General features: G+C 63.1%; 41 protein-coding genes and 2 pseudogenes. 29 read left to right on the top strand and 14 right to left on the bottom strand.

All coding sequences use genetic code 11. The features are described 5' to 3' along the window. Positions 1 to 51: 51 nt before the first annotated feature. The 3 genes and pseudogenes from LIY45_RS27180 to LIY45_RS27170 all read right to left on the bottom strand — a co-directional run bounded on the left by LIY45_RS27180 (position 52) and on the right by LIY45_RS27170 (position 2536). Positions 52 to 987 (bottom strand): annotated as a pseudogene (locus LIY45_RS27180) (FecR domain-containing protein). Beyond that, on the bottom strand, positions 984 to 1502 hold the full coding sequence (locus LIY45_RS27175) for a sigma-70 family RNA polymerase sigma factor (RefSeq protein WP_226478203.1): 519 nt from the start codon (positions 1500 to 1502) through the stop codon (positions 984 to 986). Before LIY45_RS27175 ends, LIY45_RS27180 begins: the two are co-directional and overlap by 4 nt. Before the next feature lie 92 nt (positions 1503 to 1594). After that, positions 1595 to 2536 carry a LysR family transcriptional regulator gene (locus LIY45_RS27170; protein ID WP_076016683.1) on the bottom strand — a complete coding sequence of 314 codons (942 nt, stop codon included), beginning with the start codon at positions 2534 to 2536 and terminating at the stop codon, positions 1595 to 1597. Between the two features lie 116 nt (positions 2537 to 2652). Here LIY45_RS27170 and LIY45_RS27165 point away from each other — a divergent pair, with 116 nt between their 5' ends. The 8 genes from LIY45_RS27165 to LIY45_RS27130 all read left to right on the top strand — a co-directional run bounded on the left by LIY45_RS27165 (position 2653) and on the right by LIY45_RS27130 (position 10573). Then, complete coding sequence (locus LIY45_RS27165) at positions 2653 to 3948, top strand: MFS transporter (RefSeq protein ID WP_226478202.1); 1296 nt, start codon at positions 2653 to 2655, stop codon at positions 3946 to 3948. A gap of 15 nt (positions 3949 to 3963) precedes the next feature. Next, entirely contained in the window at positions 3964 to 5148 is a 1185-nt protein-coding gene (gene rhmD, locus LIY45_RS27160) for an L-rhamnonate dehydratase (protein ID WP_102605248.1), read from the top strand. An 11-nt stretch (positions 5149 to 5159) separates the two neighbouring features. Next, complete coding sequence (locus LIY45_RS27155) at positions 5160 to 5960, top strand: HpcH/HpaI aldolase/citrate lyase family protein (protein ID WP_226478201.1); 801 nt, start codon at positions 5160 to 5162, stop codon at positions 5958 to 5960. Between the two features lie 10 nt (positions 5961 to 5970). After that, positions 5971 to 7404, top strand: coding sequence for an aldehyde dehydrogenase (aldA, locus tag LIY45_RS27150; protein WP_226478200.1), 1434 nt, complete (start codon positions 5971 to 5973; stop codon positions 7402 to 7404). A gap of 70 nt (positions 7405 to 7474) precedes the next feature. Next, a complete protein-coding gene (locus tag LIY45_RS27145) occupies positions 7475 to 8380 on the top strand; it encodes an amidohydrolase family protein (protein ID WP_226478199.1) in 906 nt (301 codons plus the stop codon). After that, positions 8356 to 8676, top strand: coding sequence for an L-rhamnose mutarotase (gene rhaM / locus LIY45_RS27140; protein WP_226478198.1), 321 nt, complete (start codon positions 8356 to 8358; stop codon positions 8674 to 8676). Before LIY45_RS27145 ends, rhaM begins: the two co-directional genes overlap by 25 nt. 40 nt (positions 8677 to 8716) lie before the next feature. Beyond that, positions 8717 to 9775, top strand: a complete 1059-nt coding sequence (rhaT, locus tag LIY45_RS27135; RefSeq protein WP_226478197.1) for an L-rhamnose/proton symporter RhaT — start codon at positions 8717 to 8719, stop codon at positions 9773 to 9775. Between the two features lie 27 nt (positions 9776 to 9802). Further along, positions 9803 to 10573, top strand: coding sequence for an SDR family NAD(P)-dependent oxidoreductase (locus LIY45_RS27130; RefSeq protein WP_008431301.1), 771 nt, complete (start codon positions 9803 to 9805; stop codon positions 10571 to 10573). Between the two features lie 533 nt (positions 10574 to 11106). Here the strand turns inward: LIY45_RS27130 and LIY45_RS27125 are convergent. Both LIY45_RS27125 and LIY45_RS27120 read right to left on the bottom strand, forming a co-directional pair. Beyond that, positions 11107 to 11718, bottom strand: a complete 612-nt coding sequence (locus LIY45_RS27125; RefSeq protein ID WP_102605253.1) for an LpxA family transferase — start codon at positions 11716 to 11718, stop codon at positions 11107 to 11109. 48 nt (positions 11719 to 11766) lie between these two features. Further along, a complete protein-coding gene (locus tag LIY45_RS27120; RefSeq protein ID WP_003216996.1) occupies positions 11767 to 12843 on the bottom strand; it encodes a sigma-54 dependent transcriptional regulator in 1077 nt (358 codons plus the stop codon). A 402-nt stretch (positions 12844 to 13245) separates the two neighbouring features. Here LIY45_RS27120 and LIY45_RS27115 point away from each other — a divergent pair, with 402 nt between their 5' ends. The 6 genes from LIY45_RS27115 to LIY45_RS27090 all read left to right on the top strand — a co-directional run bounded on the left by LIY45_RS27115 (position 13246) and on the right by LIY45_RS27090 (position 22156). Next, on the top strand, positions 13246 to 14322 hold the full coding sequence (locus tag LIY45_RS27115; protein WP_003216993.1) for an ABC transporter substrate-binding protein: 1077 nt from the start codon (positions 13246 to 13248) through the stop codon (positions 14320 to 14322). A 14-nt stretch (positions 14323 to 14336) separates the two neighbouring features. Further along, complete coding sequence (locus LIY45_RS27110) at positions 14337 to 15563, top strand: lipase family protein (protein WP_003216992.1); 1227 nt, start codon at positions 14337 to 14339, stop codon at positions 15561 to 15563. A gap of 13 nt (positions 15564 to 15576) precedes the next feature. Continuing rightward, positions 15577 to 16785 carry an LLM class flavin-dependent oxidoreductase gene (locus LIY45_RS27105; protein ID WP_008430959.1) on the top strand — a complete coding sequence of 403 codons (1209 nt, stop codon included), beginning with the start codon at positions 15577 to 15579 and terminating at the stop codon, positions 16783 to 16785. A 4-nt stretch (positions 16786 to 16789) separates the two neighbouring features. Then, positions 16790 to 18346, top strand: a complete 1557-nt coding sequence (locus LIY45_RS27100) for an ABC transporter substrate-binding protein (RefSeq protein ID WP_226478196.1) — start codon at positions 16790 to 16792, stop codon at positions 18344 to 18346. Between the two features lie 149 nt (positions 18347 to 18495). Further along, complete coding sequence (locus LIY45_RS27095; RefSeq protein ID WP_087693862.1) at positions 18496 to 21057, top strand: TonB-dependent receptor plug domain-containing protein; 2562 nt, start codon at positions 18496 to 18498, stop codon at positions 21055 to 21057. A 19-nt stretch (positions 21058 to 21076) separates the two neighbouring features. After that, positions 21077 to 22156, top strand: coding sequence for an LLM class flavin-dependent oxidoreductase (locus LIY45_RS27090; protein WP_010171267.1), 1080 nt, complete (start codon positions 21077 to 21079; stop codon positions 22154 to 22156). A 97-nt stretch (positions 22157 to 22253) separates the two neighbouring features. Here the strand turns inward: LIY45_RS27090 and LIY45_RS27085 are convergent, their stop codons facing one another. The 7 genes from LIY45_RS27085 to LIY45_RS27055 all read right to left on the bottom strand — a co-directional run bounded on the left by LIY45_RS27085 (position 22254) and on the right by LIY45_RS27055 (position 30581). Beyond that, the gene (locus LIY45_RS27085; RefSeq protein ID WP_087693863.1) at positions 22254 to 24032 is read right to left on the bottom strand and encodes an ABC transporter ATP-binding protein; all 1779 of its coding nucleotides are present in this window, start codon (positions 24030 to 24032) and stop codon (positions 22254 to 22256) included. Next, positions 24029 to 24865, bottom strand: a complete 837-nt coding sequence (locus tag LIY45_RS27080; RefSeq protein ID WP_177081528.1) for an ABC transporter permease — start codon at positions 24863 to 24865, stop codon at positions 24029 to 24031. The genes LIY45_RS27085 and LIY45_RS27080 overlap by 4 nt, the downstream gene beginning before the upstream one ends. After that, positions 24862 to 25908, bottom strand: a complete 1047-nt coding sequence (locus tag LIY45_RS27075) for an ABC transporter permease (RefSeq protein ID WP_177068038.1) — start codon at positions 25906 to 25908, stop codon at positions 24862 to 24864. Before LIY45_RS27075 ends, LIY45_RS27080 begins: the two co-directional genes overlap by 4 nt. Further along, positions 25901 to 27451, bottom strand: coding sequence for an ABC transporter substrate-binding protein (locus LIY45_RS27070; RefSeq protein WP_226478195.1), 1551 nt, complete (start codon positions 27449 to 27451; stop codon positions 25901 to 25903). The genes LIY45_RS27075 and LIY45_RS27070 overlap by 8 nt, the downstream gene beginning before the upstream one ends. 3 nt (positions 27452 to 27454) lie before the next feature. Beyond that, positions 27455 to 28630, bottom strand: coding sequence for an LLM class flavin-dependent oxidoreductase (locus LIY45_RS27065; RefSeq protein ID WP_177051284.1), 1176 nt, complete (start codon positions 28628 to 28630; stop codon positions 27455 to 27457). Positions 28631 to 28789: 159 nt separating this feature from the next. Then, the gene (locus LIY45_RS27060; RefSeq protein WP_003216972.1) at positions 28790 to 29521 is read right to left on the bottom strand and encodes a class II aldolase/adducin family protein; all 732 of its coding nucleotides are present in this window, start codon (positions 29519 to 29521) and stop codon (positions 28790 to 28792) included. A 16-nt stretch (positions 29522 to 29537) separates the two neighbouring features. Then, on the bottom strand, positions 29538 to 30581 hold the full coding sequence (locus LIY45_RS27055) for an ABC transporter substrate-binding protein (RefSeq protein WP_102605260.1): 1044 nt from the start codon (positions 30579 to 30581) through the stop codon (positions 29538 to 29540). Between the two features lie 412 nt (positions 30582 to 30993). Here LIY45_RS27055 and LIY45_RS27050 point away from each other — a divergent pair, with 412 nt between their 5' ends. From LIY45_RS27050 to LIY45_RS26985, 14 genes are all read left to right on the top strand, one after another. Next, a complete protein-coding gene (locus LIY45_RS27050) occupies positions 30994 to 32226 on the top strand; it encodes an acyl-CoA dehydrogenase family protein (protein WP_177021448.1) in 1233 nt (410 codons plus the stop codon). A 146-nt stretch (positions 32227 to 32372) separates the two neighbouring features. Then, positions 32373 to 34139 carry an ABC transporter ATP-binding protein gene (locus LIY45_RS27045; RefSeq protein ID WP_003216964.1) on the top strand — a complete coding sequence of 589 codons (1767 nt, stop codon included), beginning with the start codon at positions 32373 to 32375 and terminating at the stop codon, positions 34137 to 34139. After that, the gene (locus LIY45_RS27040; RefSeq protein ID WP_226478194.1) at positions 34132 to 35979 is read left to right on the top strand and encodes an ABC transporter ATP-binding protein; all 1848 of its coding nucleotides are present in this window, start codon (positions 34132 to 34134) and stop codon (positions 35977 to 35979) included. Before LIY45_RS27045 ends, LIY45_RS27040 begins: the two co-directional genes overlap by 8 nt. Before the next feature lie 808 nt (positions 35980 to 36787). After that, on the top strand, positions 36788 to 37939 hold the full coding sequence (locus tag LIY45_RS27035) for an LLM class flavin-dependent oxidoreductase (protein WP_008430513.1): 1152 nt from the start codon (positions 36788 to 36790) through the stop codon (positions 37937 to 37939). A gap of 20 nt (positions 37940 to 37959) precedes the next feature. Next, complete coding sequence (locus LIY45_RS27030; protein ID WP_003212533.1) at positions 37960 to 39009, top strand: ABC transporter substrate-binding protein; 1050 nt, start codon at positions 37960 to 37962, stop codon at positions 39007 to 39009. Between the two features lie 126 nt (positions 39010 to 39135). Then, on the top strand, positions 39136 to 40194 hold the full coding sequence (locus LIY45_RS27025) for an ABC transporter substrate-binding protein (RefSeq protein ID WP_003212534.1): 1059 nt from the start codon (positions 39136 to 39138) through the stop codon (positions 40192 to 40194). A gap of 331 nt (positions 40195 to 40525) precedes the next feature. Continuing rightward, positions 40526 to 42790, top strand: a complete 2265-nt coding sequence (locus LIY45_RS27020) for a TonB-dependent receptor (protein WP_087693871.1) — start codon at positions 40526 to 40528, stop codon at positions 42788 to 42790. Positions 42791 to 42989: 199 nt separating this feature from the next. Next, positions 42990 to 45452, top strand: coding sequence for a TonB-dependent receptor (locus LIY45_RS27015; RefSeq protein WP_226478193.1), 2463 nt, complete (start codon positions 42990 to 42992; stop codon positions 45450 to 45452). Between the two features lie 259 nt (positions 45453 to 45711). Then, on the top strand, positions 45712 to 46473 hold the full coding sequence (locus LIY45_RS27010) for an ABC transporter permease (RefSeq protein WP_008430524.1): 762 nt from the start codon (positions 45712 to 45714) through the stop codon (positions 46471 to 46473). A gap of 9 nt (positions 46474 to 46482) precedes the next feature. Beyond that, positions 46483 to 47241 (top strand): ABC transporter permease, encoded by a 759-nt coding sequence (locus LIY45_RS27005; protein WP_177027867.1) that lies wholly within the window; start codon positions 46483 to 46485, stop codon positions 47239 to 47241. A gap of 11 nt (positions 47242 to 47252) precedes the next feature. Continuing rightward, positions 47253 to 48041 (top strand): ABC transporter ATP-binding protein, encoded by a 789-nt coding sequence (locus LIY45_RS27000; protein WP_023658820.1) that lies wholly within the window; start codon positions 47253 to 47255, stop codon positions 48039 to 48041. Between the two features lie 105 nt (positions 48042 to 48146). Beyond that, positions 48147 to 49106 (top strand): threo-3-hydroxy-L-aspartate ammonia-lyase, encoded by a 960-nt coding sequence (locus LIY45_RS26995; RefSeq protein WP_003212540.1) that lies wholly within the window; start codon positions 48147 to 48149, stop codon positions 49104 to 49106. A gap of 122 nt (positions 49107 to 49228) precedes the next feature. Beyond that, a complete protein-coding gene (locus LIY45_RS26990) occupies positions 49229 to 50476 on the top strand; it encodes a dicarboxylate/amino acid:cation symporter (protein WP_102604897.1) in 1248 nt (415 codons plus the stop codon). A 12-nt stretch (positions 50477 to 50488) separates the two neighbouring features. Next, positions 50489 to 50866, top strand: coding sequence for a RidA family protein (locus tag LIY45_RS26985; RefSeq protein WP_008430534.1), 378 nt, complete (start codon positions 50489 to 50491; stop codon positions 50864 to 50866). Between the two features lies 1 nt (position 50867). Here the strand turns inward: LIY45_RS26985 and LIY45_RS26980 are convergent, their stop codons facing one another. After that, positions 50868 to 51494, bottom strand: coding sequence for a PAS domain-containing protein (locus tag LIY45_RS26980; protein ID WP_226478192.1), 627 nt, complete (start codon positions 51492 to 51494; stop codon positions 50868 to 50870). 57 nt (positions 51495 to 51551) lie between these two features. Here LIY45_RS26980 and LIY45_RS26975 point away from each other — a divergent pair, with 57 nt between their 5' ends. Then, entirely contained in the window at positions 51552 to 52661 is a 1110-nt protein-coding gene (locus LIY45_RS26975; protein ID WP_177023074.1) for a DSD1 family PLP-dependent enzyme, read from the top strand. A gap of 90 nt (positions 52662 to 52751) precedes the next feature. Here LIY45_RS26975 and LIY45_RS26970 read toward each other — a convergent pair. Beyond that, positions 52752 to 52991, bottom strand: a pseudogene (locus tag LIY45_RS26970) (hypothetical protein); the annotation flags it as partial.

Genomic DNA, 52991 nt, shown 5'->3' with positions numbered 1-52991 from the left:
ATAAGCAGCCGTTACCTAAATAACGGATATGTACCCAGCTCACAGATCACATCAGGCAACCGCCTTGCGCGGCACCAGCGTCACCCAGTACCGCGTACGAAACTGCACCTCCAGCGCCATCGTCGACGCCAGCAACGCAAGAATGCGATCCGTATCCGCCAACTGAAAACTCCCAGTCACCCGCAACGTCTCCAGGCTCGAGTCCCAACGCATCACCCCTGGCCGATACCGCTCCAACTCCCGCAAAAAATCACCCAACAGCTGGTTCTGCGCAGTCAGCACACCCTCGCGCCAACCCAATTGCAACGCATCAAACCCCACCGCAGCACCCATCCCCGACGCCTGCAATCGAGCCTGCTGCCCACCGTGCAATGTCGCCATCTGCCCACGCAGGTCCTGCACCTGCACTACGCCCTTGAGCACCGACACCAAACACCCGGATGACAGCTGCCGCACACACACCTCAGCCTGGCTGACGATCACCTGGCCATAACGCGTCTGCACCGTCAGCGCACCAGCCCCCGGCACCGTCAACGCCATCTCCCCTTCCACCAGCGTCACACGGCGCCGGGCCGCATCCACATCCACCGCACTCGCGGTATTGAGTTGCAGGCTGCTGCCATCCGCCAGCGTCACCTGCTTACGTTCGCCGGTGGCGGTGTGCAGGTCGGCGCGCCATGCATCAATCGGCAATTGCCGGCTAAGCAACTACGCAGCCGGCACCAACGCCGCCACGCCCAACGCACGCTTGAGCACCGCACGCCGACCCGGTTGCGGGCGATCGAGGCTGGCCATGGCCAATGCCGGAGGCAAGTCGGTAAAACGCTGGCGCAGTAACTGGGCTTTTTGCCAGATCTGTTCGTGTTGAGGATGGCTGTCACGCCACTGCTGCAGGCTGGCATGGTCACGCTCAGTGGCAGTACCGGACTCCAGCAACGCCAGCCACTGTGCCGCCGCACGGGCAAGATCCGGCGTGGTACGGCTCACAGGTCCACCAGCAGGCAATGCTCATAGGCCTGGGCCATGTAGCGCTTGACCGTACGCTCGGAAACCTTGAGCCGCTCGCCAATCTCGCGATAGCCCAGGCCCTCCAGCTGGCTCCAGAGGAACGCGCGACGCACCACCGGTGGCAAACCATCGAGCAGCTCATCCAGGGCTTGCAGGGTTTCCAACAGCAGCCAGCGCTGTTCCGGCGACGGCACGCAAGCCTCCGGCAACTGCATCAACGCCTCGAGATACGCCTGCTCCAGGCTGCGCCGCTGGTGAAAATTCACCAGCAAGCGCTTGCCCACGGTCACCAGATAGGCCCGGGGTTCCTGCAATTGCGCAATCGGCTGGGCGCTGGCCAGCACCCGCAGGAACGTGTCCTGGCTCAGGTCTGCGGCATCCCAGGCGTTGCCCAGACGGCGCCGCAACCAGCTTTCCAGCCAGCTGCGGTGGTCGCGGTACAAAGTGTGAAGCGTCGGTTCAGCGCGGTGCGTCGGCAATACAGCATCATTCATGGCAAGTAACCTGCGCGGCGCGAGCCAGTCTCAAATGAGATTAATTCTATTTAATATCCCGCCGGCATACCACGTTCTTTTGCACAGGATGTTTAAAGCATCGCCGCCTTTTGCCTGAGCATGTCGATAAACATCCCTAACTCGCGACTCACCGGGTCACCCCGGCGCAGCAGCATGCCGAATGGTGCGAGCTGCACCTCCAGCGCCACCGGCAGTGCGACCACCAGGCCCATTTTCAGGTAATCCCGCAGGGCGCTTTCCGAGAGCACCATGATTGCGTCGGTCAGTTGAATCAGTTGCTGCATGGAATACACCGAGCTGCATTCGATGATGTCTGCCGGCTGCGGTAACGCAAGGCGTTGCAGCGCTTCGTCGAAGCCGATGCGCGCCGGGCTGGTTTCCGGTTGCAGTATCCACGGCCAGTCGCTGACCAGCTCCGTCAACGCCAGGTCATCACGCTGGGCCAGGGGATGGCCGGCGTGCACCACCACCAACAAACGCTCGTTGCCCAAGGGTTCGAAGGTGTAATGCTCGCTGTCGGTGGCGGCATTGCGCCGCGCGATGGCCAAGTCGATGCGGCCTTGTTCCAGCAACTGGATCACCTGGTCGCTGGTGTCGCCCATGATGCGAATGCGCAGTTGGGGATTGAGTGTCTTGATCTGGGCGATGGAGTCCATCACCAGGTCCGGGGCCGCGCCCATGATGGTGCCAATCGACAAGTAGCCATAGCCGCCCTGTTGACGTGCCATCAGGTCTTCGGCGCAACGGTCGAGACCACTCAGCGCCGACTCGGCAAAGCGGATCAGTTCCTTGCCCAGCGCAGTCGGGCGCATGCCCCGGGGCAGGCGCTCGAACAGGTCACAGGCAAACATGTCCTCGATCTCGCGCAACATGCGTGTCGCCGCCGGCTGCGACATGTTCAGGCTTTGGGACGCACGGTGCAGGTTCTGGCTGGAACTCAAGGCCACCAGCATGTGCAGATGCTTGTAGCGCAGGCGGTTGAACAGGCTGCGGGAGATCAACGGACTACTCATTTTTATCCTTGTTATCGATACCCTGAGGTTATCAGTTGTAAGCGAGATTCGATTTGTAGCGCATGGATTGAGCGCCGTACAGTCCTTCCCATAAGAACAAAACACCGGACTGAACAATGAAGACCCTGCCCGCGCCTCTGCTCGCCAAAATTTCCTGGCGGCTGCTGCCCTTCCTGCTGTTGATGTACATCATGGCCTTCCTCGACCGCGCCAACGTCGGGTTCGCCAAGCAAGCCTTCCAGGCCGACACCGGCCTCAGTGACGCCGCTTTCGCCTTTGGCGCCGGGGTGTTTTTTGTCGGCTATGCGCTGCTGGAAGTGCCGAGCAACCTGATCATGCATCGCGTCGGTGCCCGCCTGTGGATGTGCCGGATCATGGTCAGTTGGGGCCTGGTGTCCGCCGCCATGATGTTTGCCCACAACGAAACCAGCTTCTACGTGTTGCGCTTTCTGCTGGGCGTGGCCGAGGCCGGGTTTTTCCCCGGGGTGATTCTCTACCTCACCTACTGGTTCCCCTCCGCAGTGCGTGGCAAGGCCATGGGCTTCTTCTACTTTGGCGCACCCTTGGCCTTCATCTTCGGCAGCCCGCTGTCCGGCCTGTTGCTGGAGCTGGACGGTTTCTCCGGGCTGCGTGGCTGGCAATGGCTGTTTGCGGTGGAAGGCCTGATGGCCACCGCGGTTGGCATTTGGGCCTACTGGTACCTGGACAACCGCCCCGCCGATGCCAAATGGCTGAGCGTTGCAGAGCGCCGCCAGATCCAGGATTTGCTGGACCACGAAGACCAACACAAAACCTCCCACGGCCGCAGCCTGCTCACGGTGCTGTGTCAGCCCAGCGTGCTGTACCTGTGCCTGGTGTACCTGCTGATCCAGGCCAGCGTCTACGGCGTGGTGTTCTACTTGCCAACCCAAGTCGGCGGGCTGCTGGGGACCAAGGTCGGCTTAATGGTGGGCCTGGTCTCGGCGATTCCCTGGGTCTGCGCACTGTTCGCCGCGTGGTGGATTCCCGGCTATTCCGACCGCACCGGCGAGCGCCGCAAAACCGCGTCCCTGACCCTGTTGATGGCCGCCGCCGGGATCGCCTGCTCAGTGACCTTCGCCAACCCGCTGCTGGGCATGCTCGCCCTGTGTTTTGCCGCCTCGGGTTTTATCGCTGTACAACCGGTGTTCTGGACCTTCCCGTCCAGCTACCTGGCCGGCAGCGCAGCGGCGGCCAGCATCGCCCTGATCAACTCCTTCGGCGCCCTCGGCGGGTTTATTGCCCCGGTGCTGAAGAACTGGGCAGAAACCGCCTTTCACTCCCCTGCGGCCGGCCTTTACCTGCTGTCCGCCACCACCGTACTCGCAGCGTTGCTGGTACTCGGTATCCATTCCCCAGGCCAAAAAGCGACGAACACGCCGGCCACTGTTTAATCAAGGAGTCACACCATGGGCAACCTCACTATCAAGCACGTCCGCGCCTTTGTGCTGCGCGGCGGCGGCGCGGACTACCACGACCAGGCAGACGGCCACTGGATCGACGATCACATCAGTACCCCCATGAGCAAATACCCCGAGTACCGCCAGAGCCGCCGCAGTTTCGGGATCAACGTACTCGGCACACTCGTGGTGGAAATCGAAGCCAGCGACGGCACCGTCGGGTTCGCCGTGACCACCGGTGGCGAGCCCGCCGCGTATATCGTCGAGAAGCACCTGGCGCGCTTCCTGGAAGGCGCCCGCGTCACCGATATCGAGAAAATCTGGGACCAGATGTACCAGTCCACCCTGTACTACGGCCGCAAGGGCCTGGTGATCAACACGATCTCCGGTGTCGACCTGGCGCTGTGGGACCTGCTCGGCAAGATCCGCCAGGAGCCGGTGCACCAGTTGCTCGGCGGCGCGGTGCGTGACGAATTGCAGTTCTACGCCACCGGCGCCCGCCCGGACCTCGCACAGAAGATGGGCTTTATCGGCGGCAAGATGCCCTTGCACTACAGCCCATCGGAAGGCGAAGAAGGCCTGCGCAAAAACCTCGAGGAACTGGCAACCATGCGCGAGCGGGTCGGCCCGGACTTCTGGCTGATGCTCGACTGCTGGATGAGCCTGGACCTGAACTACGCCACCAAACTGGCAACCGGCGCCCATGAATACGGCCTGAAATGGATCGAAGAAGCGCTGTCGCCCGACGACTACTGGGGCTATGCCGCGCTGCGCAACAACGTGCCCAAAGGCATGTTGGTTACCACCGGCGAACACGAAGCCACCCGCTGGGGCTTTCGCATGCTGTTGGAGATGGGGTGCTGCGACATTATCCAGCCAGATGTGGGCTGGTGCGGCGGCCTCACCGAGCTGGTGAAAATCTCCGCCTTGGCCGATGCCCACAATGCGTTGGTGGTGCCCCACGGCTCGTCGGTCTACAGCTACCACTTTGTTGCGACCCGCCATAACAGCCCGTTCGCCGAGTTCCTGATGATGGCGCCCAAGGCAGACGAAGTGGTGCCGATGTTCCACCCGCAACTGCTCGGTGAACCCGTGCCGGTGAATGGCCGCATGCGCCTGTCGGTGCTCGACAAACCCGGGTTTGGCGTGGACCTCAACCCCGATTGCCAATTGCATCGCCCGTACAACCGCTGAGGACTCCTGCCATGAACATGCCCCACAACGCTTTCAAGGCCGCGCTGCGTAAAGACGCCGCGCAATACGGGATCTGGGCCGGCTTCGCCACCGCCTATGCCGCCGAGATCGTCGCCAGCACCGGTTATGACTGGATGCTGATTGACGGCGAACACGCCCCCAACACCGTACCCGGCGTGCTCAACCAGCTCCAGGCCGTGGCGCCCTACGCCACCGCCCCGGTGGTACGCGCGGTAAGCAGCGACGCCAACCTGATCAAGCAACTGCTGGACGTCGGCGCCCAGACGCTGATGATCCCGATGGTCGAAACCGCCGAGCAAGCCAAGGCCCTGGTGCGTGCGATGCGTTACCCGCCCCACGGTATTCGTGGCGTTGGTGGCGGCTTGACCCGCGCCACCCGATGGGACGGCGTGTCGGATTACCTCAACACCGCCCATGAACAGCTGTGCCTGATCGTGCAGGTGGAGTCGCGTCGCGGCGTTGAAAACGTCGCGGCGATTGCGGCGGTGGAAGGCGTGGACGCGGTATTTATCGGCCCCGCCGACCTGTCCATCGGCCTCGGTCACGCCGGCAATCCCGGGCACCCCGAGGTGCAGGAACGCATCCAGCACGCGGTCAACGCCACGCTGGCGGCCGGCAAGGCCTGCGGCATTCTTGCGCCCAACGAAGACGATGCTCGCCGTTATCAAGCCTGGGGCTGCCAGTTCATTGCGGTGGCCATCGATATCAGCCTGCTGCGCCAGGGTGCCATGGCGACCCTGGCCCGCTACCGCCCCGCCGCCGACGCCAAGGCGCCGTCACGTACTTACTGAGGAGCCAAGCATGTCATCCGTACCGGTCTACCAGAACTTCATCAATGGCCGCTTTACCCCGAGCGATGCCCACCTGGATGTGTTGAACCCGGCCACCGGCGTCCTGCTGTCGAAGGTCCCGGCGGCCACCGCCGAAGACGTCGACCAGTCCCTGGCCGCTGCCCGCCATGCGCAGAAAGACTGGGCGCGCAAGCCGGCGATCGAACGCGCCGGGCACTTGCGCCGCATCGCCGCCAAGCTGCGGGAAAACGTCGGTCACCTGGCGCGCACCATTACCCTGGAGCAAGGCAAGGTCAGCGGCCTGGCGGAAGTGGAAGTCAACTTCACCGCCGACTACCTCGACTACATGGCCGAGTGGGCGCGCCGCATTGAAGGCGAGATCATCACCAGTGACCGCCCCAACGAAAACATCTTCCTGTTCCGCAAACCCCTGGGGGTGGTGGCCGGTATCCTGCCGTGGAATTTCCCGTTCTTTTTGATCGCCCGCAAGATGGCCCCGGCATTGCTGACCGGCAACACCATCGTGATCAAACCCAGCGAAGAAACGCCGAACAACTGCTTCGAGTTCGCCAAATTGGTGGCCGAGACGGACCTGCCGGCCGGGGTATTCAATGTGGTGTGCGGCGATGGCCGCGTCGGTGGCGCCCTCACCGCCCATAAGGGCGTGGACATGATCAGCTTCACCGGCAGCGTCGCCACCGGCTCGCGGATCATGGCTGCTGCGGCACCGAATATCACCAAGCTCAACCTGGAACTGGGCGGCAAGGCACCGGCCATTGTCCTCGCCGATGCCGACCTGGACCTCGCGGTAAAAGCCATTCGCGACTCGCGGATCATCAACAGCGGCCAGGTGTGCAACTGCGCCGAACGGGTGTACGTGGAGCGCAAAGTCGCCGACCAGTTTATCGAGCGCATCAGCGCCGCGATGGCCGCCACCCGCTACGGCGACCCCATCGCCCAGGCCGATGTGGAGATGGGCCCACTGATCAACCGCCAAGGACTGGACAGCGTCAATCGCAAGGTACGCACCGCCTTGAGCCAGGGTGCATCGCTGGTCACCGGTGGGCAGATCGCCGACCTGGGCCAGGGGTTTCACTTCCAGCCGACGGTATTGGCCGGTTGCCACGCCGACATGGAAATCATGCGCGAAGAAATTTTTGGCCCGGTGCTGCCGATCCAGATTGTCGACGACCTGGATGAGGCGATCGCCATGGCCAATGACTGCGACTACGGCCTGACGTCCTCGATCTACACCCGTGACCTGGGCAAGGCGATGCAGGCGGTGCGCGAATTGTCGTTCGGCGAAACCTACGTCAACCGCGAGAACTTCGAGGCGATGCAAGGCTTCCATGCCGGCGTGCGCAAATCCGGAATCGGCGGCGCCGACGGCAAGCACGGCCTGTATGAGTACACCCATACCCATGCGGTGTACCTGCAGGGCTGAGGTGGTGCAACGGGCCCTGGCGCGGTAGCGTGCGGGCCCTTCCCTATCCATTGTTCCGAAGGATTGCGCTATGCCTCTTACCCCTTACAGCGGGCCGATCATCGACAGCCATTTGCACCTGTTCGACCCGCGCCGCCCCCAGGGCATTCCCTGGCCCGAGCCGGGCAACGCGCTGTATGCCGCGCATTTGCCGGCTGACTATTGGGGGCTGGCAGGCGAACATAACGTGATCGGCGCCATTGCCGTGGAAGCCAGCCCATGGCGCGACGACAACCGCTGGTTGCTGGAGACCCTTCGCAGCGACCCGCGCATGCTCGGTTTCGTCGGCAACCTTGACCCGCTGCACGGTGACTTTGCGGCAGACCTTGAGGCCTTGGCTCAGGAACCCCTGTTCCTCGGTTTGCGTTACGGCAACCTGTGGGACCGCGACTTGCTCGAAGACCAGACGCGCCCCGGCTTCATCGATGGCCTGCGCCGGCTTGCCAAATGCGGGCGTGGCCTGGACAGCGCCAACCCCAATCCGCGCCTGATCAAAGGGCTGCTGCACCTGAGCGACGCCTTGCCCGAGCTGCGCATCATCGTCGATCACCTGCCCAATGCCAGCGTGCCCGCCGGCGAAGAATCCGCGTATCACGCCGACCTGATGCGCCTGGCAGAGCGGCCGAATGTGTTTGCCAAACTGGCGGAAATCCCCCAGGTCGGCCCGCAGGGTCTGATCCTTGACCCGGCGTTCTACAACAACCGCCTGGCCGTGCTGTGGGAAGCCTTTGGGGAAGACCGTTGCTTCTTCGGCAGCGACTGGCCCAACAGCGATCATCTGGCCAGTTTCGCCACCACCCTGGACCTGGTGAAAGCCTGCATGGCGGGCAAACCCGAGGACGTACAGGGCAAGTTCTTCCTGCACAACGCGGTGCGCATCTACAGCCCCACGCCACCCCACGGAGGCCAGTCATGCAGACCCGAGCCTTTCGCATGAACCTCAACCCCGGCCAGCACGCCGAGCACCGTCGACGCCATGACGAGATCTGGCCCGAACTGGCCCAGGCCCTGCGTGATGCCGGGATGCTGGACTACCGGATCTTCCTCGACGAGGCCAGCAACGCCTTGTTCGCCGTGATGACTCACGAAGACCAGCACAGCCTCGATGCGTTGCCGAGCACCGCTCTGATGCAACGGTGGTGGCAGTACATGCAAGACATCATGCCCAGCCATCCGGACGCCTCGCCCGTCAGCGTGGATTTAATCCCGATGTTCAGCCTCACCCCAGGCTGAAACAGCTTGCTACCACAACAATAAAAAAGGATTCGACTACGTGGAAATCATTCTCTTCGGTGTGATCCTGCACTTCATCGGCGGCTTCGCCTCCGGCAGTTTCTACATCCCTTACAAGAAGGTTCGTGGCTGGGCGTGGGAAAGCTATTGGATCACCGGTGGCCTGGTGTCATGGCTGATCGTGCCGCTGATTGCCGCGCAGCTGACCGTGCCCGGTTGGGTCGACATCCTGCGCCAGGCCGAGAGCAGCACCCTGCTCTGGACCTACCTCTTCGGAGTGCTCTGGGGCATCGGCGGGCTGACCTTCGGCCTGACCATGCGCTACCTCGGGCTGTCCCTGGGCATGTCGCTGGTACTGGGCCTGACCTCGGCCCTTGGCGCCTTGATGCCGGCGCTGTACCGCGACCTGTTCACCGACGCCACCGAAGGCACCCTGACCTCGATGCTCGCGTCTCAGGGCGGGCATTGGGTGCTGTGGGGTGTAGCGGTTTCACTGGTGGGCATCGCGGTGTGTGGCAAGGCCGGGTTAATCAAGGAGCGTGAAGTGCCGGAGGCGGTGAAGTTTGCCAGCATCAGCGAGTTCTCGGTGGCCAAGGGCATGCTGGTGGCGGTGATCTCCGGCGTACTCAGCGCGTGCTTCAGCTACGGCATTTCCGCCGGTCGCCCCTTGGCCGCAGCGGCCGTGGAGCACGGTGCCAACAGCCTGTTCCAGAACAACGTGACCTTCATGGTGATCATGTGGGGTGGCCTGACCACCAACGGCCTCTGGTGCCTGTGGCTGAACTGGCGCAACCGTACGTTCCACAACTACACCGACCGCAGCACCCCGCTGCTCGGCAACTACCTGCTGGTGGCGTGCGCTGGCACCCTGTGGTTCCTGCAGTTTTTCTTCTACGGCATGGGCGAAAGCCGCCTGCAGAACGACGCCAGTTCGTGGGTGTTGCACATGTCTTTCATCATCATCGTATCCAACTGCTGGGGTCTGTATTTCCGCGAATGGCAGGGCACCAGCGCCACTAACAAAGGCGTATTGGTCGCGGGTATCGCGGTAATTCTCGGTGCTATCGCCATGGTTGGTTACGGCAACTATCTCGGCTGAGGCCGCTTTTTTTCCAGGAGTCCACTTATGTTACTTGCAGACAAAACCGTGATTATTACTGGCGCCTCCCGTGGTATCGGCCGCGCCGCCGCCAGGGAATGTGCACGCCAGGGTGCCCGTGTGGTCATCGGCCACAGTGGTAGCGGCCAAGGCACTGAAGCGGCGTTTTCGTTGATCGAGGAAATCAAGGCGTTCGGCGGCCAAGCGGTGGAGGTGGGCGGCGATGCGGCTGATCCGGACACCGGCGACAAACTGGTGGCCGGCGCGCTCAAGGCATTCGGCAGTGTGGATGTGTTCGTCAACAACGCCGGGATCTGTCCGTTCCACTCGTTTCTCGACATGCCGCGTGAGGTGTACCTGAAGACGGTCAACACCAACCTCAACGGCGCCTACTTCGCCGTGCAAGCGGCGGCAAACCAGATGAAAAACCAGGGCAAGGGCGGCGCGATCATCGCCGTCAGTTCCATCAGTGCGCTGGTGGGTGGCGGGATGCAGACGCACTACACGCCGACCAAGGCCGGGCTGCACTCGTTGATGCAGTCCTGTGCGATTGCGTTGGGGCCGTATGGTATTCGCTGCAACTCGGTGCTGCCGGGAACGATTGCCACCGATATCAACAAGGAAGACTTGGCCGACGAGGAGAAGCTGGCGTACATGACTTCGCGCACGCCGTTGGGGCGCCTGGGTGAACCCGACGACGTCGCGGGGCCCATCGTGTTCCTCGCCTCGGACATGGCGCGGTATGTGACCGGAGCTTCGCTGTTGGTAGACGGGGGATTGTTTGTCAACTTGCAGTAGCGTTGGGAAGCGGGCCGCCGCGACGGGGCGTCCCTGCCCCGTACTACCTGCGTTCGGCCAGCGTGGTTTAACGGGGCGCCTAAGATCAAGATCAAAAACAGATCAAGAGCACAGCGGCCTGAAAGCCGACTTGAGTGTTGAAGAGCAAAATCAAAATCTAAAGCGAGCACGGTCAAAAAATGTGGGAGCGGGCTTGCTCGCGAATGCAGTCTTTCAGTTGATGCATTGGGTGACGGACACACCGCATTCGCGAGCAAGCCCGCTCCCACATTTGGACCGTGTGCGCCCTTGATCTTGCTCTGGCTTCTACCACTCAAGCCGGCCTGTAGGCCGCTGTGCTCTTGCTTTTGATTTTGATCTGGCTCTGACTGCCCCAATAAGCCCGAGCCACAGCGAGGCGCCGACAGGCGGGGCAGAGCCCTGTGCTTACTTTGGGCTGGGCCGGCATTCCGGCTTTTCCAAAGCGAGTCGCTGTAAGAGCGAAACCATAAGCAGCCGTTACTCAACTAACGGATATGTACACCAAAAACCCCCTACCCCTCACAATCGAAAACCTCCCCACGCCTAACCACACTACCCGCCGCAAGCACCGCTCCCGGTGCCAACACACCATTGGCTCCAACCCGCGACTGATCCCCAAGCAGCGCGCCAAACTTGTCACAGCCGGTGCGCTGCAACTGCCCGTCAATGCGCACCTGCACTTCCTTGTCGTCACGCTCGTTCCGGTAGTTGGCCACGATACTGCCGGCTTCCAGGTTAACCCCGCGGCCCAATACCGAATCACCGACAAAGTTGAAATGCGCCAACTTGCTGCCGCTGAAGACAAAGGACGTCTTGAGCTCGGCACCCGGTCCGAAGATGCAATATTCATCCATCCAGCAACCGCCGCGAAGGTAGGCACCGGCAGCGATAAAACAGTGGGCGCCGATGATCAGCGGCGCTTTCAAAACAGCGCCCGCCTCCACGACCGCAGTACGGTGCACGGCAATCTCGTCATGAATCTCATAGTCATCATCAGAAAGCCCCGCCAGCAATTTGCGAACGATTTCCGGCGCCTGGGTCACCAACTCCCACGGCGCAAGATCCACCCAGGGTGCCAGCGGCGAACGGGAAAAATCAGCGATGTAATCGGTCAGTCGAATCAACGTCGAGCCCTCTACAGATCAGAGAAGCCCGAAACGCTAACACCCCCGTCACTGCCCGTCGAGCAGCACCGGTTTGCCCAACTCGCCGATCTTCTCCAGCCGCGCCCGCACGATGTTGCGGCTGATATTCAGCAGGCGCCCGGTCTGCAACTGGTTGCCATGGCAATAGCGATAGGCCGCGCGAAAGATCGTCTCTTCGATGTGCTCGTAGAGGTCCGGAATGTTCTGTTCGAACAACGCAGTGAGCGCCGCCTCCAGGCTCACCGGCCCAGTGATCGCAGGCGCGGCCTGGTTCGCCTCGTCCTGGCGAATGCCGGAAGAACGCATGTCCACCAGGTGCAAATCCGGCGGCTGCACCAGTTGATTGCGGCACACCAGCAACGCATGGTGAATGGCGTTTTCCAGCTCGCGAATATTCCCCGGCCAGCTGTGTTCCAGCAGCTTGCGCTCGGCATCGATGCTCAGTGACGCGCGGTTGTAGCCGAGGCGCTGGCAGTGCTCTTCAAGAAAAAATTCCGCCAGCGGCAGGATGTCGCCGGGCCGTTCCCGCAGGGGCGGCAGGCGGATGGTGGCGACGTGCAGGCGGTAGAACAAATCCTCACGAAAATGCCCCGCCACCACCGCGTCGGCGAGGTTGACGTTGGTGGCCGCCACCAGCCGTACGTTGATCGGAATCGGTGTGCGCGAGCCCAGGCGCACCACTTCTCGCTCCTGCAACACCCGCAATAATTTGACCTGCATGTTCAACGGCAAATCGCCGATCTCATCCAGAAACAGCGTGCCGCCGTTGGCCGCTTCGAACCAGCCGGCCTTGTGGGTGGTGGCGCCGGTGAATGCGCCTTTCTCGTGGCCGAACAACTCACTTTCCACCAGGGTTTCGGCGAAGGCGCCGCAGTTCACCGCCACAAACGGTTCACGCCCGCGACGGCTCAGGTGATGGATATGCCGCGCGACCAATTCCTTGCCGGTGCCGGTCTCGCCGATGATCAAGGTGTTGGCCTCACTGGGGGCCAGGCGCTCGATACGCGCCAGCAATTCCTGTGAGCGCGGGTCCTTGAAGACCAGCACGGTGGCGCGCACCGACTTGGTCAATTCACGGGCATTGGGATGGGTGATCAGCGACATGGTGCATTCCTGGCAGTAAAAGCGCGTGTCAATAGTGCATGAAGTTTTCTATACCATTTAATTATTAATTAATATTTATATATTCCCAAAACGAATATACCAACACATCGCACCTCGCCTGCTGCTGGAGCAGCAATCAGCCAGCACCTGCGTGTGTGCAGATCAACACCAAGCCGTTGCCAGGCAGTTCTTCGAAAACCCGCAAAGCCACGTTCTACAAGGCGTGCAGCGCGTTTTTCGGCTGATGGCATGCAATCTGCTCTCTCCCTCTCAACGCCACCTGCCCTGTAGGAGCTGGCTTGCCAGCGAAGAGGCCCTAAAGCCTTGCACCGACTAAACGGACGCTTTCGCCGACAAGCCGGCTCCTACAGGGGGTCGCGATCACTTAGCAGGGAGATCCCAATGAAAAGATTCTGGCGCAACAGCATCGCCACCATGTTCGCTGTGCTGGTCAGCACCGGCGTGCTGGCCGAACAGGCGCCACCGGCGTCGGTGAAGATCGCGATCGTCGCCTACACCCAGGGCGGCAAACCGGTGTTCGGCGGCATCGCCGGGCGCGTCATCGAAGACGGCTGGCTCGAAGCGCAACTGCGTGAGCGCGGGGTCAAGCTGGAGTGGATCGCCCTGCCCCATGCCGGCGCCGGGCCGCAGATCAACGAAGGCTTCAGCAACAACAGCCTGGACTTCGCCGTACGCGGTGACCTGCCCTCGGTAATTGCCGGCGCCGGTGGCGTACCAGGCAAGCTGATCGTGCCCGGTGGCAGCGGCAACAATATTTACCTGGTGGTACCGGAAGGCTCCGCCGCGAACACCATCGAAGACCTCAAGGGCAAGCGCCTGGCGCTGCATCGCGGTCGGCCATGGGAGTTCGCCTTCAGCAACTTCCTGGCCAGCAAGGGCCTGAAGCTCGACGATTTCAAGATTGCCAACCTCAACCCGCAAGTCGGCGCCGCGGCTGTGTCTGCCGGCAAGGTCGACGCAGCAGTGTTGCTCAGCGAGGCCTATGCCCTGGAAGACAAAGGCGTGGGCAAGATCATCTGGTCGACCAAGCAAGGCAGCAACGACTGGCGGCTGGTGTCCGACCTGTGGGGCACCGAGACCTTCGTACAGCAGCACCCGGATATCACCCAATTGCTCGCCACCGCCTGGGTGAAAGCTGCGTGGTGGATTTCCCAGCCACAGAACCAGGACGCCTATTACCAACTGTCATCCCGCGCCGGCACCGCCGAGAGCGTGCTGCGTCGCGACGACCAGAACGACCCGGTGGCCTGGAAGGATCGCTGGGCGCCAAAAAGCGACCAGCAACTCAAGGCTCATTACCAGGCCCTCACCACCTACGCCCTGGCCAATCACCTGATTCGCGACACCTACGACATCGGCCCGTCACTGGCCACCGGCTTTACCAACCAGGCCCTGATCGACCTGAAACTCACCGACTACTGGCCGGCCCTGCGTGGCCAGGTCAGCACCAATCCGTAATAGGGAAATTGAGCATGAAACTGCCGCACTCCTTTGCCTTCGGCCTCAGCGTCCTGGCCCTGTCCATGAGCGTGTTTGCTGCCGACACCTACGCCCCCAAACCTGACCCGCTGCAAGGTGATGGCCGCGTCTCGGCTTTCTACACCTGGGAAAAAGCCATCCCGGCCGTTCCCGGCAAACTGCTGCGCAGCGAGCCGCTGGACAACACCCTGAGCCTGGCCAATGCCGCCAGCGCCCAACGCATCCTGTACAGCTCCACCGACGGCATCGATAACAAGACACCGATCGTGGTGTCCGGCGCGTTGTTCCTGCCCAAAGGCACGCCGCCTGCCGGTGGCTGGCCAGTGGCGAGTTGGGGCCATGGCACCGTGGGCGTGGCAGATGTGTGTGCGCCGTCGTGGCAAGGTCGCTCCTACCGTGACGTGGCCTACCTCAATCGCTGGCTGGCCGAAGGCTTTGCCGTCGTCGCCACCGACTACCAGGGCCTCGGCGTACCCGGTGGGCATCCGCTGCTGAACAGCCGCATGGCCGCCTACGGGATTCTCGACGCCGCCAAGGCCGTGGTGGCCGGCGTACCCGGGCTGGCCGACAAAGTGCTGATCGTCGGCCAGTCCCAGGGCGGTGCCGGCGCCTTCGCCGCAGCCGCCTATGCCGCCACCTACGCTCCGGACCTGGGAGTGAAAGGCAGCATCGGCACCGGCGTGATCTACACCCTCGACTACGCGAAGAACCCCAGCGAGGAAGTGCGCAACAAAGTCGATCCCACCCTGGCCTACGGCTTCTACACGTTGCTCGCCGCCCAGCAATACGACCCGAGCATCAACCCCGCCGACTTCTATACCGACAAGGCCCTGCCGATTTTCGAGCAGGCCCGTACCAGTTGCCTGTTCGCCCTCGAAGGCGATGTCGAAGGCCTCGGCCTGAGCATCGCCAACACCAAGAAAGACTACAAGGGCAAGCAACTCGCGCCGTGGCTGGCGCAGGTGTCTTACCCGACGCTGAAAACCTCGAAGCCGATTTTCATCGGCACCGGCGCCGAAGACACCACGCCGGCCGCCGCGACCCAGGTCAAGCTGATGCAGGACGCCTGCAAGGCTGGCTCCATCGTCGAAGGCCACCTGTACAAAGGCCTGGGCCACAGTGCCACGGTCAATGCATCGCTCAAGGACTCGATCCCGTTTGCCCACAAAGTCATCAACGACCAGCCGATCACCCCGATCTGCGCCCCCACCGCGCAATAAGCAGGAGGCTTGCATGAGCATCGAATTCTTTACCCGCCTGCCCTTGCACGGCGAAACCCAGTTCCTGCCCGGCGACCCGCGCAACCGGGGCGACTGGCATCGCGGCGGGCCCAGCACCGGCGCGGTGTCGGGCTTCAGTGTCGGTGATCATTTCACCTACATCGACTACCTCGGGCAAATCGCCAGGGCTGCGGAGATCAACGGCTTTGGCGGCGCACTGATGGTCAACGCGCCCACCGGCGAAGAACCGTGGACCGTCTGCGCGCTGCTGGCCCGGGAAACCCGTACCCTGCAATTCGTCACCGCCTTCCAGCCTTACCACTACACCCCGTGGGTGGCGGTGCAGCAGGCGGCGACCTACCAGCGGGCCACCGGCAACCGCCTGGTGTGGAACATCATCAACGGCGGCTCGGACGTGATCCAGCGCCAGGTCGGCGACTTCAGCGACCACGATGAACGCTACGAACGCGCCACCGAATTCATGGACGTGGTCAAGGGCTATTGGCACAACGAGTCCTTCCACTACGACGGCAAGTTCTACAAGGCCGACGGTGGTGGCCTGCGCGGGCCATTGAAGAAGGCCAAGCTGCCGCTGATCTGCACCGCCGGCTCATCTATCGCCGCCCGGGAGTTTGCCGCCAAGCACGCCGACTTCTACCTGATGCGCGCCGAACACCCGGACGAAATCGCCGCCCTGATCGCCGACCTGCGCGAACGCGCGCTGAAGTGGGGCCGCACTGACATTCGCTTCGGCCTGTCGATTGACGTGATCACCCGGGAAACCGAAGAACTGGCCCGCACCGAAGCCAAACGCTTCTTCGACGAAGGCATCGCCCGCGGCGCGGTCAAGGCCGTGGCGGCCCACGCCGGGTTGCGTACGGCGCGCAAGCTCAGCTACGAGCACGGCTTCAGCGAAAAAACCGAGACCCAGGGCTTCGATGACTTCTTCATCCACCCCAATGTATGGACCGGTTTTGGCTACATCGGTATTCCACCGGGCTGTGCGCTGGTGGGCAGCTACGAGAACGTGGTGGCGCGGATTCGCGAGTACAACAGCATCGGCATCGACCTGTTCTTCCTCGCCGGCTATCCGCACCTGGAAGAAGCCTACCGCCTCGGCGAGCACATCCTGCCGCACTTTCGCAGTGAACGCGCCGAGTTGAGTCGTCCCCAGGAGCCGGTGTTGGAACTGCGCTCCGCCAACGGCCCGGCCGGAGTCTGATGCCATGAGCCTACTGCTTAGCCGTCGGGACTTTCTCGGCTACAGCGTGACCGTCGGCGGCGGCTTGCTGCTGGCCGGTTGCGGCCCCGCTGACACGCCCAAAAACGTCACCGGCAACGATCAACCCCGCTACGGCGGGCGCCTGCGCCTGGGGATTCTCGACGGCAACCAGAGCGGCAACCTCGATGCCCACAAGCCCATTGGCAGCGGCATCGTTCGCGGCTTTGCGTTGTACAGCAAGCTCTGGGAATGGGACGAGCAGATGCAGCCGCGCCTGGCTCTGGCCGAGTTCGCGGAGCCGAATGCCGACGCCAGCAGCTGGACCCTGCGCCTGCGCCCCGGCCTGGAATTCCACAACGGCAAGACCATCGACGCCGACGACCTGATCTTCTCGATCCGCCGCCTCACCGACCCGCAGCTGGCCTCGCCCTACGCGGCGCTGCTGCACTGGGTGGACCGCGACAACCTGGTCAAGCTCGACAACCGCACCGTGCGCCTGAGCTTCCGGGAGGGGCGTAGCTACATGCCGCTGGCAGAAACCTGGGTCAATTTCGGCGGCATCGTGCCGGTGGACTACCACCCGGTCACCAACCCGGTGGGCGCCGGCCCCTACAAGCTCAAAAGCTTCACCCCCGGCCAACGCTCACTGTTTACCCGCTTCGAGAACTACTACAAGGACGGCAAGCCCTACGCCGATGAGCTGGAGATCATCGACTTCAAGGATCAGGTCTCGCGCCTGGCCGCCCTGCGTTCCGGGCAAATCGACATGGCCAACGTGATGCCCACCGAGCAGTTGCCGATCCTGCAAAAGGACCCGCGCCTGAAGGTGATCACCTCGGTGACCGGTAACTGGCTGTCGTTCGACATGAACCTCGACAAGCCGCCGTTCAACGACCCACGGGTGCGCGAAGCGTTTCGCCTGATGGCCGACCGCGAAGAACTGATGCGCCGCGCGTTGAATGGCCAGGGCCGGGTGGCCAATGACCTGTATGCGCCCAGCGACCCGACCTTCAACCACGACCTCGGGCCACGCCCCTACGACCCGCAACGGGCGGCGCAACTGCTCAAGGACGCCGGCCAGGAAAACCTCGAGGTGGAATTGATCACCACTCCGGGGCCTGGCTTGAGTTCGGCGCTGGTGCTGGCCGAGCAGGCCAAGCGCATTGGCGTGACCCTGAAGGTCAAGCAGGTGGACCTGGCGACTTTCCAGGGCCCGTTGAAAAACGACTGGACCCTGAGCACCGGCGGCAGCATCGGCGCGCCGTTCCTGGCCAGTGCGATCCATACCGACGCGCCGTTTGCGGTGTCCAACAAGACCCACTTCAACGACCCGCAATTCAGCGAGCTGTTCCTGGCCGCCATGGCCCAGCCCGACCTGGAAAAACGCAAGGCCCTGGTGCATCAGGTCCAGCAGATCCAGTACGAGCGCGGCGGGATGCTGATCTGGGGCTACGCCGACTTGCTCGACAGCGTTTCCACCCGCGTCGGCGGGGCGCAGTCGGAAGAGTCGCTGTTCAGCACCTGGCGCTTTGAAAAGCTCTGGCTCAAAGACACGGCCTGACCCACTTACAACGCATCGCCCTGTAGGAGCCGGCTTGCCGGCGATGGCGTCCGGTCGACCGGCGCAGGGCCCAAGGGCCTCATCGCCGGCAAGCCGGCTCCTACAAGGGACCGTGCGCTCTTCATTGTTTTTTATGGGGCACCTCTGCCATGCACGCTATCGCCTTGCGTTTACCTCTGCTGCTGGCCGCAAGCCTGCCAATCCAGGCGTTTGCCGCCGATACCCAACTGCAAACCGTGACCGTGCAGGCCAGTGCCAGCCAGTCCGATGATGATGCCCTGCCCACCCGCCCGCCGACGTCGGTGTACGGCGGCACGGAGACCAAGGTCCTCGACACGCCGCGTTCGGTGGTGCAGATCAACGCCGAGCAGTTGGCCAACGACTCGATCCGCAGCGCCGATGACCTGGTCAAATACGCCCCCGGCATCACCCGGGGCGGCGGCCAGAACGCCGGCATCGCCCCGCAGTTTCGCGCCCAGGGCTCCGAGGTATTCCAGGACGGCCAGCGCGGTTACGGCGTGCGCCACCCGGCGAACTTCAACGCCTACGAAGGCGCCGACATCGTCGCCGGGCCGTCGTCGGTCACCTACGGTTCGGTGTCCGGCAGCGGCGGCTATGTGAACTACCTGAGCAAGAAACCCGACTTCAATGAGTTCAAGACCAAGCTCAGCGGTGAACTGGGCTCGTGGATACCGGACGGCACGTCCCGCAGTTCCAACAAATTCAGCATCGACAATACCGGGCCACTGAACGACAACCTGGCCTATCGCCTGAGCATCACCAAGCAGCGCCAGCAGGACTTCTACGACAACGTCGACAACAATTTCGACGCGTTCTACGGCGCCCTCGCCTGGCGCAACGACAACGTGCGGGTGGACTGGAACGCCAGCTACGACAACTACTACGACTACAACATCACCCACGGCTGGAACCGCGCCACCCAGGACCTGGTGGACAACGGCAAGTACTACGCCGGGCGCGCCACGCCGATTATCCAGAACGGCAACACCCTGTGGTCGCCGGTGCTGGCCTCTGGCGCCGCCGATGCGCCAACCCTCGGCTGGGTCAAGCGCCAGCGCAATGCCCAGGGCCAATACAGCGTGGTGGACGGCAGCTTCCAGACCGCCTCGCCCAACACCCAGAGCAACCCCGGCAGCCTGCGGGGCTGGGTGTATGACCCGACGCTGGCGGGCAACGGCGAACGCTCGCTGTCCTCGCAAACCGGGCAACGCAAGGAAGACGAAAGCAGCTCCCGGCGCTTTACCACGCAACTGCGCGTCGAGGCCGACTTGTCGCCCACCATCACGCTGGCCAACAGCACGTTCTACGAACGCTCCAAGGACATCACCGATGCCGTGGGTTCGTTCCAGGTGCAGTCCAAAGACAACATCTTCGACAACCGCTTCGAATTCCGCTCGCGCAATGAAACCCGCCTGGGCGGCTGGACCCTGCGGGATGACAGCAACACCGGCCTGATCTATCGCCGCGAATTCAACCAATCGATTGCGGCCAATAACAGCTTCGGCTCCACCATCAACGCCTATGACCTGACCCAGAACCCCTCGGGCAAGAACCCCGGCGACCTGCTGGGCCTTACCGGTGCCAACCCCGCCGGCGGCAATGGCGCATGGATCGGCCAGCCCGGCGTGCCGCAGTATTCCAACTACTACGGCTGGCTGAACCTGCCACCGATGTACCCGGCCGGGCACGGGCTCTACGCCGAGTCTGTAGCGCCCTACACCGCCGAAAGCACCTGGACCACCAAGACCCTGTTCAGCCAGCACAACCTCAAGTACGGCGACTACTTCGGCCTGAACATCGGTGCCAGCCGCAGCTGGATCGAGGCCGAGATCGACAACCCGTTCGTGCTCGCCGGCGGCAACCCGCGCAAGGACAGCGACAACTACCGGCTGTTCGCGTTCCAGGTCAGCCCCTACGTCAAGCCCACGGAAAACACCACGCTGTACTACACCTTCGATCGCTCGCTGGCGGTCAACACCGGGTTCTTCTCCAACGGCCTGGGCTGGGGCAGCGGCAGTGGCGCCAACCAGCTCAACCCGTTGGCGTTCCAAAGCCTGAGCGTGTTGCACGAAGTGGGCGTGAAGGTCGAAGCGGTGCCCAACCAATTGTTCATGACCCTGGCCGCGTTCAAGCAGGCTCGGGACCAGGCGCCAGACAGCAACAACAGCATCGCGCGGCTGGTGATCAAGGGCGTGGAAGCCACCGTGCGCTATCAGCCGGATGACCACCTGCGCAGCGGCCTGAACCTGTCCAAGCTCAATGCCTACAACGAATTCACCTCCCAGGCGGGATTTGCATCGGCCGGGTTCGTGCCCGACAACGGCACGGTGTTCGGCGATAACAACAGCCTCAACCAGCGACCTTCCGGGCGTTTCGACGCGGTGCAGATTCCCGAATACACCGCCAGTGGCTACGTCGACTACCGCTTCGACTCGGGCTTTGGCGCCGAGCTGTCCGGCTGGTGGACCAGCAACTGGTACCTGAACCTGAGCAAGACCGTAAAGATCCCCAACGAATACAACCTCGACCTTGCCGTGTACTACCGCCAGCCGCAGTGGAGCACCACCTTGCGCGTGCTGAACCTGACCAACGAACTGAACTTCGTCAGCGGCCTGGCCGGCTCCACCAACACCTTCCTGCAACCGATGCCGGGCCGCACCTTGCTGGCCCAGGTCGACTACCAGTTCTAACCCTCAAAGGAGCCCCAGCATGTCCATTGAATTTGTCGGCATGATCTTCCCCCGCCAATGGTCCGAGACCCGTGGCGTGCGCAGCCCGGATTTCGACCTCGACTTTATCCGCCACCACGCCCGCGCCCATGAACACGCAGGCTTTGACCGGGTACTGATCGCCAGCGGGCCCGGCAGCGCCGACAGCCTGCAAATCGCCGCCTACGCGGCGGCGCACACCGAGCGCCTGGGCTTCATGATCGCCCACCGCCCGGGGCTCACTGCGCCGACGGTCGCAGCCCGCGCGTTTGCCACGCTGGACCACACCACCGGCGGCGGGCGCATTCGCCTGCATGCCATCACCGGCATCACCGCCGAACCCCAGGAAGGCGACTTCCTGCTGGACAAGACCGAGCGCTACCAACGCACCGACGAATACCTGGAGATCGTGCGGCGCACCTGGACCGCCGAGGAGCCTTTCGACTTCGAGGGCAAGTACTTCAACATCAAGGGCGCGTTTTCCCCGGTCAAGCCGCTGCAACAGCCGCATATCCCGATTTCGTTTGGCGGCTCGTCGGACATTGCCTACCAGATTGCGGTCAAGCATGCGGACCTGTATGCGCTGTGGGGCGAACCGTTGAGCGGTGTGGCGGAGCAGATTGCCAAGCTCAAGGCGGCGGCCAGTGCGGCGGGTGTACAGGCGCCAAGGGTGAGTTTGTCGGTGCGCCTTATCTTGGGCGCGACCGAGGAACTGGCCTGGCAGCGGGCCGAGCAGATTCTGGAGCAGATCAAGGCCAACCCGCAGTTCGCGGCGGGCAGCCCGTGGCAGAAGCGGATCAAGGGAACGGGATCGGAACGGTTGCTGGCAGCGGCGGCTTTAGGCGATCGGCATGACCGCGCGTTGTGGATGCCGACGGCGACGGCCGTTGGGGCGTATGGCGACACCACGGCATTGGTGGGCACACCGGAGACCGTGGCCCAGGCGCTGCTGGATTATGTGGATCTGGGGGTCACGACGTTTTTGAACCGGGGGTACGACCCGCTGTATGACACCGTGGATTATGGGCGGTGGATCATCCCGGCGGTGCGCGAAGAGGCTCGGCGCCGCAAGGCCGCGTAAAGGCGGCCTCCGCTATCGCCGGCAAGCCGGCTCCTACAGGTGTGCGCCTTTTACCGTAGGCGCCGGCTTGCCGGCGATCACTGCGCAGCAGTGCCAATCAGCCCAGCGATGGCGAATGCTCCAGCAATGTCTGCGTATACGCCGCCTGCGGCTGATCCAGCACGCTATCCACCGCGCCCTGCTCCACCACCCGCCCGACCTTCAGCACCAACACCCGGTCGGCAATCGCCCGCACCACGCCCAGGTCATGGGTGACGAACAGCAACGTCAACCCGTCCCGCTGCAACTGGCGCAGCAAATCCAGAATCGACGCCTGCACCGAGACGTCCAGCGCCGAGGTGATTTCATCGCAGATCAGCAGCTTCGGTTCGCACAGCAATGCCCGGGCAATTGCCACGCGCTGGCGCTCACCGCCGGACAGGCTATGGGGATACAACTCGCCCACCGAAGCCGGCAGCGACACCCGCTTGAGCACCGCCTCCACCCGCTCACGCGCGGCACTGCCTTTAACCGCAAAGAAGTGCTCCAGCGGTGCGCTCAAGGTTTGGTACACCGTCTGCCGGGGATTCAATGCCCGGTACGGGTTCTGGAAGATGTACTGAATCTGGTGCCGCAAGCCCGCCTCGCGCTGCCGTGCCTGTAACGGCAGCGGTTGCCCCGCGTAACGCAGCTCGCCTTCGGCATTCTCCCCCAACCCGGCAACGGCCCGCGCCAGGCTGGTCTTGCCGGAACCGGACTCGCCCACCAGCGCCAGGCACTCCCCCGGCAGCAATTGCAGGGACACGTCAAACAGCACCTGGCGGTCGTACGCCACGTTCAACCCGCTGATTTCCAGCAAGGCCTTGTCGGTGCGCGCGTCCACCGCAGCAATCGGCGCCAGGGCGATGCGCTGCAACGGCTGACCATGGGGTGCAAGACACGCCACTTCATGCCCTGGCGACAGCGGCTGCAATAGCGGTTCCTGCTGCGAACACCCTGCCCGAAAACGCTCGCACCGCGGCCCGAAGCCACAGCCTTGAGGCCGCTGCCCAGGCGCGGGGGCATGCCCGCCAATCGCCCGTAATTCTCGGCGCCCGGCCACATCGGGAATCGCCGCCAACAAGCCCCGGGTGTAGGGATGGGATGGCCGACTGAACAAGGCGTCCCGAGTAGCCGTTTCAACAATCCGCCCGGCGTACATCACCATCACCCGGTCCACCAGGTCCTTGATCACCGCCAGGTCATGGGACACATACACCGCCGCCACGCCCTGGCTTTTGCACAAGCGGCGCAAGGTGGCGAGGATATGCGCCTGGGTGGTGACGTCCAGGGCGGTGGTCGGTTCGTCCAGCACGATCAGCCGCGGTTGCAGCACAAACGCCAGGGCCAGCATCACTCGCTGTTGCTGGCCGCCGGACAGTTGATGAGGGAAACGGCGCAAGAACTGCGGGTCATCCGGCAAGCCGACATCACGCAAGGTTTCAATGATGCGCTGTCGCTGCGCCGCCTTGTCCAGGCGCAGTTGATGCACCGCCAGGGTTTCATCCAACAGGCTGCCAATGCGCAACGCCGGGTTGAGCGCCGTGGCCGGGTCCTGGGCGACATAACCGATCAGGCTGCCACGGGCACGGCGCAACGCTTCACCTTCCAGGCCCAATAACGCCTGGCCCGCGACATGCACCTGGCCACCGACAATCTGTGCGCCGCGTCGGGCATGGGCCAGCAGCGCGGTAGCCAAGGTGGTCTTGCCGGACCCCGACTCACCCACCAGCCCGAGGATTTCCCCGGCTTCCAGGCTGAAGGACACGCCGGACAACACGTCCACCTGCCCCGCCAATTCAACCCGCAAGCCACTGACCTGCAGCACCGTCGTCGTCATCTGCGCGATTGCATTCATGGCTGTTTTTCTCCCAGGCGTGCGCTGCTGCGGCCGATGCCTTCAGCGAGGATATTGGTGCCATAGGCAAACACGCCGATCAGCACAGCGGGGGCCAACACCGCCAAGGGCTGCACCAGCAACCCGGCCTGGTTTTCATTGATCATCAAGCCCCAGTCCGCCGTCGGCGGCGCCACGCCATAACCGAGGAAGCTCAGGCCCGAGAGCATGCCCACCCCCCAGGTCAGCATGTTGCCAAAGTGCACCAGCAACGGCGTAAGGATGTTCGGCAGGATCTCCTTGAACAGGATCCGCCGCCGCGAGTAGCCCATCATCTGCGCGGCCTCGACAAACTCCTGCCCCGCCACTGCCACCGCGCTGGCCCGCGCCAGGCGGATCACCCCCGGGATAAACGCAATCGACACCGTGAGCACGATCAACCACGGCGCGCGGCCGAGCATCGAGACAATCAACAGCACCAGAATCAGGTCGGGGAACGCCAGGGACACGTCCGCCAGCCAGGTGATCAACTGGTCCAGGCGCCGCCGCGACAGCCCCGCAAGCAAGCCGAGAGTACTGCCGACGGCCAGGGCAATGCTCGCCGCCGCCACGGACATCCACAGCACCGAGAGGCCGCCGCTGAGCAGCCGCGACAACACGTCATGCCCCAGGAAGTCATACCCGAGCAGCGCCCACCCCGTGGGCGCGCCGTACACCGGCCCGACCATGTCCGTCGAGCCATGGGGCGCCAGCAACGGACCGAACAGCGCCACGGCAATGACCAGCAAGGTGATCAGCGCGCCCTTGCGGGTTTGCGGTTCGGCCAGCCAGCGGGAAATTCGCGTCTTGCTCATGCATCACCTCGGGAGCGCCGCCACCACGGGGTGATTCCCCGGCGGTTGCGCGAAATCAGGGTCACGCGACGGGCCGTGCGCAGCTTGGGCGTGAGCAGCACCGTCAACAGGTCGGCCAACAGGTTGATCAGCACCACCGCCAGGGTGATCACCAGCACGATGGCCTGGATCATCGGCAAGTCGCGCATCTGGATCGCCGCGTTAAGGGCGGTGCCGATGCCGGGGTAACTGAAGATCACTTCGGCCAGCACTGCGCCGCCGATCAGCGTGCGCAAGGTCAGCGCCACGCCCTGGATCGCCGGGACCAGCGCGTTGGGCAAGGTATGCCGCCACACGATCCGCCAATGGGGAATGCCCCGCAGCCGTGCGGCGATCACGTAGTCGGACTCCAGCGCGTCGATCATCGCGGCGCGCACCATGCGCGTGAGGTACGGCAGCGCCGACAGGCTCAGAGCCAGAACCGGCAGCACCAGGAACGGCAACTGGCGCCGCAGCAACTGATCCGGGTCGAGGATCGACACCGCCGGCAACCAGTCCATATGCGGCATGGAAAACAGCAGCACCAGGCCGATGGCCAACAGAAAGCCCGGCGTGGCCTTGAGGAAAATCAGCAACGACAGGCTCCAGCGGTCAAGGTGGCTGTCGCGGCGCAGCGCCAGGTACACGCCGAGGCCCAGCGCCGCCGGCACCACCACGGCGATCACCCCGGCGAGCAACGCCAGGGTGTAGCCGAAACGCCCCCACAGGATGCTGCCGACCGGCGCGTTGGAATCCAGTGACACCCCGAGGTCGCCACTCAGGGCCGAGCCGAGCCAGCGCAGGTATTGGCGCAGGATCGGTTGGTCCAGCCCCAGTTGATGTTGCAGGGTGAGGATGCTTTCCAGTGGCGCGTCGGGGCCGAGGATCACCCGGGCCGGGTCCGATGGCAGCGCCTGGGTGGCGATAAACACCACCAGGCTGATCACCCACGCGGTGAGCAGGCCGTAGCCCAGGCGGCCGATAAACCACGATAACCAGGCCGGCGTTCGCAGGGGTTTAGACATGGTTCAACCACAGCTCGTCAAAGCGCCAGGAGGCGAAGGTGGTCTGTTCCGGCGCAAGGCCGCCGACCCGTACCGAGGCGGCGTCCAGCACATCGTTGAAACCCCAGATCAGCAGGCCACCGCGTTCGTGTTGAATCTGCTGGGCCTCGTGCACCAGGCCTTTGCGCAATTGCACATCCGGCTGGGCCAGGGCCTGGCGATACAGCGCATCGAAACGCTGGTCATGGAAGTTGCTGCGGTTGTAGATCGCCAAGGGCGCGTCGTTGTGCAACGCCGACGCGAGAAACCCACGGGCCGGGGTCGAACCCGGTGAGAGTTGCCACTGCTCGCGCTGCGGGCCGTTGAATACCGCGCCGTCGACCTGGGTCACGCGGACCTCCACGCCAGCCTTCTTCGCCTGTTGGGCAAACACCAAAGCGGCATTCACGCCGGAGCCTGACGGGGTCGTCAGCTCCACCCGCAGATCGGTCTGCCCGGCCTGGCGCAGCAGCGAGCGCGCTTGCTCAAGGTCATGGGGTCGCTGCGCAATGTCGCGGTTGTAGGTGGGGTCGTGGGGCGAGTACAGGTCATTGGCGATGCGCCCGAAACCGTTGAGGCCCCGGTCCACCAACTCTTGCCGATCAGCCAGCAAGCGAAACGCCTGGCGCACCCGTACGTCGTCAAACGGCGGCTTGGCCAGGTTCAGGTTGAAGCCGGTAAACGAGGTGCTGGGCGACACGCACAGCGACAGGCGCGAGTCGGCCTTGAGCAGCGCGCTGTGCTCGGCCTGCACGCCGCTGGCGACATCGATCTGCCCGGCACGCAATGCGGCCACCCGCGAGACCTGGTCCTTGAATTCGATGATTTCCAGTTCGTCGGCATAAGGCTGGCCGGGTTTGTAGTAATTCTCGAACCGGCTGTAGAGCGAGCGCTGGCCGGGCACGAAGCGCTTGAGGTTGTAGGGGCCGGCACCCACCGGATTGGTGATGGGGTCGTAGTCGGTGGGCACGATGCCGCCGAAGCTGATCAGGGTTTCATCCAGCGGGAAAAAGCTCTGGCCCTCCTTGAAACGGATTTCGATGGTGCGTTCATCCAGCTTGCGCAGCGCATTGCGGTCGATGGCGCCCACCAGTCCGGCAAACGGCGAGGCAAGTTTCGGATCGGTGAGGCGCAGCAGCGAGAACAGCATGTCGTCGGCGCCGATGGTCTTGCCGTGGTGGAACTCCAGGCCCGGCTTGATGCGGATGGTCCAGGCGCTGGCATCGGCGTTCGGCTCGGCGAACTCGGCCAGGGCCAGGCGGGTACTGACGTCGGTGTTCCATTCCCAGAACTTGCTGTACAGCGCCCAGCCGCGAATGATCCCGCCGCCCACCGGTTTGTGGGCATCGAGGTTGCCGGACTGGTCGCCGTCGATAATGCCGATGCGCAGGCGTCCGCCGGTGGTCGGTGTGGTCGACAACACCGCAGTCGGCGCCGCCCCGCTGTCACAACCACCCAGCAGCAAGCCGCCGCCGATGGCCAGGCTGTTGCCGAGAAACACTCGGCGGGAAAATCCTTCGCTCATCAGCTACGCCTCTTGCTGCTGCACGGCGTTCAGACGCGGCACATCAAAACCATGGTCCAGGTCGAGCAACGGGAACAGCAGGTCTGCCACCCGGTGCGCCTCATCGATCAGCGGGAAACCCGACAGGATGAACGCCGAGGTGCCCTGGGCTTCGTACTCACGGATACGCTCGGCCACTTGTTCGGCGCTGCCCACCAGGTAAGTGCCGGCGGCCGGGCCGAGGATGTTGAAGCCGAACAGGCTCGGGCCGAGCCACACGTTAGGGTAGATCTCCAGCTCGCGAGCCGTGGGCAGGCGGCCGGCGCGAATGGTCTCGACGTTGCGCTGGGTTTGCGGGTCGTCGCTGTGGTAATCCTCGAAGCTCACCCCGGGTGGCAACTGGCGCTCGATGGCATTGCGCGCAGTTTGCAGCGAGGTGCGTTGCAGCAGTTTCTCGGCGTGGGCCCAGGCTTCTTCTTCGGTCTCGCGCACGATGATTTGCAGGCGGGTACCGAAGGTCAGCTCACGGCCGATCTTCGCGGCTTCGGCGGCGACCTTGCGGAACTTGTCCCCCAGCTTTGGCGGCGTATTGGCGAAGCTCAGGTACACGTCCAGCAATTGCACCGAGTGTTCCACCCCTGGCCCCGAGGTGCCGGCGCCCCACAGCGGGATGCCCGGTTTCTGGTACGGCGGATGCCAGCCGCCCAGCGGATGCTTGGCCGCTCCCGGCGCACGCGGTGCGAGCTTGACGTATTGGCCGTCATAACCCCGAGTATCGCCGGCATAGAAGCCCTGGAAGGCGCGCCAGTATTCGAGGCTGAAGGCGTAGCGCTCATCGTGGGGGTAATGCACGCCGAGGGTCGCCAGGCCCGCATCATTGCCATTGACCACGTTGAACAGCAGGCGGCCATTGGAGAATTGGTCGAAGGTCAGGGCCCATTTGGCCAGGACTGCCGGTGACAGCTCGCCCGGGTGTTGCGCCACCAGGAAACGCAGGCGCTGGGTGGCGTCGATCAGCGAGGCGGCCACCGCCAGGCTTTCGTTGGGGCTGGAGCCCAGCAGCGAGCCGTAGAAACCCAGGCGATCACTGGCGACCGCGAGTTGCTTGAGATGCTGGAAGTCGGTCTTCCAGCGCCCTTCGGGCTCCCAGGGATAAGGGCCGTCGGGGGTGGTGAGGTACCAGAGAATTTTTACCGCCATGGGGCAACATCCTTGAATGGAACCGCCCCTTGTAGGAGCCGGCTTACCGGCGATGACGGTGGCACATCCAACAGGAATGTCGCCTGATGCACCGCTATCGCCGGCAAGCCGGCTCATACAGGGGGCGTGGTGGTTTCAGTCACCGTGATAAGGGTGTGTTCAGTTTTTGCGGTCGATGGCGGGGACCAGGCCCAGCGCCGTGGCTTGCTCAAACAACCCACTCATCTTCCACTGCTGGGTCAACACCCCCGGCCCGTATGCCCGCGAACCGCCCAGGGCATCCGCCAGCAATTGCAGTTGCGCGCCCTCTTCCAGCAACAGGATGAACTCAGCCGTGGCCCGCAACCCCTGCTTGCCCCACACCGTGGAGCCGCCGTTGGCTTCGAGGATCGCCAGGTTGAAGGGGTTTTCCGCGATCTTGTCGAGGATGAAATCCACTTCCTGCTGGCGACGGTCGATGTACACCGGCAGTTCCCGCGCCAACTGGTAACGCTGCACCGGCACGTAATGGAACGGCAGCGTGCGGTGGGTCTGGGCCCAGGCCCCAAGGTACGGCGAGTGCACGTGGGACACGGTGGTCACGTCTGCATGCTGCTGGAACAGCTTGGTGTAGCGCCCCAGGCCGCCCTTGCCCTTGCCGACAATCACGTTGCCGGCAAAGTCGGTGACGGTGGCCTGCAGCGGCTTGCGGTAGTTCCACGGGCCGCCGTAGTTGACCGACACCAGCAGTTCCTGGCCCGGCACGCGCTCAATAAAGCCTACGGTGCCGTTGGCGGTGATGGTGTTGGTTTCGCGGAAGACCGTGAAGGCTTCTTCGGCTTCCAGCAGGACCTTGTCGATAAAGGCCTGCAGTTCCTGGGTGATCGGTTGGGCGTGGACAATGGCAGTCATGGCAATTTCTCCGGGTTCAGGCGCGGCGCTTGGCCAACAGTTCATGGGCAGCTTGCAGAGGGCGCGGGTCGACCCAGTCGGCGATCGCAAAATCGCGCTCCAGGAAGCCGTGCAGGTACAGGAAGTCTTTCTGGATGCCGAGGAAATCCAGGCGCTCGGCCGACAGGTCCGGCGCCAGGGTGGTATGGAAATCACCGCGATAGGCCTCGGCCACACCGGCACTGCCGGCGCGGGTTTCTTCTTCGAGAATCGCGTTCAGGCCGTCGCGATTGTTCGCGGCCCAGTCAGCCGCGTTCAGGGTTTGTGCGAGGAAACGCACCACCAGGTCAAAGTGGTTGTCCAGCAGGCTCTGGTGGACAGTGATCGGGCGCGGCGTGCCGTTGTTGATGCGGTAGCGCGGCTCGGCGATCAGGTCCAGGTCGATGCCCACCACCAGGCCCAGACGGCGCGCGGCGTCGGCGGCCGAAGCGCCCTTGACGTACACCGCGTCCACTTCGCCGCGCGCCAGGTAATCGAGGCCCGACCACAGGCGTTGCAAACCTTCCTGTGGGTTGGGCGCCTGCTCCTGATCGTGCAGCGCGACCTCCACCAGTTGCACGTCATCAAAGCCCAGGCCGGCCAGGCTCAACGCGCCTTTGTAACCGTGCAGGCTCATGGCCCGGGCGATGCTCCCCGGACGGCTGTCACCCCAGGCCGGCAAGGCCAGGCGCTTGCCTTTCAAATGCTCGGGACGCGTGATGCCGGAGTCCGGGCGGACCAGGATGGTTTGCCATTCCTCGATCCAGGTCAGGCCGATCAAACGGCTCGGCGCGCCGGCGGCACGGGCGGCCAATGCCGGCACATTACCGCCTTCGCGAAACAGCCCCGGCAGCTCGTGATCGTAGTGGTGATGGCCCAGTTGACGGGCCTCCTGCAAGGTCGAGACCGACAGGCCGTCGGCGGCGAATTCGTCGCCCAGCCAACCGAGTTTGTAGGCGATGCCGGAGGCGGTCGGTACCGGGCAGCGGGTAAACCAGATCTGCTCAAGCGCTGGCTTGGGCAGGATCGCGGAAAGGGTCATGGGCAGCTCCATTGAATTGGGCAAGGCAGTCCATGGAGGTATTGCAGAGGCCGTGCCAATTGGCCAAAGCCCCGGTTTGCAGGGCTTTGGCGCAAAGAGTCGAAGTACTGTTGCTGGCCTGTCAGCAGCGCTGCTGCTGGCCCAGCAGTCACCCGTTCGCCACTGCTGCCCCAGCAACACTCCGTTATCGCAGGCCCCGCCAGGGGTGGTTTTCGGCATTGGCGCAGAACTTGCTCAAGGCACCTTCAATGCCCGACATCCAGCGCAATCCCCTGTAGGAGCTGGCGTGCCAGCGATGGTGGTTAACGATGACGTGTACTGACGGGTTTACGCGGTGCACTTGAGTCCATCGCTGGCAAGCCGGCTCCTGCAGAGGGGCTTAAACACACGGGCCAAATCAGGGGAAGAAACTATGAGTACGTTCGAACAGGTACCGGTACGCCAACTGCACAGCGAGGCCGAAGCCATTGCCGCAGCCAAGGAGATCGCCGTGGAGATCGCCGCGATTGCCGCCGACAGCAGCCAGAACGGCCAGTTGCCGTGGCGCCAGGCGCAACTGCTGTCCCAAAGCGGCCTGACCGCCATCGGTGTGCCCAAGGCATTCGGCGGGCTGGGGGCCTCGGTGCAAACCATCGTCGAAACCGTGCGCCTGGTCTCGGTGGCCGATGGTGGTGTGGGCCAGTTGCTGCAGATTCACAACGTGATGCTGCGGGGCATCTTCAACGGCTATCCGGATGCGGTGCGTGATCGCCTGGTGGCCGATGTGCTGGCCGGCAAGCGCTTTGGCAACGCCCTGGCGGAAGTCGGCGGCAAGAACAAGTTCGCCCTCAAGACCCGCGTCGAGCGGCGTGCAGATGGCAAGCTGGTACTCAATGGCAGCAAGTTCTACTCCACCGGTTCCTACCTTGCCGAATGGATCTCCCTGACCGCGGCCTCGGATGACGGCGGCGCCGGCGTGCTGCTCAACCGCAACGCACCGGGCCTGACCCTGGTGGATGACTGGGAAGCCTTCGGCCAGAAAAACTCGGTCAGCGGCACGGTGAATTTCGACAATATCGAGCTGGATGAAGACTTCGTTTCGAAGCGCAAGGGCCCGATGAAACGCACCGGCCTGACCTTCCCGCAGATCCTGCATGCGGCGATCGATACCGGGATTGCCTCGGGCGCGCTGACCGCGGCGGTGGAGTACCTCAAGCACAACGCCCGGCCCTGGGTGGAAAGCGGCGTGGACCACGCCAATGAAGAGCCGCACATCATCAAGCAAATCGGTGAATACGCGGTGGCCCTGCGTGCAGCCGAGTCGCTGCTGCGGGATGCGGCGCGGGTGTTCGACGCACATGAGCTGGACCCGGAGAACAAGGAACTGCAGGACGAATTGATCCTGTCGGTGGCCACGGCACGGGCGCATTCGGACAGTGCTTCGTTGAAGATCTCCAGCGATATTTTCTCGTTGCTGGGGGCCAGTTCGTCGCTGAGCAAATGGAACCTCGACCGGTTCTGGCGCAACGCCCGGGTGCATACCACCCACGACCCGATTCGCTGGCGCTTGCACCATGTGGGCAACTACTACCTGAACGGGATTGATCCGGGGGAGTACACGGCGATCCTCAATGCCAAGGAAACCCAGGGCGCTACCACTCGCTAGACCAGCCCAACACATCCCTGTGGCGAGTGAGCTTGGTCCCGCTGGACTGCGCAGCAGGCCCTGTTTTTGGGGTCGCTTCGCAACCCGGCGGGAGCAAGCTCCCTCGCCACAGTTTGGGAAGGATCAATAAACCCAATGAGCTTTTCATGATCGAAAAACACCCCCTTCTGCGCAGCCTGGCGATCTACCGCGAAATGCCCTGGCGCTTCGCTCTGGTCGCCGGGCTGTTCGTGGCCATCAACCTCGGCCTGGTCTGGCAACAATGGCTGATCGGCCATGCGGTCAACGATGTCAGCGCCGGTCGCGCAGTAATCCGCCACGCCGACGGCAGCCTCGATGCCAGCCTTGGCTGGCACTGGCTGTGGCTGATGCTCGCCGTGGCCCTGGGCCGTGGCGCGCTGCAATACGCCGCCAGCGTCATGTCCCTGGTGCTCAGCCAGGAACTGCTGACGCGCCTGCGCGAACGCATCCTCGCCCAGGTGCAAAGCCTGCACCTGGGTTATCACTGGCAGCACGGCATGGGCGAGATGATCACCCGCACCACCCGCGATGCCGACAAGGTACGTGACGCGCTGATCACCTTCTGGCGCCAGGTGGTGGAAACCCCGCTGGTGGTGTTGGCCACCGTGGGTCTGTTGAGCTGGTACAACCCGTGGCTGGGCTTGGTACCGCTGCTGCTGACCGTCACCGGACTGTGGATTTTCGTGCTGCAAACCGAACGCCTGGTTGAACTCGACCGCAGCGTCGGCGCGGCCTACGACCGCGTCAACCAGGACCTCAGTGAAGGCATCGGCGGGGTGCGTGTGATCAAATCCTTTGCCCTTGAGCAGAGCCGTATCCAGGGCTTTTCCGAACAGGTTGCAGTGTTCGCAGGCTTGGCCCGCCAGGCGCTGGCCTATTCCAGTTCACGCATTCCGCTGCCCCAGGCCGTGGTCGCCCTCGGCCATGTGTGGATCCTGGTCTACGGCGCCCACCTGGTGGCGGCCGGTCAGTTGGGCATCGGTGAACTGGTGACCTCGCTGCTGATCGCCACCACCCTGGTATTTCGCATCGAAGGCATTGGCCGGGTGATGCAAACCTTCGCCGATGCCCGGGCCAGTGCCGAACGTATCTGGCAACTGCTGGACGCCCCCGCAGCGATACGCAGTGGCAGCGCCACCCTGCCCGCTTCGCCCCTGTGGTTGCGCCTGGAGCACGTCAGTGTCAGCGCTCCCGGCGGTGGGCGGGACATTCTGCATGACTGCTCGCTGGCCCTGGTGCCCGGCGAAATTGTCGCGTTGGTGGGCGCCACCGGCACCGGGAAAAGCCTGCTGGCCAGCCTGTTGCCACGCCTCACTGATGTGAGCACCGGGCGCGTGCTGCTGGGCAATGACGGCGCTGGCTGGCAAGACATTCGCGAACTTGACCTCGGTGCGTTGCGCCAACGGGTGCACGTGGTGCCGCAAGAGAGCTTCCTGTTCGCCGGCAGCCTCGCCGCCAACCTGCGCCTGAACGCTCCCGACGCCACTGATGAGCAATTGCTTGAAGCCCTGCGCCTCGCCGCAGCGGACGACATCTTGCTGCGCCTGCCCCACGGCCTGGCCACGCCGCTGGGTGATCGTGGCGTGACCCTGTCCGGCGGCCAGCGCCAGCGCCTGTGCCTGGCGCGGGCGCTGCTGGGCCAACCGGACATCCTGTGCCTGGACGACGCCACCAGCGCCCTCGACGCCATCAGCGAACGGCACGTACTGAACAACCTGCGAGAACTGCGCGGCACCACCGTGCTGGTGATCTCCAGCAAGTTGTCGACCATCCTCCTGGCCGACCGGGTGCTGATGCTCGCGGACGGCAAAATCGCCGCCACAGGCACCCACGCCGAACTGCAACACACCCACCCGCACTACCGCGACCTGCTGGGGATCGACCATGGCTAATCCAATCGCCGGCAAAGCCTTGAGCGATATCGAAATTGAAGAAATGCTCGCGAAAAAGGCCCTCGACCGCAGCATGTTCAAACGCTTGCTGCCGCTGCTCAGGCCAATCCGCCGCTCGATTTTCGCGGTGATCGGCATTGAGCTGTTGCTGGTGTTCACGGTGTTTTTGCGACCCTGGTTCGTGCGTGAACTGCTGGACCGTGGCTTGATTCAGCAGGCCGACCACTGGCTGCTGGACGAGCGCCTGGTGCTATGGCTGGGCGCGGGGCTGGCCGCCAGTTGGCTGGTGCGATTCCTGCTGGCCGGGGTCTCGCTGTTTGTTGCCGGCGGCGCGGCGATCCGCGTGCTGAACGCCCTGCGGGTGCAGGTGTTTGCGCATGTCCAGGGCTTGAGCGTCAGCTACTTCGACCAGACCCGTGCCGGGCGGATCATTTCCCGGGTTGACCGCGACGTGGACGCCCTCGAACCCTTGGTGATCCAGGGCCCGCCTGAACTGCTCGGTGCCTTGCTGCGCTGTGGCCTGGCATCGGTGATGTTGTGGCGTATCGACCCGCGTTTCTTCCTCAGCCTGGTGGCCACCGTACCGTTGCTGGTGCTGGCGACCTGGAGTTTCAAGCGGATCTCCCAGCGCAACTGGGCGCGGGTTGCGGAAAACCGCAGCCGTTTTACCGCACACCTGGTGGAAAGCGTCAGCGGCGCGCGGATGCTGCAGCAGTGCGCCCAGGAGACGCCGAACCTGCGGCGTTATCGCGGGCTGTTGGATGACTTCAACCATGCACTGATTCGCGGCAGCTTGCGCTCGGGGTGGTTTGCGCCCTTTACGGCGCTGCTGAGTTCGGCGGGAATCGCCTTGTTATTGCTGGTGGGCGGCTATGGGCTGGCGGCCGGTGAAGTGTCGGTCGGGCAAGTGGCCGAAAGTCTGTTTTACGTGTTCCTGTTCTTGGGGCCGTTGCAGGAGCTGTCGGACCTGTTTGAACGCTACGCCACCGGATCGGCGTCGGCGCAGCGGATTTTCCTGTTGCTCGATACCCAGGCGCAGATTACCGACAGCGCTACACCGCGCCATTTGGACCGAGCGCGGGGTGAGGTGCGGTTCGAGCAGGTGGGTTTCAGTTATGTGCCAAGTGCGCAGGCGCCGGTGATCAATGGGCTGGATTTGCATATTCCTGCGGGTGAGGTGTTGGCGATTGTCGGGCCTTCGGGGCATGGGAAAAGCACGCTGGTGCAGTTGCTCACGCGGTTTTATGAGGTGCAGTCGGGCGTGGTGCGGCTGGATGGGATTGATGTGCGGGAGCTGGCCCAGCATGCGTTGCGGCGCAATGTCGGGGTGGTGTTGCAGGACAATGTGTTGTTCAGCGGGAGCATTCTCGACAACTTGCGGTTAGCGGCGCCGTTGGCGGATGACGCGACCCTGGTCGCGGCGGCCCGGGAGCTGGGCGCCGATGAGGTATTGGAGCGGTTGCCGCATCAGTACCACACCGAGGTTGGGCCTTTGGGAGCGCATTTGAGTCATGGGCAGCGGCAGCTCGTTTGCCTGGTGCGGGCGTATCTGGCGGACCCGGCGGTGCTGGTGCTGGATGAGGCGACTTCGGCGGTGGACATTCACACAGAGCGGCGGATTCAACGGGCGTTGCGCAGGCTGTGTCTGGGGCGCACGGCGATCATCATTGCCCATCGGCTGGCGACGATCCGGGATGCGGACCGGATTGCTGTGGTTCGGCATGGGCAGGTCGTTGAGCTTGGGGCGCATGATGCGTTGATTTATCGTGGGGGGGCTTATGCGGCGTTGTATCAGACGTATTTGCAGAGTGCTCGGGTGGGGGATTTGGTTGTCGGGTGATTGGGGGTATATCCGTTTTTGGGTGATGTTTGAGATTGGTTCCGCTCTTACAGCGGCTCACTTTTGAACAGCCGGAATGCCGGCCCAGTCAAAAGTAAGCAAAACGCTCTTGCCCCACCACTCGGCTCCTCGCCTAGGCTCGGAGTGCCATCACTCCGGCTTTGGACCGTGGGCCGCCGTCATGGGCCATCCCTGGCCCAGGACGGCTAACCCGGCGTCCTGCCGGGTTAGCCACGCTCCAAAGCCTGCGTTCGGCCAGCGTGGTTTAACGGGGCGCCTAAGATCAAGATCAAAAGCAGATCAAGAACACAGCGGCCTACCGGCCGGCTTGAGTGTTTAAAAGCCAAATCAAAAGCTAAAGCAGGCACGGTCCAAATGTAGGAGCTGGCTTGCCAGCGATGGCATCACCTCGGTGTATCTGGAAGACCGAGGTGTCTGCATCGCCGGCAAGCCAGTCCTACAGAAAAGCAGCTCTGGCTTTTGATCTGGCTTTTAACACTCAGGTCGGCTCTCAGGCCGCCGTGCTAATGCCGGAGTGAGGGAACGCCGAGCCACAGCGAGGCGCCGACAGGCGGGGCAGAGCGCTTTGGTTACTTTGCCGCTTTTTGTACGGACCGCAACAACGGATATGTACACAAAGTGCTTCACCTACAGCACCCACTGCTGACCCAGTGTTGCTACAGACGCACCCCCACCCCCAAAAAACCCACAACCGCCTGCCCCCGTTGGCCCAAGCCCCCATGGCATGCCCGTTGCAGTCCCAATCCCCAAAGGTCCCCGCACCCAATACGACTGAACCGGAGCACCCATGACCACTGAATTCTTCTGGCGCCTGCCGCTGGGCACCGACGGCCCCCAACTCACCACCGACAAACACAACCGCGGCAACCCCACCTACCGCCCCGGCAACATCGCACCAGGCCGCCTGCCCAACGGCCAACCCGACGACTTCACCTACATCGACTACATCGCTCAGGTCGCCAAAGCCGCCGAACTCGCCGGCTTCGAAGGCGCCCTGCTGCCCACCGGCCCCGAACCATGGATCGTCGCCGCCGCCCTGGCCCGAGAAACCCGGCGCATCAAATTCCTGATCGCCTTCCAGGCCACCTGGACCCTGCCCGCCTACGCCGCCCAACAAGCCGCGATCCTGCAAAACCTCAGCCGTGGCCGCGTAGAGTGGAACATCATCACCGGCGGCAACCCCGCCAGCCAGCGCGCCAACGGTGACTTCCTCGAACACGACCTGCGCTACAAGCGCACCGGCGAATTCCTCGACATCATCCAGGGCCTCTGGGAGCACGAAAAATTCTCCTACAACGGTGATATCTACCAACTGGAAAACGGCGCCCTGCCCCACGGCCTGCACCACGAACGCAAGCCCGGCGTGTACTTCTCCGGTTTCTCCGACGCCGCCCTCGACGTCGCCGCCAAACACGCCGACGTGTACCTGAACTGGGCCGAACCCATCGACAAGCTCAAGCCACACATCGAGCGCGTGCGCGAACTGGCCGACAAACAAGGCCGCACCGTGCGCTTCGGCCTGCGGGTAGACCTGTTCGCCCGGGAGACCGAGGAGCAAGCCTGGAAAGACCTGCGTCGCCAGTTCGACAAGCTCGAAGGCAAGAGCAGCCAGGTCGCCAAGGGCTTTACCAGCGGCTCGGACTCGGTCGGCGGCGCACGCCAGACCGCGTACCACCAGAACGTCGACCGCTTCGATGACCTGATCATCGGTCCCAACCTGTGGGCCGGTTTCGCCAAAGCCAAACCGGGTCCGACCGTGGGCCTGGTCGGCAGCCACCAGAACATAGCCGAGCGCCTGGTGGAATACCGCGACGCCGGCTTCTCGACCTTCATCCTCGCCGGCAATCCACACCTGGAAGAAGCGTTGCGCATTGGCCAGGAAGTCCTGCCGCTTGTGCACCAACGCCCGGCGATCCAACCTTTGAAAGCCAGCGCCTGAACGCTGTGGGAGAACTCCTGATGACCCAACCTCTCGATACGCTCTGGTACACCCGCTGCCCCGTGCCCACCGGCCTGGGCATTGCAGTGCAAAAAGGCTGGCTGCAAGACACAGTCGGTGCCCTGGGCACCGAGGTGCAGTCGCTGCGTGAGTCCGATGACAAGGCGGTGCGCGAATCGCACTTCGATCACACCCTGCGCAATTCGGTACGCCATGGCGGCAATATCCCGGCGATCTGGGCCCGCGCCCAAGGCCGGGAAACCCGAGTGATCGGCCTGTCGTGGGCAGATGAAGTGCAACTGATCCTGACCCGCCAGGACAGCGGCATCAAAACCGTCAAGGACCTCAAGGGCCGTACTTTCGGCTTGCCGGACTGGGCCGGCGCACAGATCGACTTCACCCGCGCCCAGGCCCTGCGCGGGCTGGAAAACGCGTTGTCACTGGAAGGCCTGAAAGTCGGCGACGTGAAGCTGAAGAACTTCCGCTACGGCGGCACCTTCAGCGATACCCCGGTGCGCAATATCGCCGGTACGCCGGTCACGCAAAAAGTCAGCGAACGCAACCTGGAGCTGATAGGCCTGCTGCGCGGTGAAGTCGATGCGATCTTCCTCAAGGGCGCCCACGCCGCCCAACAGGCTCATGATTTCGGCCTGCACACGGTGATCGACACCGGCTCGCACCCGGACCCGCTGATCCGCAGCAACAACGGCACGCCGCGCACCCTGGCGGTGGACCTGAACCTGCTGGAAAACCACTTCGACGTAGCCACCGGCATTCTTGACTCGGTCCTGCGCGCCGAGCAATGGGCCCACACCCACTCGGAGGAAACCCGCCGCTACCTGGCCCAGGAAACCAACAGCAGTGAGTATTGGGTCACCGCCGCCTACGGCAACGACGCCCACTTGCGCCTGCGCACCGAACTGGATGAACAGGCAATTGCCGCGCTGCAGGACTTCACGCATTTCCTGCACCGCTGGCGCTTTATCCCGAAAAGCTTCGACGTGCGTGAATGGATTGATGCACGGCCGCTGGAAGCACTCTTGAACGGCAAAACCGCGCTGGCAGGCTAACCCCTGTAGAAGCCGGCTTGCCGGCGATGACGGCCTTGAATGGGGTATTGACCTTTCGGGCCTCATCGCCGGCAAGCCGGGCTCCTGCAAAGGTTTCCTATTTCATGGATTTGAACGAAGACCCTTATGAGCAAACCACTCGATACTCTCTGGTACACCCACAGCCCGGTTCCCACCGGCCTTGGCATTGCTGTGCAGTCCGGTCGCCTGGCCGAGGCGTTCCTGCCTTTTGGCACCAATATCCAGTCGTTGCGCGAGTCCACGGAACGGGAAGTTCGCGAGGCGCATTACGACCATCACCTGAAAAACTCGGTGCGCCACGGCGGTAATATCCCGGCGATCTGGGCCTACGCCAGTGGCGTGGAAACCCGGGTGTTGGGGCTATCGTGGAGCGATGAGGTGCAGTTGATCCTGACCACCGCCGAGAGCGGTGTGCGCAGCGTGCGCGACTTGAAAAACCGGCGCTTCGGCCTGCCGAAATGGGCCAACGTGCAGATCGACTTCACCCGTGCCCAGGCCCTGCGCGGCCTGGAAAACGCCCTCAAGCTCGAAGGCCTGGAAGTCTCGGACGTAGAGCTGGTGGACTACCCCTACGGCGGCACCTACAGCGACAACCAGGTGCAATACGTCTACGGCTCCCCGGCGAGCCTGGGGGTGAGCCGCTTCAGCCGGCGCAACAACGAACTGATCGGCCTGCTGCGCGGTGATATCGACGCGATCTTCCTCAAGGGTGCCCACGCCGTGCACCTGGCCAACGAGTTCGGCCTGCATGTGGTGGTGGACACCGGTTCGCACCCGGACCCGCTGATCCGCTCCAACAACGGCACGCCACGCACCCTCACGGTGGACATCAACCTGCTGCAGGAGCACTTCGACGCCAGCGTGAAAATCGTCGACACCGTGCTGCGCACCGAGCAATGGGCCTGGGCCAATCCGGACGAGACCCGGCGCTTCCTGGCACAGGAACTCAACACCAGCGAGTACTGGGTAACCGCGGCCTACGGCGAAGATGCCCATCGTCGGCTGCGTACCACGCTCGATTCGCGCTCCATCGAAGCCTTGCAGGATTTCACCGATTTCCTGCATCGCTGGAACTTCATTCCACGGCGCTTCGATGTGCGCGACTGGATTGATTTCAGCGTGCTGGAAAAGGTCATCGGCTCCACCTCCCGCGTGGCTGTTTGACCTCCCCCATGTAGCAGCTGTCGAGCCCCGGCGAGGCTGCGTTTGCGGTGTGTCAGATACACCGTTTACGCAGCCTCGCCGGGGCTCGACAGCTGCTACGGCAACACCTCCCCTGCTGCTCCAGCAGCACCCTCCAAGCAACTTCTGCTGAATCTTCGACAGGCTTTTCAAGCGGCCTTCGGCTGCGCTTTCAATTGTTCGAAAACGTCCTCTTCTTGAATTTTTTAATCGTTATATATCAATATCTTACAACCATGTATCGACCCTGAAATCTGCTTGGCACGATCTCTGCTCTAACCCCTTCAAGGAAACTTTTCCGGGGGAGATTTCAATGCACACACTTAATCCAATCACCAAGGGCCTGTGGCTCGCTTTACTGCTGGCAGGCGGCACCGCCAGCGAACATCTGCTGGCCGCCGACGCTGCCGAAAACGATGCAGGCAAAACCGAACCGTCGCTGAAGACCGTGACCGTCACCGCACAACACCGGGAAGAAACCCTGCAAGAGGTTCCGGTCGCGGTGTCGGCGGTACAAGGCACCAGCATCATTGCCGACGGCGTGCGGTCGATGGGCGATATCACCACCTTCATTCCCAACGCCTCGGCGAAAAACCCCGACGGCGACGGGCGCCCGCGCTGGTACATCCGTGGCCTGGGCACCGGCGACACCGGCGCGGCCACTGTGTACCCGGTGGGCATCTACGCCGATGACGTGTACCTGAACGCACCGATTGCCGGTGGCGGCCCGCTGTTTGACCTCGAACGCATCGAGATCCTGCGCGGCCCCCAAGGCACGCTGTATGGCAAGAACACCACGGCCGGCGCGGTGAATATCATCTCGAAGAAACCGACCTTCGACACCGACGGCTATGGCACGATCGGTTTTGGCAGCAAGAACGAACGCATCGTCAATGGCGCCATCGGCGGCACCCTGGTTCCGGAAAAACTCGCGGCGCGGATCTCGCTGTACTCCGAGGAACGCGACGGTTTCCAGAAAAACCTGATCGACGATCACACCTACGGCGACGTCAACAAAAAGGCCGTGCGCCTGCAATTCTTCGCCCAGCTCAACCCGGACCTGGACGCGCTGTGGAAGATCCACAGCCGCGAGTTCAAGGGCGACGGCGCCAACGGTGCGCTGACCCTCGGCCGCTACTACAACGTGGGCTACACCCGCCCCGCCGGGCGCAATATTGCGCTGAACGTGGACGACGACTCCAAGCTCAACCATGACGGTACTTCGCTGACCCTCAACTGGCACCTGGGCGACTACACCCTCACGTCCATCAGCGCCTACGACTACATCCGCGGCCAGTCCAGTGGCGATGCCGACTACACGCCCTACGAGGTCAACGGCACCTCTACCGCCGACAACAAATACACCCAGTACTCCCAGGAAATCCGCCTGGCCTCGCCCCAGCAGGAAACCCTGCGCTGGTTGGCCGGCGCGCACTATTTCCATGAAGACCTGGACAGCAGCGCCGGACGCTTTATCGCCCCGGGCCCGACACCCAATGGCACCGGCTCGAACCAGGTCAACGGCGCGACGGACTTTCGCGACCTCAATTACAACCACACCACCGACAGCTACGCGCTGTTCGGCAACCTGACCTACGACCTCACCGACAACTTCAGCGTGACCGGTGGCCTGCGCTGGACCCAGGAAAAGAAAGACATCGACCTCAACCTCACTCAGTTGACGCGCGCCACCGCCAATGGCCCGCTGATTCCCCTGGGCGGCGTCGGTACCAACGGCAACCGCCAGGAAGACAAGACCTGGGAAGCCTGGACCTATGACCTGACCCCGGAATACCGGATCAACGACAACGTGCGGGTGTTCTTCCGCTATGCCCACGGCTTCCGCTCGGGCGGCTTCAACACCGGGCTGTCCACCAGCCTGTCGCAGCTGACCACGGTGGACCCGGAACAACTCGATGCCTACGAATTCGGCGTGAAGTCCGAGTGGTTCAACCATCGCCTGACGGCCAACGCGAACATCTTCTACTACGACTACTCGGACATTCAGGTCAACCTGCTGACCGTCAACAACGGCGTACTGACCACCGCGCTGACCAACGGCGCCAAGGGCAAGGTCAAGGGCGCCGAGCTGGAACTGGAAGGCCAACCCACCGACTACCTGCACCTGCGGGCGGCGATTTCGTTCCTGGATACCGAATACACCGACTTCAAAAACACCAACCCCAACACCGGTGCGGTCACGGGTGACTACAGCGGCAACAGCTTCGTGCGCTCGCCGCGCAACGTGGTGTCGCTGGGTGGCGACTACACCATCCCGCTGGAAATCGGCGGCAAGCTGGTGGCCGGTGCCGACGTGAGTTTTCGCGACAAGGAATACTTCCTCGCCGACCGCCAGAGCAGCGCCGACAAGGACTTGAGCCAGCCGCACTACACCTTGGCCAACAGCCGCCTGACCTGGTACAGCGCCGACGAAAAACTCAGCGTCACCGGGTTTGTGAACAACCTCACCGACCGCCGCTATCAGGTGCATGGCCGGCCGAACGGCGGGCTGGGGCAGTACGTGATCACTTACGGCGACCCACGCACCGTGGGGCTGAGCGTGACCAGCCGCTTCTAACTTCAGCCGCCGGACACTATTCACCAAACGCCGGAGATCAAATGTGGGAGCTGGCTTGCCTGCGATAGCGGTGGGTCAGCCAACCATTATGTGGCTGTGCCGCCATCATCGCAGGCAAGCCCGCTCCCACAGTTGACCTTCTTTGTTTGAGCCATAGCGCCCGGCCGCCATCGTCAACACGCTTCGAAAGGACCTTTCTATGTTCCAACGTACTCCGTTGGCCGGCGCCATCGCGCTGGTCATGGGCAGCCTTGCCGTGCCTGCTGTAGCCGCCGATGCGCAGCCCACTGCCAAGACCGACAAGCTCGACACCGTGGTGGTACTCGGCACCCGCCGCAGCGACGTCACCGCCCTGCAAAGCGCCGCACCGGTAGATGTGCTGAGCGGCGAGCAATTGCAGCAAACCGGCGCTGCCGACCTGTCCGGCGCACTGACCGCACTGTCGCCGTCCTTCAGCTTCCCGCAGTCGCCCCAGGGTGCATTTGCCGGTTCCATCGCCCAGGGCGCCTCGCTGCGCGGCCTGGCTTCCGACCAGGTGCTGGTATTGGTGGATGGCAAGCGCCGCCACACCAGCGCCAACATCACCCGCCAGAGCCTGGCCAACGGTCGTGGCGCGGCAGCGGTGGACTTGAGCCTGATCCCGTTGAGCGCGATCGACCACGTGGAGATCCTGCGTGACGGCGCCGCCGCTCAATACGGCTCCGATGCGATTGCCGGGGTGATCAACATCGTGCTCAAGCAAAAGGACGACGGCGGCAACGTCGGCTACCGTTTCGGTGGCTACAACAAGGGCGATGGCATGCAGCGCAAGTACAGCGGCTGGAAAGGCTTCGAACTGCCGAATGACGGTTTCCTGACTTTGAGTTTCGATGCCGGCAGCCAGGACCCGGCCAGCGACACCAACCCGGACAACCGAATCTTTTATCGCGGCGACACCAGCGTGAACACGTCGCGCGAGCAGAACAACCGCTATCGCACCTGGAACTGGGGCTCCAACAGTGTCTCCGACCAGTACAACTTCCTGGCCAACGGCGAGATGGGTGTGGGCGAAGGATTGACCGCCTACGGGTTCGCCACCTATTCCCACAAGAACACCGACTCCACCGGTTTTTTTGACCCGCCCACCGCGCTGTACAACAACTACGGCAGCGTTTCCTTGCAGCGTTATCCGGACGGCCGTTTGCCGATCACGCGCTACACCCTGGAAGACTATGCCGCCACCGGTGGCCTGCGGTACGAAAACGAGCAACTGGGCAAGTTCGACCTGGCGCTTAACCACGGCACCAACATCGTCAAGTCCACCGACTACAACGCGATCAACCCCAGTTGGGGCACCAACAGCCCGGCGACGATCTACACCGGCGAGCGCAAGAACGACCAGACCAACGTGACCCTGGATTGGGTGCGGGACTTCCCCACCGACTTGCTGTTCAAGCCGCTGACCGTCTCCGCAGGCCTGGCCTGGCGCCAGGAAAATTACCAGTTGAGCGCAGGCGCGCCGGCCGCCTCGCAGAACGGCCCGCTGTTCAACACCGTTGACCCGGTGACCGGACGCCGGCTCACCGGGTATTACTCGGGTATCACCCCGGTGGATGCCGACTCGCTGCAACGCAAGGTGCTGGGCGCGTATCTGGATGTCGAAGGCCAGGTCACCGAGAAGTTCCAGGCCGGTGTCGCAGTGCGTACCGAGCACTATTCGGACTTTGGCGACACCACCAACGGCAAGCTGTCGCTGCGCTACGACTTCACCCCGCAGATCGCCGCACGGGCCAGCGCCAGCACCGGCTATCGCGCACCGTCCCTGGCGCAGAGCGGCATGTCGTCGTTCAGTGTGCAGGTGGTGGAACAGCCGCCGGGCAGCGGCAACTACGTCGAGGTGCAGCAGCGCACCTTGCGCGCCAACAGCCCGGAAGCCCAGGCCCTGGGCGGCACACAGCTCAAGCCCGAGGAGTCGACCAACTACTCGCTGGGCCTGGTCTGGCAACCGCTGGACAACGCATCGGTGACGGTGGATGCCTACCGCATCAACATCAACAACCGCATTACCCTGTCCGACCAATTGCCGGCCTCGGTGGTCTCGCCGATCTTCGCCGGGACGCCTTACGCCAATATCCAGAGCGCGGCGTTCTACACCAACATCGCCGACACCCGCACCGACGGTATCGAACTGACCGGCAACTACAAACTCGACCTGCAGCAATGGGGCCGGGTGAACTTCAACGCCGGCTATGCGCGTAATCGCACGCAAATCACCGACCTGCGCAACGTCGGCAACATCGCGGGCAACCAGATCATCGGCCGCACCACCCAAGGCCTGATCGAGCACGGCACCCCGGACTACAAGCTGACCCTCAGCGCCAACTGGGCCTATGAAAAGTGGGGAGTCACCGTGGCCCAGCGCCGTTATGGCGAATGGAAAAGCCTCAATGCCGCCAACCCGAACCTCGACCAGACCTTCAGCCCGCAATGGGTCACCGACCTGGACGTATCCTACAACCTTGGCAAGGGGATCAAGCTTTCAGCCGGTGCGACGAACCTGTTCAACACTCACCCGGACAAGGCTTCCGGCGCGCAGTTGTACGGTGTGCCGATCTACTCGATCACCAGTCCTGAAGGCGCCCAGGGTGCGTTCTACTACACCAGTGTGAGCTACGACTTCTGAGGTAATTGCTGATGAGGTGTTGCTGCAGCAGCACCCCATTGTTGGCCAGGCATCATTCGGGCATTCGGATGTACACCCATCCATTGTGGGAGCTGGCTTGCCTGCGATGACGGTGGATCAGCCAGCCTCAATGTTTACTGGCCACCGTCATCGCAGGCACGCCAGCTCCCACATTTGGCCTTCATTGTTCTCCCCTGTTGTGTTCACTGGCACATGTCTTGCGATAGCCCCCGGGTACTTCGCTGAAATAAGACCCGCCATGCGCCCTTACCGATTGCTCACTGCCCTGACCTGGCTCATCTCGCCGCTGGCCCTGCTCGCCACCTGGACGCTGGTGGCGCACCTCGGGATCTTCCCGCGCAACCTGCTGGTACCGCCGGCCCAGGTCCTGCAAACCTTTGAAGAACTGCTCGCCAGCGGCGAACTCGCTGAACACCTGGGCAACAGCCTGTCCCGGCTCGGTCTGGGCTTTGGCATCGGCTCGCTGTGCGGCCTGGCCTTCGGCGTGCTGATGGCCCTGTCAAAGAACGTCGAGGTGTATTGCGCCCCGCTGTTCCACACCTTGCGCCAGATCCCCAGCATCGCGCTGATCCCGATGTTCGTGCTGCTGTTCGGCATTGATGAAACCTTCAAGATCATCATCGTCGCCAAGACCGCATTTTTCCCGGTGGCCCTGGCCGCCAGCGAAGGCGTCAAGGGCATTCCCCGCAGCTACTTCGAAGTGGCCGACGTGTACCGCCTGCGCTGGCCGACCTTCGTCTGGCGCATCGCCCTGCCCGCTGCCGCGCCGCCGATCATCACCGGTTTTCGTATCAGCCTGACCCGCGCCTGGGTGGTGCTGGTGGCCACCGAACTGCTGGCGGCCGACAGCGGCCTGGGGCAGATGATCGAGATGGCCCGGCAGATGCTGCGCATCGACGTGGTGATGGTGGGTGTGGTGGTCACCGGGCTGATTGGTTTTGCCCTCGACTTTGGCTTTCGTTCACTGGAACAGCGGCTGTTTCGCTGGCAGACCCGCTAGGAGCCCGGCATGACCCTCTTGAAAAAATCCCGCGGCCTGTTGCTGCCGCTGCTGTTGATCCTCGCCTGGGAATACGCCTCGCGCCAGGACGCGGCCGGCGCCTACGCCTTTGTGCCGCTGTCGGCGATCGGCTCGGCGTTGCTGGAAATGCTCGGTAACGGCGAGTTGCTGGTCAACCTGCTGGCCAGCCTGGCCCGCACCAGTGGCGGCCTGGCCCTGGGCATCCTGTTCGGCGTGGTGCTGGGGGTGCTGATGGCGCTGTCGAGTGTGGCCAACCGTTTGATCGGCCCGCTGTTCCATTCGATTCGCCAGGTGCCGATGCTGGGCTGGATCCCGTTGATTGCCATGTGGTTCGGCAATGGCGAGTTCTCCAAGGTGCTGATCGTCAGCCTCGCGGCGTTCTACCCGATGGTGCTCAACACCTACCAGGGCTTCAGCCATGTGGAGCGGCGTTATCGTGAAGTCGGCCAGGTGCTGGTGCTCAGCCCGGTGCAGCAGTTCGTGCACGTGCTGTTGCCGGCGGCGTTGCCGAGCATCGCCACCGGCGTGTTGCATGCCCTCGCCTTCGCCTGGGTCACGGCGATCGGCAGTGAGCTGTTCCTGTCCTCCGGCGCCGGCCTGGGCAACCTGATGATGAATGCCGAGGCTGGCTCGCGCATGGAAGTGATCGTGCTCAGCGTGCTGTGCATCGGCCTGCTGGGCTACCTGATGAACCTGCTGTTTACCCGCCTCAGCCGCCACGTGCTGCGCTGGCGCAATATTCGTTGAAGGCCATGAACATGAACGCAATCGCCCACCACGCCCTCCACACCGCCGTGCAGACCGGCGCCCTGCAGATTCGCGGCCTGAACAAGGCCTATCGGATCGAAGGCAAGCCGCTGCCGGTGTTGCACAACATCAACCTCGACGTGCGGCCAGGGGAGTTTGTCAGCATCGTCGGCGCCAGCGGCTGCGGCAAATCCACCTTGCTGCGCCTGATTGTCGGGCTGGAGGCCGAGTACGAAGGCGATATCCTGCTGGACGGCCAGCGCATCGCCGCCACCAGCCTGGAGCGCGGCATTGTGTTCCAGGATCACCGCCTGTTCCCGTGGATGACCGTCAGCCAGAACATCGCCCTGGCCCTGAAAAACCACAACCTGCCCCAGTCCGAAAAGGATCGGCAAGTGGCCGAACATATCGCTCTGGTCAACCTCACCGGCTTTGAAAACGCCTACCCGCACCAGCTCTCCGGCGGCATGGCGCAACGTGCTGCAATCGCCCGGGCACTGATCAATAAACCCAAGGTACTGTTGCTCGATGAACCACTGGGCGCCCTCGACGCCCTGACCCGTGTGCACCTGCAGCGGGAGCTGCAACGGATCTGGGTGCAACAGCGCTGCACGGTGATCATGGTCACCCATGACATCGAAGAGGCGCTGTACCTGGGTGACCGGGTGATCGTGATGGACGCCCACCCGGGGCGGATCAAGCATGAAATCCGGGTGGACTTGCCACATCCGAGGGAGCGCAGTTCGCCGGTCTTGCAGGGCTACAAGGACCGGTTGCTGGAAGAGCTGGTCGGGCACTGAAGACAGTGGGCATGCCGAGCTTTACATTTTGTATAGTTATGGATATTTTATCCAAACAGCAAATGCAATGCGCTCGTGCACGGTTCATTTTCAGAGGTCCTTTCCATGCAACTGTCTTCGTACCATGACGTGATCAAAGCCGCCGAACGCCTGGAGGGCTTCGCCAACCGCACGCCGGTGTTCACCTCGCGCACCCTCGATGCCGAGACCGGCGCCCAGGTGTTCATCAAATGCGAAAACCTGCAACGCACCGGTTCATTCAAGTTTCGCGGTGCGTTCAATGCGCTTTCCCGGTTTGACGAGGCGCAGCGCAAGGCGGGTGTAGTGGCGTTTTCCTCGGGCAATCACGCCCAAGGCATCGCACTGGCCGCCCGCCTGTTGCAGATGCCGGCCACCATCGTAATGCCCACCGACGCCCCGGCTGCCAAGGTCGCCGCCACCCGGGAATACGGCGCGACCGTGGTGTTCTACGACCGTATCACCGAAGACCGCGAGCAGATCGGCCGCACCCTGGCCGAGCAGCACGGCATGACGTTGATCCCCTCCTACGACCACCCGGACGTGCTGGCCGGCCAGGGCACTGCCGCCAAGGAGTTGCTGGAATTCACCGGCCCACTGGATGCCTTGTTTGTCGGCCTGGGCGGTGGCGGTATGCTCTCCGGTACGGCATTGGCCACCCGTGCGTTGTCGCCTGATTGCCTGCTGTACGGGGTCGAGCCCGAAGCCGGGAATGACGGTCAGCGCTCCTTCCAGACCGGCAGCATCGTGCACATCGACACGCCCGCGACCATCGCAGACGGCGCCCAGACGCAGCACCTTGGCAATCACACCTTCCCGATCATCCGCGAGAACGTGAATGACATCCTTACGGTCTCGGACGCCGAGTTAGTGGAGTCGATGAGGTTCTTCATGCAACGCATGAAGATGGTCGTGGAGCCCACCGGTTGCCTCGGCCTTGCGGCCTTGCGCAACCTCAAGCAGCAGTTCCGGGGCCAGCGCGTGGGCATCATCGTGACCGGTGGCAACGTCGATATCGAGAAGTACGCGAGCCTGCTAAAGGGCTAAAACCTCTAACAAGAAAATACTGTGGCGAGCGTGCTTGCCACATGGCTTCCTGCTGCCTGCAATTTCTGCCGCCTATAAAAAATGCCCGGGTGTTCCCTGAGCGTTAACAACAAGAGGTGCTTATGAAAAATCGTTACCTGGCCCGGGCCATTGTGATTGCGATCATCCTTGGCGTGCTGGTGGGGGCCGTGCTGCATGCCCAACTGGACACCGACACCGCCAAGACCATCGCGGCTTACTTCAGCATGGTCACCGACGTGTTTTTGCGCCTGATCAAGATGGTCATCGCGCCGCTGGTGCTGGCGACGTTGATCAGTGGCGTGGCGAGCATGGCCGACAGCGGCTCCATCGGCCGTGTCGGGTTGAAGGCGATGACCTGGTTTTTGATTGCGTCCGTGGTATCGCTGCTGATCGGTTTGACATTGGCCAATCTGTTTCAGCCAGGCGCGGGGCTCAACCTGAGTGTGGCGGCCAACGGCAACAGCGGTTTGAACACCGCCAGCTTCAACCTGTCGGGTTTTTTGTCCCATGTATTCCCCCGCAGCATCGTCGAGGCCATGGGCAACAATGAGGTGCTGCAAATCGTGGTGTTTTCGTTGTTCTTCGGCGCAGCGCTGGCGTTCGTCAAGGGCAGCGCCAGGTCGCCGATCCTGCACGTGCTGGAAGAACTGACCCAGGTGATGTTCCGCATCACCGAATACGTGATGGTGATCGCGCCGCTGGCGGTGTTTGCCGCAATTGCCGCCACCATCAGCCTGTACGGGCTGGGGATGGTGGTCAGCTTTGGCAAGTTGATCGCGCAGTTCTACCTGGGCCTGGCGGTGCTGTGGCTGGTGATCAGCGGCGTGGGTTACCTGGCGCTGGGCGCACGTTTCAAACAACTGTTGCAGTTGCTGCGCAGCCCGGTTTTGCTGGCGTTCTCCACCGCCAGCAGCGAGGCGGCCTACCCCAAGACCATCGCAGCCCTGGACAGCTTCGGCTCGCCCAAGCGCATCAACAGTTTTGTGCTGCCCCTGGGTTACTCGTTCAACCTCGACGGTTCGATGATGTACCAGGCGTTTATCGTGATGTTCATCGCCCAGGCCTATGGCATCGAGATGAGCTTCGGCCATCAGGTAATGATCCTGCTGACCTTGCTCGTCATCAGCAAAGGCACCGCCGGCGTGGCGCGCGGCTCACTGGTGGTGCTCGCGGCGGGCCTGCCGATGGTCGGCCTGCCGGAAGCCGGTTTGCTGCTGATCCTCGCCGTGGACCCGATCCTCGACATGGGCCGTACCGCCACCAACGTGTTCGGCTGCGGCGTGGCCACGGCGGTGATTGGCCACGGTGCCACCGATGAACAACCTGCTCCCCTTCCCTCCCTTGCTTGAGAACTGCCGATCATGAAGATTCACCACACAGCCACTGCCTCCCAGCCTGCCGGGCACTACTCCCAGGCCGTAAGCCACCAGGGCACGCTGTACATCTCCGGGCAATTGCCGGTGAGCCCTGACGGGCGTCATAACCTCGAGGCTTCGTTTGCCGAACAGGCTCAAGTGGCCCTGGACAATCTGTTGGCGATTTTGAAGGCCGCAGGCGGCTCACCCGCAGACCTGGTGAAAGTCACGGTGTACGTGGTGGGGGTAAAACACTGGCCTGAATTTGATGGCTTGTACGCCGCTGCACTGGGGGATCACCGCCCCGCCCGCGCGGTGGTGCCGGTGCCGGAACTACACCACGGCTATCTGATTGAAATCGAAGCCGTGGCGCGCTCGGCATAGGTCATTTGGCGTAGGTGTAGACCGCCGCCCGCGAGACCCCAAGGTGTGAGGCAACTGTTTCCATGGCACGCCGGATGTCCATCACGCCGGCTTCTTTCAGCTCTTGCATCAGCAGGCGCCGGTCGGCGGCCTTGAGGGCACGTGGGGTGGTCGCCAGGCGTGCGGCGAACTGGTCGATGCGCGCACGAATGGCGTCGGCACCGGACGGGTCGAGAGACTCGGTGGGCCGGTCGCCGCTGACCGAGCCGAACTGTTCCAGCATGCCCTGCAAGCCACGGAACAACGAGAGGTCGACGTTCATGCACAAGGCCGCCACGTACTTGCCGGTGGAGTCCTTGATGCCGATGGAAGTGCTCTTGACCTGACGCCCGTCGGCGAACTGGTTCTGGTAGTTGGCGATCACCTGCGGGTACTCGGGATCGGCAATCCGCGCCAGGCCCAGCTCGGTGGCCGGGTCACCCGGCTGGCGCCCGGAGAGGTTGTTGTGGATGGCCATGATTGCGTGCTGCGGGTCGCGCAGGTCGTGCAGCACGACCTCGCAAAACGGGCTGAAGGTCTTGCTCAGGCCTTCGGCAATCTGTTCGAGCTGGCTGATCAAGGCCGCTTGTTCGGGAGTGTGTTTTTTCATTCAGACAACATATCCAGTACTGGATAGACCGTCAATTTACCTTTTGGAGTGTGCACGATGGAAACCCCGACAGCTTTGCTGGATGTGAGCCGGATGCAGCGCAATATCCTGCGTATGCAGCAGCGTGCCGATGACTTGGGTGTGCGCTTGCGGCCCCATGTGAAGACCCATAAATGTGCCGAGGTGGTGGCGGCGCAAATCGCTGCCGGGGCCACGGGGATTACGGTTTCGACGTTGAAGGAGGCCGAGTATTTTTTCGACCTCGGCATTCGGGACGTTCTGTATGCGGTGGCGATGGCGCCGCATAAATTGCCTCAGGCGTTGGCGTTGCGTCGTCAGGGGTGTGCGCTGACGCTGATCACCGACAGCCTTGCCGGGGCCCGGGCGATTGTCGAGTTTGGTGCGCTGCAGGGTGAGGTTTTTGCGGTGCTGATTGAGATTGACTGTGATGGGCACCGGTCCGGGGTGAAGCCTCAGGATCCGCTGTTGCTGGAGATCGCCAGGCTGCTGTATGGCGGCGGGATGCTTGCCGGGGTGTCGACTCATGCCGGGGAAAGTTACGGGCTGGATACGCCTGAGGCGTTGCGGGCGATTGCCGAGCAGGAACGGGCGCGCTGTGTTGCAGCGGCCGAGGTGATTCGGGGGGCGGGGTTGCCTTGCTTGCAGGTGAGTGTGGGTTCGACGCCCACGGCGCTGTCGGCGGTGAGCCTGGAGGGTGTGACTGAGCTGCGGGCTGGGGTTTATGCGTTTTTTGATTTGGTGATGCATAACGTTGGGGTGTGCCGCATTGATGAGCTGGCGTTGAGTGTGCTGACTACGGTGATCGGGCATCAGGTGGAAAAGGGCTGGATCATTACCGACGCGGGGTGGATGGCGATGAGTCGGGATCGTGGGACGCAGTCGCAGAAGCGGGATTTTGGTTATGGGCAGGTGTGTACCGAGGGTGGCGAGGTGATTGAGGGGTTGCTGGTGGGCAGCGCGAATCAGGAGCATGGGGTGGCTTGGTTCGACGGGGTGGCGGTGGATGTGGTTGAGCGGTTTCCGCTGGGGACGCGGCTGAGGGTTTTGCCTAACCATGCGTGTGCTACGGGGACGCAGTTCGGCAGCTATGGCGCGCTGCTGGAGAATGGTGAGGTGCAGGTTTGGGAGCGGTTGCGGGGGTGGTAGATCGGGGGCATATCCGTTATTGGGGTGATGGCCGATATTGGTTCCGCTCTTACAGCGGCCTGAAAGCCGGCTTGAGTGTTAAAAGCCAAATCAGAAGCTAAAGCGGGCACGGTCCACTGTAGGAGCTGGCTTGCCGGCGATGGCATCGCCTCGGTGTGTCTGATGTGCCGAGGTGTCTGCATCGCCGGCAAGCCGGCTCCTACAGAAAAGCGCTTGGCTTTTAACACTCAGGTCGGCTTTCAGGCCGCCGTGCTCTTGCTTTTGATCTTGATCTGACTGCCCCAATAAGCTCGAGGCCGAACGCAGGTATTGCGCAGCGGCCCTCGCTGT

The organism is Pseudomonas sp. MWU16-30323 (genome assembly GCF_020515595.1).
GTDB lineage: Bacteria > Pseudomonadota > Gammaproteobacteria > Pseudomonadales > Pseudomonadaceae > Aquipseudomonas > Aquipseudomonas yamanorum.
This window is presented reverse-complemented; position numbering and strand designations above follow the sequence as displayed.

What these genes read in the sequence shown, in the direction of transcription:
- LIY45_RS26990 (WP_102604897.1), top strand. Translation starts at nt 49,229, where the DNA reads ATGAAAAATCGTTACCTGGCCCGGGCCATTGTGATTGCGATCATCCTT.
- LIY45_RS27115 (WP_003216993.1), top strand. Translation starts at nt 13,246, where the DNA reads ATGAAAAGATTCTGGCGCAACAGCATCGCCACCATGTTCGCTGTGCTG.
- LIY45_RS27015 (WP_226478193.1), top strand. Translation starts at nt 42,990, where the DNA reads ATGTTCCAACGTACTCCGTTGGCCGGCGCCATCGCGCTGGTCATGGGC.
- LIY45_RS27130 (WP_008431301.1), top strand. Translation starts at nt 9,803, where the DNA reads ATGTTACTTGCAGACAAAACCGTGATTATTACTGGCGCCTCCCGTGGT.
- LIY45_RS27060 (WP_003216972.1), bottom strand. Translation starts at nt 29,521, where the DNA reads ATGACTGCCATTGTCCACGCCCAACCGATCACCCAGGAACTGCAGGCC.
- LIY45_RS27100 (WP_226478196.1), top strand. Translation starts at nt 16,790, where the DNA reads ATGAGCCTACTGCTTAGCCGTCGGGACTTTCTCGGCTACAGCGTGACC.
- LIY45_RS27045 (WP_003216964.1), top strand. Translation starts at nt 32,373, where the DNA reads ATGATCGAAAAACACCCCCTTCTGCGCAGCCTGGCGATCTACCGCGAA.
- LIY45_RS27105 (WP_008430959.1), top strand. Translation starts at nt 15,577, where the DNA reads ATGAGCATCGAATTCTTTACCCGCCTGCCCTTGCACGGCGAAACCCAG.
- LIY45_RS27145 (WP_226478199.1), top strand. Translation starts at nt 7,475, where the DNA reads ATGCCTCTTACCCCTTACAGCGGGCCGATCATCGACAGCCATTTGCAC.
- LIY45_RS27005 (WP_177027867.1), top strand. Translation starts at nt 46,483, where the DNA reads ATGACCCTCTTGAAAAAATCCCGCGGCCTGTTGCTGCCGCTGCTGTTG.
- LIY45_RS27025 (WP_003212534.1), top strand. Translation starts at nt 39,136, where the DNA reads ATGAGCAAACCACTCGATACTCTCTGGTACACCCACAGCCCGGTTCCC.
- rhaM (WP_226478198.1), top strand. Translation starts at nt 8,356, where the DNA reads ATGCAGACCCGAGCCTTTCGCATGAACCTCAACCCCGGCCAGCACGCC.
- LIY45_RS26980 (WP_226478192.1), bottom strand. Translation starts at nt 51,494, where the DNA reads ATGAAAAAACACACTCCCGAACAAGCGGCCTTGATCAGCCAGCTCGAA.
- LIY45_RS26985 (WP_008430534.1), top strand. Translation starts at nt 50,489, where the DNA reads ATGAAGATTCACCACACAGCCACTGCCTCCCAGCCTGCCGGGCACTAC.
- LIY45_RS27120 (WP_003216996.1), bottom strand. Translation starts at nt 12,843, where the DNA reads ATGTCGCTGATCACCCATCCCAATGCCCGTGAATTGACCAAGTCGGTG.
- LIY45_RS27030 (WP_003212533.1), top strand. Translation starts at nt 37,960, where the DNA reads ATGACCCAACCTCTCGATACGCTCTGGTACACCCGCTGCCCCGTGCCC.
- LIY45_RS27000 (WP_023658820.1), top strand. Translation starts at nt 47,253, where the DNA reads ATGAACGCAATCGCCCACCACGCCCTCCACACCGCCGTGCAGACCGGC.
- LIY45_RS27080 (WP_177081528.1), bottom strand. Translation starts at nt 24,865, where the DNA reads ATGAGCAAGACGCGAATTTCCCGCTGGCTGGCCGAACCGCAAACCCGC.
- LIY45_RS27020 (WP_087693871.1), top strand. Translation starts at nt 40,526, where the DNA reads ATGCACACACTTAATCCAATCACCAAGGGCCTGTGGCTCGCTTTACTG.
- LIY45_RS27165 (WP_226478202.1), top strand. Translation starts at nt 2,653, where the DNA reads ATGAAGACCCTGCCCGCGCCTCTGCTCGCCAAAATTTCCTGGCGGCTG.
- LIY45_RS27065 (WP_177051284.1), bottom strand. Translation starts at nt 28,630, where the DNA reads ATGGCGGTAAAAATTCTCTGGTACCTCACCACCCCCGACGGCCCTTAT.
- LIY45_RS27040 (WP_226478194.1), top strand. Translation starts at nt 34,132, where the DNA reads ATGGCTAATCCAATCGCCGGCAAAGCCTTGAGCGATATCGAAATTGAA.
- LIY45_RS27055 (WP_102605260.1), bottom strand. Translation starts at nt 30,581, where the DNA reads ATGACCCTTTCCGCGATCCTGCCCAAGCCAGCGCTTGAGCAGATCTGG.
- LIY45_RS27090 (WP_010171267.1), top strand. Translation starts at nt 21,077, where the DNA reads ATGTCCATTGAATTTGTCGGCATGATCTTCCCCCGCCAATGGTCCGAG.
- LIY45_RS27170 (WP_076016683.1), bottom strand. Translation starts at nt 2,536, where the DNA reads ATGAGTAGTCCGTTGATCTCCCGCAGCCTGTTCAACCGCCTGCGCTAC.
- LIY45_RS27070 (WP_226478195.1), bottom strand. Translation starts at nt 27,451, where the DNA reads ATGAGCGAAGGATTTTCCCGCCGAGTGTTTCTCGGCAACAGCCTGGCC.
- LIY45_RS27050 (WP_177021448.1), top strand. Translation starts at nt 30,994, where the DNA reads ATGAGTACGTTCGAACAGGTACCGGTACGCCAACTGCACAGCGAGGCC.
- aldA (WP_226478200.1), top strand. Translation starts at nt 5,971, where the DNA reads ATGTCATCCGTACCGGTCTACCAGAACTTCATCAATGGCCGCTTTACC.
- LIY45_RS27035 (WP_008430513.1), top strand. Translation starts at nt 36,788, where the DNA reads ATGACCACTGAATTCTTCTGGCGCCTGCCGCTGGGCACCGACGGCCCC.
- LIY45_RS26995 (WP_003212540.1), top strand. Translation starts at nt 48,147, where the DNA reads ATGCAACTGTCTTCGTACCATGACGTGATCAAAGCCGCCGAACGCCTG.
- LIY45_RS27095 (WP_087693862.1), top strand. Translation starts at nt 18,496, where the DNA reads ATGCACGCTATCGCCTTGCGTTTACCTCTGCTGCTGGCCGCAAGCCTG.
- LIY45_RS27010 (WP_008430524.1), top strand. Translation starts at nt 45,712, where the DNA reads ATGCGCCCTTACCGATTGCTCACTGCCCTGACCTGGCTCATCTCGCCG.
- LIY45_RS27110 (WP_003216992.1), top strand. Translation starts at nt 14,337, where the DNA reads ATGAAACTGCCGCACTCCTTTGCCTTCGGCCTCAGCGTCCTGGCCCTG.
- LIY45_RS27085 (WP_087693863.1), bottom strand. Translation starts at nt 24,032, where the DNA reads ATGAATGCAATCGCGCAGATGACGACGACGGTGCTGCAGGTCAGTGGC.
- LIY45_RS26975 (WP_177023074.1), top strand. Translation starts at nt 51,552, where the DNA reads ATGGAAACCCCGACAGCTTTGCTGGATGTGAGCCGGATGCAGCGCAAT.
- rhmD (WP_102605248.1), top strand. Translation starts at nt 3,964, where the DNA reads ATGGGCAACCTCACTATCAAGCACGTCCGCGCCTTTGTGCTGCGCGGC.
- LIY45_RS27155 (WP_226478201.1), top strand. Translation starts at nt 5,160, where the DNA reads ATGAACATGCCCCACAACGCTTTCAAGGCCGCGCTGCGTAAAGACGCC.
- LIY45_RS27075 (WP_177068038.1), bottom strand. Translation starts at nt 25,908, where the DNA reads ATGTCTAAACCCCTGCGAACGCCGGCCTGGTTATCGTGGTTTATCGGC.
- LIY45_RS27175 (WP_226478203.1), bottom strand. Translation starts at nt 1,502, where the DNA reads ATGAATGATGCTGTATTGCCGACGCACCGCGCTGAACCGACGCTTCAC.